Source organism: Flagellimonas pelagia, assembly GCF_003584135.1.
In the GTDB taxonomy this organism is placed as follows: Bacteria; Bacteroidota; Bacteroidia; order Flavobacteriales; family Flavobacteriaceae; genus Flagellimonas; species Flagellimonas pelagia.
Genome location: NZ_QXFI01000036.1, coordinates 420,166 through 477,836 on the forward strand (window position 1 = coordinate 420,166; position 57,671 = coordinate 477,836).

At 43.6% G+C, this 57,671-nt stretch carries 45 protein-coding genes (1 of these 45 running past the window's edge); 27 read left to right on the plus strand and 18 right to left on the minus strand.

Features of this window, described 5'->3' with window-relative positions:
* Both purL and D2V05_RS18925 read left to right on the plus strand, forming a co-directional pair.
* Nucleotides 1-2,136, plus strand: the 3' portion of a protein-coding gene (purL, locus tag D2V05_RS18920) for a phosphoribosylformylglycinamidine synthase (RefSeq protein ID WP_119649170.1). It extends 1,536 nt beyond the left edge of the window; the window shows 2,136 of its 3,672 coding nt (coding positions 1,537-3,672); its start codon lies beyond the left edge, outside the window; the stop codon is at nt 2,134-2,136.
* A 127-nt stretch (nt 2,137-2,263) separates the two neighbouring features.
* Nucleotides 2,264-4,033 carry an AMP-dependent synthetase/ligase gene (locus tag D2V05_RS18925; protein ID WP_119649172.1) on the plus strand — a complete coding sequence of 590 codons (1,770 nt, stop codon included), beginning with the start codon at nt 2,264-2,266 and terminating at the stop codon, nt 4,031-4,033.
* Nucleotides 4,034-4,336: 303 nt separating this feature from the next.
* Here D2V05_RS18925 and D2V05_RS18930 read toward each other — a convergent pair whose 3' ends face one another.
* Nucleotides 4,337-6,250 (minus strand): BspA family leucine-rich repeat surface protein, encoded by a 1,914-nt coding sequence (locus tag D2V05_RS18930; RefSeq protein WP_183114866.1) that lies wholly within the window; start codon nt 6,248-6,250, stop codon nt 4,337-4,339.
* Nucleotides 6,251-6,448: 198 nt separating this feature from the next.
* Here D2V05_RS18930 and D2V05_RS18935 point away from each other — a divergent pair, with 198 nt between their 5' ends.
* The 4 genes from D2V05_RS18935 (at nt 6,449) to D2V05_RS18950 (ending at nt 12,428) form a co-directional block, all read left to right on the plus strand.
* Nucleotides 6,449-6,898 carry a MarR family winged helix-turn-helix transcriptional regulator gene (locus tag D2V05_RS18935; protein ID WP_119649175.1) on the plus strand — a complete coding sequence of 150 codons (450 nt, stop codon included), beginning with the start codon at nt 6,449-6,451 and terminating at the stop codon, nt 6,896-6,898.
* Nucleotides 6,899-6,913: 15 nt separating this feature from the next.
* Nucleotides 6,914-9,319, plus strand: coding sequence for a 3-hydroxyacyl-CoA dehydrogenase/enoyl-CoA hydratase family protein (locus D2V05_RS18940; protein ID WP_119649177.1), 2,406 nt, complete (start codon nt 6,914-6,916; stop codon nt 9,317-9,319).
* An 86-nt stretch (nt 9,320-9,405) separates the two neighbouring features.
* Complete coding sequence (locus D2V05_RS18945; protein WP_119649179.1) at nt 9,406-10,596, plus strand: acetyl-CoA C-acyltransferase; 1,191 nt, start codon at nt 9,406-9,408, stop codon at nt 10,594-10,596.
* A gap of 23 nt (nt 10,597-10,619) precedes the next feature.
* Nucleotides 10,620-12,428 (plus strand): acyl-CoA dehydrogenase family protein, encoded by a 1,809-nt coding sequence (locus D2V05_RS18950; protein WP_119649180.1) that lies wholly within the window; start codon nt 10,620-10,622, stop codon nt 12,426-12,428.
* Nucleotides 12,429-12,494: 66 nt separating this feature from the next.
* Here the strand turns inward: D2V05_RS18950 and D2V05_RS18955 are convergent, their stop codons facing one another.
* A complete protein-coding gene (locus D2V05_RS18955) occupies nt 12,495-14,294 on the minus strand; it encodes a glycoside hydrolase family 15 protein (RefSeq protein ID WP_119649182.1) in 1,800 nt (599 codons plus the stop codon).
* A 103-nt stretch (nt 14,295-14,397) separates the two neighbouring features.
* On the opposite strand from D2V05_RS18955, the gene D2V05_RS18960 reads away from it, so the two are divergent.
* The 10 genes from D2V05_RS18960 (at nt 14,398) to D2V05_RS19005 (ending at nt 30,205) form a co-directional block, all read left to right on the plus strand.
* A complete protein-coding gene (locus D2V05_RS18960) occupies nt 14,398-16,608 on the plus strand; it encodes a bifunctional alpha,alpha-trehalose-phosphate synthase (UDP-forming)/trehalose-phosphatase (protein ID WP_119649184.1) in 2,211 nt (736 codons plus the stop codon).
* Entirely contained in the window at nt 16,605-17,789 is a 1,185-nt protein-coding gene (locus tag D2V05_RS18965; RefSeq protein ID WP_119649186.1) for a nuclear transport factor 2 family protein, read from the plus strand. The genes D2V05_RS18960 and D2V05_RS18965 overlap by 4 nt, the downstream gene beginning before the upstream one ends.
* A 104-nt stretch (nt 17,790-17,893) precedes the next feature.
* On the plus strand, nt 17,894-19,228 hold the full coding sequence (locus D2V05_RS18970; protein WP_119649188.1) for a M28 family peptidase: 1,335 nt from the start codon (nt 17,894-17,896) through the stop codon (nt 19,226-19,228).
* Nucleotides 19,229-19,231: 3 nt separating this feature from the next.
* Nucleotides 19,232-20,854, plus strand: coding sequence for a M1 family metallopeptidase (locus tag D2V05_RS18975; protein WP_119649190.1), 1,623 nt, complete (start codon nt 19,232-19,234; stop codon nt 20,852-20,854).
* 1 nt (nt 20,855) lies between these two features.
* Nucleotides 20,856-21,431 (plus strand): YdeI/OmpD-associated family protein, encoded by a 576-nt coding sequence (locus D2V05_RS18980; RefSeq protein ID WP_119649192.1) that lies wholly within the window; start codon nt 20,856-20,858, stop codon nt 21,429-21,431.
* Nucleotides 21,431-22,855, plus strand: a complete 1,425-nt coding sequence (locus D2V05_RS18985; RefSeq protein ID WP_119649194.1) for an amidohydrolase family protein — start codon at nt 21,431-21,433, stop codon at nt 22,853-22,855. The genes D2V05_RS18980 and D2V05_RS18985 overlap by 1 nt, the downstream gene beginning before the upstream one ends.
* 9 nt (nt 22,856-22,864) lie before the next feature.
* Entirely contained in the window at nt 22,865-24,136 is a 1,272-nt protein-coding gene (locus D2V05_RS18990; protein WP_235855501.1) for a metal-dependent hydrolase family protein, read from the plus strand.
* Nucleotides 24,137-24,249: 113 nt separating this feature from the next.
* The gene (locus D2V05_RS18995; RefSeq protein WP_119649196.1) at nt 24,250-27,534 is read left to right on the plus strand and encodes an amidohydrolase family protein; all 3,285 of its coding nucleotides are present in this window, start codon (nt 24,250-24,252) and stop codon (nt 27,532-27,534) included.
* Nucleotides 27,535-27,596: 62 nt separating this feature from the next.
* Complete coding sequence (locus D2V05_RS19000) at nt 27,597-29,522, plus strand: S9 family peptidase (protein ID WP_119649198.1); 1,926 nt, start codon at nt 27,597-27,599, stop codon at nt 29,520-29,522.
* The gene (locus D2V05_RS19005; RefSeq protein ID WP_119649200.1) at nt 29,519-30,205 is read left to right on the plus strand and encodes a DUF2490 domain-containing protein; all 687 of its coding nucleotides are present in this window, start codon (nt 29,519-29,521) and stop codon (nt 30,203-30,205) included. The genes D2V05_RS19000 and D2V05_RS19005 overlap by 4 nt, the downstream gene beginning before the upstream one ends.
* Before the next feature lie 2 nt (nt 30,206-30,207).
* Here D2V05_RS19005 and D2V05_RS19585 read toward each other — a convergent pair whose 3' ends face one another.
* Nucleotides 30,208-30,414 carry a hypothetical protein gene (locus D2V05_RS19585; RefSeq protein WP_147378316.1) on the minus strand — a complete coding sequence of 69 codons (207 nt, stop codon included), beginning with the start codon at nt 30,412-30,414 and terminating at the stop codon, nt 30,208-30,210.
* A 150-nt stretch (nt 30,415-30,564) separates the two neighbouring features.
* Here D2V05_RS19585 and D2V05_RS19010 point away from each other — a divergent pair, with 150 nt between their 5' ends.
* From D2V05_RS19010 to D2V05_RS19020, 3 genes are all read left to right on the plus strand, one after another.
* Nucleotides 30,565-31,188, plus strand: a complete 624-nt coding sequence (locus D2V05_RS19010) for a hypothetical protein (RefSeq protein ID WP_119649202.1) — start codon at nt 30,565-30,567, stop codon at nt 31,186-31,188.
* Between the two features lie 96 nt (nt 31,189-31,284).
* The gene (locus D2V05_RS19015) at nt 31,285-31,503 is read left to right on the plus strand and encodes a (4Fe-4S)-binding protein (RefSeq protein WP_119649203.1); all 219 of its coding nucleotides are present in this window, start codon (nt 31,285-31,287) and stop codon (nt 31,501-31,503) included.
* Complete coding sequence (locus tag D2V05_RS19020) at nt 31,500-31,805, plus strand: GNAT family N-acetyltransferase (protein ID WP_119649204.1); 306 nt, start codon at nt 31,500-31,502, stop codon at nt 31,803-31,805. The genes D2V05_RS19015 and D2V05_RS19020 overlap by 4 nt, the downstream gene beginning before the upstream one ends.
* A gap of 84 nt (nt 31,806-31,889) precedes the next feature.
* On the opposite strand, the gene D2V05_RS19025 is transcribed toward D2V05_RS19020, so the two are convergent.
* Both D2V05_RS19025 and D2V05_RS19030 read right to left on the minus strand, forming a co-directional pair.
* A complete protein-coding gene (locus tag D2V05_RS19025; protein ID WP_119649206.1) occupies nt 31,890-32,537 on the minus strand; it encodes an OmpW/AlkL family protein in 648 nt (215 codons plus the stop codon).
* A 157-nt stretch (nt 32,538-32,694) separates the two neighbouring features.
* Entirely contained in the window at nt 32,695-33,678 is a 984-nt protein-coding gene (locus D2V05_RS19030; RefSeq protein WP_235855502.1) for a CorA family divalent cation transporter, read from the minus strand.
* Between the two features lie 66 nt (nt 33,679-33,744).
* On the opposite strand from D2V05_RS19030, the gene D2V05_RS19035 reads away from it, so the two are divergent.
* Both D2V05_RS19035 and D2V05_RS19040 read left to right on the plus strand, forming a co-directional pair.
* Nucleotides 33,745-34,284: a mechanosensitive ion channel family protein gene (locus D2V05_RS19035; protein WP_119649208.1), complete on the plus strand. Its 540-nt coding sequence runs from the start codon at nt 33,745-33,747 to the stop codon at nt 34,282-34,284.
* A gap of 108 nt (nt 34,285-34,392) precedes the next feature.
* Nucleotides 34,393-35,583 (plus strand): LETM1-related biofilm-associated protein, encoded by a 1,191-nt coding sequence (locus D2V05_RS19040; protein ID WP_119649209.1) that lies wholly within the window; start codon nt 34,393-34,395, stop codon nt 35,581-35,583.
* Between the two features lie 91 nt (nt 35,584-35,674).
* Here D2V05_RS19040 and D2V05_RS19045 read toward each other — a convergent pair whose 3' ends face one another.
* The 8 genes from D2V05_RS19045 to D2V05_RS19080 form a co-directional block, all read right to left on the minus strand.
* Entirely contained in the window at nt 35,675-36,430 is a 756-nt protein-coding gene (locus D2V05_RS19045; RefSeq protein WP_119641180.1) for a LytR/AlgR family response regulator transcription factor, read from the minus strand.
* 24 nt (nt 36,431-36,454) lie between these two features.
* Nucleotides 36,455-36,781 (minus strand): 2TM domain-containing protein, encoded by a 327-nt coding sequence (locus D2V05_RS19050; RefSeq protein WP_183114867.1) that lies wholly within the window; start codon nt 36,779-36,781, stop codon nt 36,455-36,457.
* A gap of 5 nt (nt 36,782-36,786) precedes the next feature.
* A complete protein-coding gene (locus D2V05_RS19055) occupies nt 36,787-37,119 on the minus strand; it encodes a 2TM domain-containing protein (protein WP_119649213.1) in 333 nt (110 codons plus the stop codon).
* 9 nt (nt 37,120-37,128) lie between these two features.
* A complete protein-coding gene (locus tag D2V05_RS19060) occupies nt 37,129-37,434 on the minus strand; it encodes a 2TM domain-containing protein (RefSeq protein WP_119649421.1) in 306 nt (101 codons plus the stop codon).
* A 2-nt stretch (nt 37,435-37,436) separates the two neighbouring features.
* Entirely contained in the window at nt 37,437-37,739 is a 303-nt protein-coding gene (locus D2V05_RS19065) for a 2TM domain-containing protein (protein ID WP_119641177.1), read from the minus strand.
* Nucleotides 37,740-37,783: 44 nt separating this feature from the next.
* A complete protein-coding gene (locus D2V05_RS19070) occupies nt 37,784-38,062 on the minus strand; it encodes a 2TM domain-containing protein (protein ID WP_119649215.1) in 279 nt (92 codons plus the stop codon).
* Nucleotides 38,063-38,266: 204 nt separating this feature from the next.
* Entirely contained in the window at nt 38,267-39,595 is a 1,329-nt protein-coding gene (locus D2V05_RS19075) for a 2TM domain-containing protein (protein ID WP_119649217.1), read from the minus strand.
* 6 nt (nt 39,596-39,601) lie between these two features.
* Nucleotides 39,602-40,234: a tetratricopeptide repeat protein gene (locus D2V05_RS19080; protein ID WP_119641174.1), complete on the minus strand. Its 633-nt coding sequence runs from the start codon at nt 40,232-40,234 to the stop codon at nt 39,602-39,604.
* Between the two features lie 291 nt (nt 40,235-40,525).
* On the opposite strand from D2V05_RS19080, the gene D2V05_RS19085 reads away from it, so the two are divergent.
* Nucleotides 40,526-41,425 (plus strand): DUF4382 domain-containing protein, encoded by a 900-nt coding sequence (locus D2V05_RS19085; protein ID WP_119649219.1) that lies wholly within the window; start codon nt 40,526-40,528, stop codon nt 41,423-41,425.
* Between the two features lie 107 nt (nt 41,426-41,532).
* A complete protein-coding gene (locus D2V05_RS19090) occupies nt 41,533-42,144 on the plus strand; it encodes an FMN-binding negative transcriptional regulator (RefSeq protein WP_119649221.1) in 612 nt (203 codons plus the stop codon).
* A 3-nt stretch (nt 42,145-42,147) separates the two neighbouring features.
* Here D2V05_RS19090 and D2V05_RS19095 read toward each other — a convergent pair whose 3' ends face one another.
* On the minus strand, nt 42,148-43,872 hold the full coding sequence (locus D2V05_RS19095) for a PorP/SprF family type IX secretion system membrane protein (protein ID WP_183114868.1): 1,725 nt from the start codon (nt 43,870-43,872) through the stop codon (nt 42,148-42,150).
* A gap of 331 nt (nt 43,873-44,203) precedes the next feature.
* Here D2V05_RS19095 and D2V05_RS19100 point away from each other — a divergent pair, with 331 nt between their 5' ends.
* Complete coding sequence (locus tag D2V05_RS19100; protein WP_119649224.1) at nt 44,204-44,683, plus strand: GNAT family N-acetyltransferase; 480 nt, start codon at nt 44,204-44,206, stop codon at nt 44,681-44,683.
* A gap of 136 nt (nt 44,684-44,819) precedes the next feature.
* Complete coding sequence (locus D2V05_RS19105) at nt 44,820-45,242, plus strand: DoxX family protein (RefSeq protein ID WP_119641169.1); 423 nt, start codon at nt 44,820-44,822, stop codon at nt 45,240-45,242.
* Here D2V05_RS19105 and D2V05_RS19110 read toward each other — a convergent pair whose 3' ends face one another.
* A complete protein-coding gene (locus D2V05_RS19110; RefSeq protein WP_119649226.1) occupies nt 45,243-47,405 on the minus strand; it encodes a TonB-dependent receptor in 2,163 nt (720 codons plus the stop codon). It lies immediately after the preceding gene.
* A 212-nt stretch (nt 47,406-47,617) separates the two neighbouring features.
* Here D2V05_RS19110 and D2V05_RS19115 point away from each other — a divergent pair, with 212 nt between their 5' ends.
* Together D2V05_RS19115 and D2V05_RS19120 are read left to right on the plus strand one after the other, a co-directional pair.
* Nucleotides 47,618-48,037 carry a DUF2141 domain-containing protein gene (locus tag D2V05_RS19115; RefSeq protein WP_119649228.1) on the plus strand — a complete coding sequence of 140 codons (420 nt, stop codon included), beginning with the start codon at nt 47,618-47,620 and terminating at the stop codon, nt 48,035-48,037.
* A gap of 170 nt (nt 48,038-48,207) precedes the next feature.
* Entirely contained in the window at nt 48,208-51,573 is a 3,366-nt protein-coding gene (locus D2V05_RS19120; RefSeq protein WP_119649230.1) for an ATP-binding protein, read from the plus strand.
* Nucleotides 51,574-51,576: 3 nt separating this feature from the next.
* Here D2V05_RS19120 and D2V05_RS19125 read toward each other — a convergent pair whose 3' ends face one another.
* From D2V05_RS19125 to D2V05_RS19135, 3 genes are all read right to left on the minus strand, one after another.
* Nucleotides 51,577-54,975 (minus strand): 4Fe-4S binding protein, encoded by a 3,399-nt coding sequence (locus D2V05_RS19125; RefSeq protein WP_119649232.1) that lies wholly within the window; start codon nt 54,973-54,975, stop codon nt 51,577-51,579.
* An 84-nt stretch (nt 54,976-55,059) separates the two neighbouring features.
* Nucleotides 55,060-55,611 (minus strand): OsmC family protein, encoded by a 552-nt coding sequence (locus tag D2V05_RS19130; protein WP_183114869.1) that lies wholly within the window; start codon nt 55,609-55,611, stop codon nt 55,060-55,062.
* A 176-nt stretch (nt 55,612-55,787) separates the two neighbouring features.
* Nucleotides 55,788-57,635: a sigma 54-interacting transcriptional regulator gene (locus D2V05_RS19135; RefSeq protein WP_119649234.1), complete on the minus strand. Its 1,848-nt coding sequence runs from the start codon at nt 57,633-57,635 to the stop codon at nt 55,788-55,790.
* Nucleotides 57,636-57,671: the final 36 nt, after the last annotated feature.

The window sequence follows — 57,671 nt, forward strand, 5'->3', positions numbered from 1 at the left end:
GCCGCCAGGGAGCGTTCGCCCATGTATCAGGTGGGAACCGTTACTGGGGACCATAAATTCACCTTTACCTCTGGTACTACAGGTGAAACCCCAATGAACTTGGAGCTTTCGGATATGTTCGGAAGTTCACCCAAGACCATTATGGCAGATACCAAAGCCCAACAAACCTACCCTGCCCTTTCCTATTCGCTGGAATATTTTCATGATTATTTGGAACAAGTACTGCAATTGGAGGCCGTAGCCTGTAAGGATTGGCTGACCAACAAGGTAGATCGCTGCGTTGGGGGCCGCGTGGCCAAACAACAATGTGCCGGACCACTTCAATTGCCATTGAACAACGTTGGGGTGATGGCACTTGATTTTAAAGGTAAGGAAGGGATTGCGACCAGTATCGGGCATTCCCCTGTTTCCGCCTTGATCGACCCTATTGCAGGAAGTAGAAACAGTGTAGCAGAATCCTTGACCAATATCGTTTGGGCCCCGTTACAGGACGGTTTGAAATCCGTTTCCCTTTCCGCAAACTGGATGTGGCCCTGCCGCAACAAAGGAGAAGATGCTCGTTTGTACGAAGCGGTAAAATCCCTTTCGGATTTTGTAATCGAACTGGGTATCAACGTGCCTACAGGAAAGGATTCGCTTTCCATGAAACAAAAATATAAGGACGGAGAAGTACTTTCCCCAGGAACCGTAATCATTTCTGCCGCAGCGCATTGTGATGATATCACCAAAATTGTGGAACCCGTTCTGCAAAAAGAAGGTGGGGATATTTATTACATCAATTTTTCCAAAGATGCCCATAAATTGGGTGGATCATCCTTTGCCCAAATCTTGAACGGTATTGGGGATGAAGCCCCATCCGTTTTAGATGCGGCTTATGTGAAAACGGTTTTCAATACGTTTCAACAATTGATCAAGGACGGACAGATTTTGGCCGGCCACGATATTGGCTCCGGAGGTTTGATCACTACTCTTTTGGAAATGTGTTTTTCAGACAACGACCTTAGTGCCGAACTGGATTTGACTTCCATCGGCGAATCGGATATCATCAAACTGTTGTTCTCGGAAAATATTGGGGTTGTACTTCAGTCCAAGGACAGTTCCATCGAAAAAGTTTTGGCTGAAAATGGCATCGCATTCAACAAAATTGGAAGTGTTTCCATTGGTAACATTCTGCACATCAAGAACAATGCTGTGGAAATCGGCCTGAACATCGTATCGCTTCGAGATACCTGGTTCAAAACTTCCTATTTATTGGACAGCAAACAGACTGCCAATGGTTTGGCCAAGGAGCGTTATGACCACTACAAGGAGCAACCATTAATGTATGCTTTCCCTGAAAACTTTACAGGGAAACTCCCAATGGCTTCGACTTCGCTCAGCCATCGCCCCAAAGCCGCCATTCTTCGTGAAAAAGGAAGCAACTCGGAACGCGAAATGGCCAACGCTATGTATTTGGCCGGTTTTGATGTGAAAGACGTGCACATGACCGACCTCATCACAGGTAGGGAAACTTTGGAAGATATCCAATTTATTGGTGCCGTGGGAGGCTTTTCCAACTCGGACGTGCTAGGTAGTGCCAAAGGTTGGGCCGGGGCTTTCAAATACAATGAAAAAGCCAACAAGGCCTTGAAGGATTTCTTCGCAAGACCCGACACCCTTTCGGTGGGTATCTGTAACGGTTGTCAATTGTTCATGGAGTTGGATCTCATCAACCCCGAGCATCAGACCCATGGCCGTATGACCTACAATGATTCGCACAAACATGAGAGCAATTTTACTTCAGTAAAAATCCAAGAGAACAATTCTGTGATGCTTTCCAACATGGCCGGTAACACCTTGGGAGTTTGGATCAGTCATGGTGAGGGAAAATTCAGTTTGCCGCACAACGAAGAGCAATACCACATTGTGGCGAAATATGGTTATGAAGACTATCCTGCCAATCCAAACGGAAGTGATTACAACACCGCCATGCTTTGCGATAAAACAGGTAGGCATTTGGTGACCATGCCCCATATTGAGCGTTCCACCTTCCCATGGAACTGGGCCCACTATCCAAAGGATAGACAAGATGTGGTTTCACCTTGGTTACAGGCCTTTGTGAATGCTAGGGAATGGTTGGAAGCCTTGGACAATTAGTAATTTAAGGGCATCAGATTGTGAATTATTTAGGGATTTTTCAAAATTTCCCTACGGTAATTGTTAAATCGTTTTCTTTGTTAAGCTCCGATTTGCTAATTTGCAATCGCTTTACATAAAACTTACTATGCAAACCGTTACCCGATTATTTGATTTTCCTTATTATCAACTAGAAAAACATCCCCTAGAAAAGTCATTGGTTACCAAATACAATGGCAAATGGGTCCCCACTTCAACCCAAGAATATATAGACAAGGCGAATGCATTTAGTAGGGGCTTACTACAATTAGGGGTGAAACCCAATGACAAGATTGCCCTTATTTCTACCACCAATAGGACGGAATGGTGCATTTCGGACATAGGAATACTTCAAGTAGGAGCACAAAACGTGCCCATTTACCCAACCATTTCCGAGGAAGATTATGAATATATCTTGAATCACTCTGAAGCAAAATATTGCTTTGTGTCCTGTGATGAGGTACTTCAAAAAGTGTTGGCCATTAGTGGGAATCTCAAAAAACTGATAGATGTTTACTCTTTTGATCAACTGGACAATTGTAAAAACTGGACCGAGGTACTTGATTTGGGTAAGGATACTTCAAAGCAAGAAGAAGTTGAAAAAAGAAAGGCCGATGTGTCCCCAAACGATTTGGCAACGCTCATCTATACTTCGGGGACCACTGGAAAGCCCAAAGGGGTAATGCTTTCCCATAACAATATCGTTTCAAATGTGTTGTCCGCACAAAACAGGTTGCCCCTTGAACCTGGGGAAAGGGTCTTAAGTTTCCTTCCCATCTGTCATATTTTTGAACGAACGTTTTCCTATGCCTACATCTATCTGTGCTATGAAATTTATTTTGGGGAAGGACTTGACAAAATAAGCGCAAATGTAAAGGAAGTAAAACCTTCGACCATGACAGTAGTGCCCAGATTGGTAGAAAAGGTTTATGATGCCATTGTCGCAAAGGGTGCTGAACTTAATGGAATCAAAAAGAAAATGTTCTTTTGGGCAGTGGAGTTGGGCCGAAAATTCGAGCCCTATGGTGCAAATGGCTGGTGGTATGAAAAGAAATTGGCCCTTGCCCGCAAGTTGATATTCAGTAAATGGCAGGAAGCCCTTGGAGGCAACCTTAAAATGATGGCCTCTGGCAGCGCAGCGTTGCAACCAAGACTTGGTCATATTTTTGGGGCCGCTGGCCTACCAATCATGGAATGTTATGGATTGACCGAAACATCTCCGGGGATTTCCGTCAGTGAAATAAGAAATCACGGATGGAAAATAGGCAAGGTGGGCAGAATCATGGACGGTGTGGAAATTAAGATTGCCGAAGATGGTGAAATCCTCTGCAAAGGTCCCAATGTGATGATGGGCTATTATAAAGACCCCGAAAAAACCGCTGAAGTCATGACTGGGGAGTATTTCCACACAGGGGATATAGGCGAAATCGATGAAGACGGTTTTCTACAGATCACGGACCGTAAAAAGGAAATGTTCAAAACTTCGGGAGGAAAATATGTGGCTCCACAATTGTTGGAAAATAGGTTCAAACAATCCAACTTCATAGAACAGATCATGGTTGTGGGTGAAGGTGAAAAAATGCCTGCGGCCCTTATCCAACCCAATTTTGATTTTGTACGGGAATGGGGCAAAAGACATGGCATTTCCCTTGAAACCAATGAGGAAATTGTTAAAAATGACAAAGTCATTGCCCGGCTACAAGATGAAGTAAATCTGGCCAATGAGGAGTTTGCCAAATGGGAAAAAGTAAAGCAGTTTCGATTAACACCTGATGTTTGGAGCATTGATGGCGGACACTTGACCCCTACCCTAAAATTGAGACGAAAGATCATCAAGGAGAAATATATTGATCTTTACAATGATATTTATGGGCACTGAACAATGAACATTGGCAGTTAGCAATAAACAATCAACAATGAAGCGCAGGTCATTCTGAGCGAAACGAAGAATCTCTGTCTTTTTATGAGCCAAAAACAAGGATGACTTCAGTGATATTTTCAAATTACTAGTCTTAATAGCATCAGATACAAGATAGGATATAAACAATCATAGTTTTTATACCCACTTTAAATGGATTCCGAAACAAGTTCGGAATGAAGGTTGATTTGGAGTTAATGGCCACAAAAAAACCACCAAATAGATTGGTGGTTTTTTATATCCTAAATATTCATCAGATAAATATCAATCGCAATCAATGGCAGAATCTCCCTCAATTGTCCATCCAAAATTATTTATAAGTGTTTCACGAGCAGTGGCAGCATTACCGTTTAAACAATACTGCATATTGGTAGCTCCTAGCGTTATGTTTACTGGAACATTTGCCAAATTTGCCCAACCAATTAAAGTAGCACTATAATTTTCTATGGACATACCGCAATTCGGAAGCATATCATTCATATTGATTACATTGCTTATGTTCCAATCTGCCAAATCCTGATTAAATGAAGCCGCATCTGCAAACATAACACCCATCAATTGAACATTACCTATATCCCATCCACTAATGTCGATATTGAATAGATCTGCACCGGCAAACATTGCTAGCATATTGAACACATTGCTCACATTCCAATTGCTAATATCAGAATTAAATGAATCAGCCTCAGCAAACATGGCCGACATATCAGTCACGTTACTTACATCCCAACCACTTATATCGGCATTAAAAGATTTTGCATCTGCAAACATACTTGCCATTGTCACGACTTCACCTACATTCCAGCTACTGATATCTGCATTGAACAACTCTGCACCTGCAAACATACTTGTCATTTTTGTCACTTTTCCTACCTGCCATGTGTCAATGTCAATATTGAAATTTTTTAAACCAGAAAACATATAGGACATATCTGTCACGTTGCTCACGTCCCAACCACTTATGTCCGCATTAAATAAATCAGCATAAGCAAACATATTTGACATATCGGCAACTTTACTCACATCCCACATACTTATATCTGCATTAAATAATTTAGCTCCACTAAACATTCCTTTCATATCGATAACATTACCAACATTCCATCCACTTAGATTTGAATTGAAGGAAGAAGCATTGTAAAACAATGCTGACATATTTACAACATTGCTCACATTCCAGTTACTGAGGTCTGAATTGAAAGATTTAGCTTCATAAAACATGCCTGCCATTTCAGTGACATTACTTACATCCCAACCACTTAAATCAGAATTGAACAATTCAGCGCGTAGAAACATACCGCTCATGTCGGTAACGTTGCTCACATCCCAACCACTAAGATCTGCATTGAAAATAGAAGGTGAATCAAAATCCAACTCATAAAAAACAAAACTTGCGAACATTCCTGCCATATCTTCAACATTCATCAAATTGGGGACATCAAGAGCATGATTTTCCATATTTATACAGTTGGAAAATGCCCGATTAAAGCTTTCCCAGATATTGGTACCCCATTGCTCTATACCAATCAAACTTTTCAATATCTCAATGCCTTCTTCTGTGATAAGATTGGTGTGTCCCATTTTAATAGCTGGAAAAACTCCTTGAATCGAAACCTTATATTTACCTTTGGATGTATAAATATGACTAGGGTTTTGCATAGTGAGTTCTTCCAATGTACCATCACCCCAATCAATAGTATAGTTATATTCATAATTGGAATCGGTTCCAATTATGATTTCAAAATCATTTTCGGGAATATTCCAAAGAGTAACAAATGAATCAGGATCTTCTGCCAAAGTATCAATAACATTGGTTACGGTGATGGTGATGTTAGCTTCTTCTTCTTCAATTCCATCAGTTACTTTCACCTTAATTAGGTGCTCTTTAGTAACTTCATAATCTAATGCTTTCCCATTAACTAAAGTGAGAATTCCCGTATTGGTAATCTCGAATAAACCATTGTCATTAGTTGTAATGCTAAAGGTCAATTCGTCTTTATCTATGTCCGTAGCCTTTATTGTTCCTATAGTTTCACTATCAGAAATATCCTCCGAGACAGTAAAGCCTTGATCCATAATTACAGGTACATTGTTTTTAATTGGTTCAGGGCTATCATCTTTCCCGCATGAACAAATTAATAGCAATACCACAGCGCAGCATAAACTTTTGATTTTCATAATATTTGATTCGTTATTTAATCTTGACAAAATCGATTCTTTTACTAAGAATGCCGACCATGACTTGACCATTACTCCATTTGAATTGACGAATGGGCTTTGTTTTGGTTTTCTTATCAAAAAAGGTCAACACTTAACCATAATTTATTATGCATGCATAATAAATTTTCATATATTTGAAAACACCAAACCGGTTCTATGAAAGATTTGACCATTGACTATGCCCTTCGGGCTACATGGCAAGCGGTGAGCAAAATGTACAATGAAGAAGCCAAAAATTATGGACTTACCATGGCGATTGGTTTTACATTGCTAAGCATGGACCCAAAAGGCGGTACACCCAGTACTACCCTAGGGCCTAAAATGGGCATGGAAGCCACGAGTCTGTCAAGAATATTGAAAACCATTGAAGAACGGGGTTATATTGAACGTAGACCCAACCCTAATGATGGAAGAGGGGTGTTAATCTATCTTACTGCACTGGGGCTCGAAAAAAGGGAAGCATCCAAAGATGTAGTTCTTAGATTCAATGAAGTGGTCAAAGAGCATGTTTCCGAACAGGATTTGAATGGTTTTTTTAAGACTATCGATATCATCAACAAACTTATCACGGATAAGAAAATCTATATAAAAACAACTAATAATTAATTTACAAACCCGCACATGAAAAGGCGTATAAACAAAGTTGCCGTAATCGGTTCCGGAATCATGGGAAGTGGCATTGCCTGTCACTTTGCCAATATCGGGGTCGAGGTATTGTTATTGGATATTGTTCCTCGTGAACCCAACGACAAGGAAAAGGCAAAAGGGCTTACCTTGGCAGATAAAGTGGTCCGTAACCGTTTGGTGAACGATTCCCTGGCTGCCGCCCTCAAGTCCAAACCCTCCCCTATCTATCACCAAAAATTTGCTGATCGCATCACCACTGGAAACTTGGAAGACGACATTGCCAAAGTTTCCCAAGTGGATTGGATCATTGAGGTGGTCGTGGAACGATTGGACATTAAAAAACAAGTGTTTGAAAATCTGGACAAGCACAGGACCCCTGGTACTTTGATTACCTCCAACACTTCGGGTATCCCAATTCACTTTATGAGCGAGGGACGAAGTGAGGATTTCCAAAAGCATTTCTGTGGAACGCACTTTTTCAACCCTGCGAGGTACCTAAAACTTTTTGAAATCATCCCAGGTCCCAAAACCTCCCAAGAAGTTTTGGACTTCCTGAACGGTTACGGGGAGCAATTCTTAGGGAAAACTTCCGTAGTGGCCAAAGATACCCCTGCCTTTATCGGGAACCGAATCGGGATTTTCAGTATTCAAAGTCTTTTCCATGCCGTAAAAGACCTTGGCATGACCGTAGAGGAAGTGGACAAGCTTACCGGCCCAGTGATTGGCAGACCAAAATCGGCCACTTTTAGGACTGTGGATGTTGTGGGGTTGGATACGTTGGTCCATGTAGCCAACGGTATCAGTGAAAACTGTACCGATGATGAACGCCACGAACTGTTCCAACTACCCGATTTCATCAAGATAATGATGGAAAACAAATGGCTGGGAAGCAAAACAGGACAGGGATTCTATAAAAAAGTGACCGGAAGCGATGGTAAGAGTGAAATCCTTACCCTTGACCTGGACACGATGGACTATCGCACCAAAAAAAGTGCAAAGTTTGCCACTTTGGAGCTCACCAAAACTATTGACAAGGTCATTGACCGTTTCCCGGTTTTAGTAGATGGAAAAGATAAAGCCGGTGAGTTTTACAGAAAAAGTTTCGGGGCACTTTTTGCTTATGTAACACACAGGATTCCAGAAATTTCGGATGAGCTTTATAAAATAGATGATGCCATGAAGGCCGGTTTCGGCTGGGAACATGGTCCTTTCCAAATTTGGGACGCTGTTGGGCTGGAAAAAGGCCTCGAACTTATCAAAGCTGAGGGTTTGGAGGCTGCTACTTGGGTATCCGAAATGAAGGCGGCCGGAATCAATTCCTTCTACACCGTAAAAGATGGAGCTACCTATTTCTATGACATCTCCAAGAAGTCCATGGAAAAAGTTCCAGGACAGGATGCCTTCATCATTCTGGACAACATCAGAAAATCCAACGAAGTGTTCAAAAACAGTGGTGTGGTGATAGAGGATTTGGGTGATGGCATCCTTAACTGTGAATTCCAGTCCAAGATGAACACCATTGGTGGTGATGTATTGGCGGGATTGAACAAAGCTGTGGACCTTGCCGAAAAGGATTTTCAGGGATTGGTCATTGGTAATCAGGGAGCCAATTTCTCTGTGGGTGCCAATATCGGTATGATATTTATGATGGCCGTGGAGCAGGAATATGACGAGCTCAATATGGCCATCAAATACTTTCAGGATACCATGATGCGGATGCGATACTCTTCCATCCCTACGGTATCCGCACCTCACGGGATGACCCTGGGAGGTGGTTGCGAGCTTTCCATGCACGCTGATAAAGTGGTGGCTGCTGCCGAGACCTACATTGGGTTGGTGGAATTTGGCGTCGGGGTAATTCCCGGTGGAGGTGGTTCCAAAGAAATGGCCTTAAGGGCCTCTGACACCTTCCGTAAGAATGATGTGGAACTGAACGTGTTGCAGGAGTATTTCCTCACCATCGGTATGGCCAAAGTATCCACTTCCGCTTACGAGGCATATGACTTAGGTGTCCTTCAAAAAGGCAAGGATGTAGTTGTGGTCAACAAGGACCGACAAATTGCGACTGCCAAGGCACATGCCAAATTGATGGCCGAAGCAGGATACACCAAACCTGTGAAACGCAAGGATGTAAAAGTGTTGGGCAAGCAAGCTTTGGGTATGTTCTTGGTAGGAACCGATTCGATGGAAGCCGGTCACTACATTTCAAAACACGACAAGAAAATTGCCGATAAATTGGCCTATGTGATGGCCGGTGGAGACCTGTCCGAACCTTCGTTTGTAACAGAACAATACCTGTTGGATCTGGAACGAGAGGCATTTCTTTCCCTTTGTACCGAAAGAAAGACCTTGGAGCGTATCCAACATATGTTGAAAACTGGAAAACCCCTTAGGAATTAGATGACTTGGATCATTAGATTGTTCGATTATTCGAACAGACATATCTGACTATCCAGTAATCCAAAAATCAAAGAATCCAAAAAGAAATGAAAACAGCATATATAGTAAAAGCATACAGAACAGCCGTGGGTAAGGCCCCGAGAGGTTTGTTCAGGTTCAAGCGACCCGATGAACTGGCCGCCGAGACCATTGAATATATGATGAAGGAACTCCCTCAACTGGACAAAAAACGTATTGATGACGTCATAGTCGGAAACGCCATGCCAGAAGCCGAGCAAGGGCTCAATATGGCCCGATTGATTTCCTTGATGGGACTCAACATTGAGGACGTTCCCGGGGTAACGGTAAATCGATACTGCGCTTCCGGTTTGGAGACCATCGGCATTGCAACGGCCAAAATCCAATCGGGAATGGCGGATTGCATCATTGCCGGCGGTGCGGAAAGCATGAGCTACATTCCTATGGGTGGTTACAAACCTACCCCTGATTATGCCACGGCCAAAGAAGGTCATGAAGACTATTACTGGGGAATGGGCCTTACTGCGGAAGCAGTGGCCAAACAGTTCAACGTTTCACGGGAAGACCAGGATGAATTTGCCTTTAACTCCCATATGAAAGCCTTGAAAGCACAAGCTGAGGGTCGTTTCCAAGACCAGATTGTCCCGATTGAGGTAGAGCATACCTTTGTGAATGCCGCTGGTAAAAAAGAGACCACTACCTATACCGTCAACAAAGACGAAGGACCTAGGGCCGACACCAATATTGCAACGCTCAATAAATTGAGGCCTGTTTTTGCCGCAAATGGTAGTGTTACCGCAGGTAATTCTTCGCAAATGAGCGATGGTGCCGCTTTTGTGATGGTCATGAGCGAAGAAATGGTCAAGGAACTCAACTTGGAACCCATTGCCCGTTTGGTCAACTATGCCGCAGCAGGTGTGGAACCCCGTATTATGGGTATCGGCCCGGTAAAGGCCATTCCAAAAGCTTTGAAACAAGCTGGACTACAACAAAACGATATCGATTTGATTGAATTGAACGAAGCCTTTGCCTCACAATCCTTGGCTGTAATCCGTGAACTTGGACTTAACCAAGACCTCGTGAACGTCAATGGGGGAGCCATTGCTTTGGGTCACCCATTGGGTTGTACAGGGGCCAAATTGTCCGTACAACTCTTTGATGAAATGCGAAAGCGCAACATGAAAGGTAAATACGGTATGGTGACCATGTGTGTTGGTACTGGTCAAGGTGCCGCAGGGATCTATGAGTTTCTAAATTAAAAAACACTAAACAACTAAAAGCCATGAGCGATACAACAGAAAAAGATATATTGAGAGGAGGTCAATTCTTGGTCAAGGAAACCAAATGTGAAGATGTGTTCACCTTGGAAGACCTCGACGAAGAGCAAAAAATGATGCGCGAAAGCACCAAAGAATTTGTGGACCGTGAACTTTGGGCGCATTGGGAGCGTTTCGAGAAAAAAGATTATGCTTACACCGAGGAGTGCATGAAAAAGGCAGGTGAACTGGGTCTTTTGAGTGTTGCAGTACCGGAAGCTTACGGCGGCATGGGAATGGGATTCGTGTCCACCATGTTGGTCTGCGACTACATTTCCGGGGCTACAGGTTCTTTTAGTACCGCATTTGGAGCGCACACCGGGATTGGTACCATGCCAATCACCTTGTACGGTACCGAAGAGCAAAAGCAAAAATATGTACCCAAATTGGCCACTGGCGAATGGTTCGGTGCTTATTGCTTGACCGAGCCTGGTGCAGGTTCCGATGCCAACTCCGGAAAAACCAAGGCCGTACTTTCTGCGGATGGTAAATTCTACAGCATCTCAGGGCAAAAAATGTGGATCTCCAATGCTGGGTTCTGCAACATGTTCATTGTGTTTGCCCGTATCGAGGACGATAAAAACATTACGGGTTTCATCGTGGAAAACGACCCTAGCAATGGTATCACCTTAGGTGATGAAGAGAAAAAATTAGGTATCCACTCCTCCTCTACCCGTCAGGTGTTCTTCAACGAGACCAAAGTTCCCGTGGAAAACATGCTTTCCGAAAGGGGAAATGGTTTCAAAATTGCCATGAACGCCCTCAATATTGGTAGAATCAAATTGGCTGCGGCCTGTTTGGAAGCCCAACGTCGTATTGTGAACGAGGCCACCAAATATGCCAACGAGCGTATCCAGTTCAAGACACCGATCATAAACTTCGGGGCCATCAAGGCGAAGATAGCCGATATGTCCACCAATGTTTATGTGGATGAGTCGGCCTGTTACCGTGCCGCCAAAAATATTGAAGATCGCATTGCGCTTCGTGAAGCAAGTGGCAATACCCACCAAGAAGCAGAGCTTAAGGGTGTGGAGGAATATGCCATCGAGTGTTCCATTTTGAAAGTGGCCGTTTCCGAGCACGTGCAGCACACCACGGACGAAGGTATCCAGGTATTCGGAGGAATGGGCTTCAGTGCCGACACCCCAATGGAATCAGCTTGGCGAGATGCCCGTATTTCAAGAATTTATGAGGGAACTAACGAAATTAACCGGATGTTATCCGTTGGTATGTTAGTGAAAAAAGCCATGAAAGGCCATGTGGACCTTTTAGGTCCGGCCACCGCCGTTGGTGAAGAATTGATGGGAATCCCTTCTTTCGACACGCCTGATTTTTCAGCTCTTTTTGCTGAAGAAAAGGATATGATCGCACGATTGAAAAAAGTTTTCCTGATGGTGGCCGGAAGTGCCGTGCAAAAATTTGGCCCAGACTTGGAAGAACATCAAATGTTGTTGATGGCCGCTTCGGATATCTTGATTCAAGTATATATGGCCGAATCGGCCATTCTCCGTACCGAGAAAAACGCAAAACGCTTTGGTGAAGAGGCCCAAGCAACCCAAATTGCCATGTCCAAGCTGTATTTATACCGGGCTGTGGACATCATCCAACAAAAAGCCAAGGAAGCTGTGGTTTCCTTCGCGGAAGGTGATGAACAACGCATGATGTTGATGGGATTGAAACGCTTCACCAAGTATACGAACCAACCCAATGTTGTGGCCTTACGTACGCAAATTGCGGACAAGGTAGCTTCAGATAACGGGTATACCTTTGACTAATTCAAATTTTGCTGGGATGAAAACCCATAGGATTTGAAAAACGCCCCAAATTGGGGCGTTTTTTATTTAGCTGATGGATTCCAAAATCCGTTCATCACTCTCTTTACGGGAGAAATTGATGGCACATTCGATCAAAGCCAAGTGTGAATATGCCTGTGGCATGTTCCCCAACAATCTTTTGGTCTTAAAATCGATGTCCTCACTGAAAAGCCCCAAATGGTTGCTGTAGCCCAATAAACGTTCAAAATGCTCAAGAGCCTTCTCCTCTTCTCCAATTTTAAACAAACTGTTGATGAACCAAAAGGTACAAATGGTAAAAGATGATGAGGGCAATCCAAAATCATCCTCGTTCTTGTATCGATACAAAAGGCCGTCGTTACTGAGACCTTCCTCTATTGCCTTCACGGTATTGACAAATTTGGGATCCCGCGCATGGATGAAACCGTAGGACTCCATCAATAAAACCGATGCATCCAAATGACGTGATCCATAGGATTGCACAAAGGCATTGATATCATCGTTCCATGCATTTTTATGGATATCCTCCTTGATCTGCTGTTCCAGTCCGGTCCATTTTTCAATCTTGTGGGTCTTCCCGAACATTTTGGCCACTTTGATGGCCCTATCCAAGGCCACCCAGCACAGTACTTTGGAGAACGTAAAATGCCTATCCTCGCCCCTAAACTCCCAAATGCCCTTGTCCGGCTCTTGCCAGTGGTTACTAACAATCCAAACAATACCCTTGGTAATGCTCCAAAGTTCTTCTACATTCTCTATATCGTTGCTGAAAGATCGGATCTGCTCGTAGATCACATCCATCAATATGCCATATATATCGTTCTGTTTTTGCATGTAGGCCGCATTGCCAATCCGTACTGGTTTGGAACCCTTGTATCCGTCCAAATGATCCAACGAAATTTCCGTGAGATTTTTTTCCTTATTGATGCCATACATGATCTGCAACTTTTCATCCTTATCGGGCATCAGGTCAATGATAAACTGAAGAAAGCGCTTGGCCGAATTCTTGTGACCCAGCTCCGATACCACTTTTATCACCATGGAGGCATCCCTGATCCAGCAAAATCGGTAATCCCAGTTGCGAACCTCACCAATGGTTTCGGGCAATGAGGTTGTTGCCGCAGCAAGCACTGCCCCTGTCTTGTCATAAGTAAGCATTTTAAGGGTAATGGCACTTCTGACAATTTCATTGTTGAATTTTTTGTAGGTCGGGGTCTTGTCCACCCAGTCCAACCAATATACCTTGGTCCGTTCAAGCTCCAAGGCCATTTTTTCTGTGGTCGGTTTCAGAATTTTTTCGTGGTAGCAGATCAGGAAATATTCATCACCTTCCAGAGTAATCGCCTTGCCCTCCAATATACTTTGCTTATGGACAGAAGTATATAGGAACAAGGTATCGTACTTCATCTCATGAGTGATGCTGGCAATAAAATCCTTTTTGATGAAATGCTTGGTCTCACCCATAGCATATTCCAACTTCGGATCATATTTTATAACCACTTTGGGCTTCCCGGAAATATGCTTCACAAACCGAATGATCTCTGGTGGGGCCATATATTTTCCGTTCATCTTATGATGCCTTGGCATAAAGTCATGCACTTCAAAAACATCATCCCCTTGGGTGAAACGGGTCACCAATATGGCCGTGTTCTGAAAATATTCCTGATGGATCGTGCATTCTCCCTGGGGAATGATCTCAAAACTGCCTCCCTTTTTCTCATCCAATAACTTGGCAAAAATAGATGTGGAATCAAATTCAGGTAGGCAACACCAATCCAAGGAGCCTTCCTTGGAGATCAGGGCCGCGCTTCGACAATTACCGATAATTCCATAATTCAGGTTGTCCATAGTTCAAATATTCTCAAAAGGGTTAGAACAAATTGGTTTTGCGGTCGAATTTCCCGAAATTTAAAGAAACAAAAAACTAAAATCTGACAAAAACCATCCTTTTATGGGCAAAACTATCATTATCTCAAACCGATTACCCGTACAATTACAAATTAGCAATGGAACCATCAATGCTATACCAAGTGTGGGAGGATTGGCCACAGGAATGAAATCTGTGCACAGTGGTAGCGAAAGCCTATGGATCGGTTGGTCCGGGCTTACGGATGAGGAAACCCCTCCCGAGCTTGAAGATGATATCGACAAGGCACTGGCCAAAAATGGTTGTGCCAAGGTAAAATTGAATGCAGAGGAAATCGATGGTTTTTACTTTGGTTTTAGCAACAGAACGGTATGGCCCTTGTTCCACTATTTTTTGGAATATTCCGAATTTGAACTTGATTTTTGGAACACCTACAAAGCAGTGAACCAAAAATTCGCGGATGCCATTATCGAAAAATCTAATGAAGACGATACCATTTGGGTCCACGATTACCAGTTAATGCTAGTTCCTCAGATGGTCCGGGAAAAAAGACCCGATACTACTATTGGCTTCTTTTTGCACATCCCTTTCCCCTCCTATGAAATTTTTAGAACACTGCCATGGCGGGAAGAAGTGCTGGAGGGCTTGTTGGGCTCCGATCTGATCGGCTTCCACACCTATGACTATGAACGGCATTTTTTGAGCTCCGTGAGAAGGCTGTTGGGGCTCGATGTAAGCTTCAATGAGATTTATTTGGATAATCGGGTGATCAAGGTGGATTCCTTTCCCATGGGGATCGATTATAAAAAATTCAAGGATGCGGCCATCCTCCATGCTTCCAAAAGTGAAGGTGAACGCAGTGACCTGCAAATGCGGTTGGACAGTCACAAGGCCTCTGCTCCTGATACCAAGCTCATCCTTTCTATCGACCGTTTGGATTATAGTAAGGGTATTGCCAAGCGCATCAATGCCTTTGAATATTTTTTGAACAAGTACCCCGAATACAAGGAAAAAGTCCGGTTGATCATATTGGCCGTCCCCTCACGTTCCAATGTACCTCAATACCAGTTGCTGAAAAAAGAAATTGATGAATTGGTCGGTCGCATCAATGGGGAGTTATCCACGGTAAATTGGACCCCCATTTGGTATTTTTACCGCTCTTTACCTTTTGACAACCTCATCGATCTATATACTTCAAGCGACATTGCCTGGTTGACACCGCTTCGAGATGGGATGAACTTGGTTGCCAAGGAATATATTGCCACCAGGACCGATAAAACCGGTGTCCTTATCCTAAGTGAGATGGCAGGATCGGCCTACGAAATGAACGAAGCCCTTTTGATCAACCCTAACAATTTTGAGGAACAGGCCGATACTTTGAAAAGAGCCATCAACATGCCCGTGGAAGAACAAGTTTCCAGGAACGAGTTTCTTCAGAATCGATTGGAACGCTACAATGTGGAAGTGTGGGCCAAGGAATTCATGAACGCCCTGAACGAAAAAAGAGATACCGGGAAAGCGTTTGTTTCCCAGAAAATGTCGAACGATATTTTGAACAACATCGGCAAGGATTATGCAAAATCGAAAAAACGGTTGTTGTTCTTGGATTATGATGGCACTCTGGTAGGATTTCACAAGGATCCCCAAAAAGCCTCCCCTGATGAAGAACTCTATGAATTGTTGGACGAACTCCAGAACCAAGAAAATACCACCCTGTTTCTGATCAGTGGGCGTGACAAGCAAACCTTTGGACGTTGGTTCCTTCCCAAAAAGTACAACATGATTGTGGAACACGGGGTTTGGATTTCCAAGGAGGGACATGAATTTAAGATGCTGGAACAGGTAAAAGGAGAATGGATGGCCAAAATCCGGCCCGTATTGGAATCCTTTGTGGATAGGACCCCTGGATCATTTATTGAAGAGAAAAATTACTCCCTTGCTTGGCATTATCGGAACACCGACCCTGATTTTGGTGAAAAACGCGCCACCGAGCTCAATACGGTGCTTAGGAGTTTGATCGGAAATGACGACATTAGTGTTTTGAACGGAAACAAGGTCATGGAAATCAAGAGCAGTAATGTAAACAAGGGGCGTGCCGCCACTCGGATGATGAGCGAAGATGATTACGATTTCGTCTTTGCCATTGGTGACGACTGGACCGATGAGTTTATGTTCCAAGAGCTGCCAGAATCGGCCATAACGGTAAAGGTGGGCCTTAAAAAGACCCATGCCAGATACCATGTGGAAAATACAAGAAGGGTACGGGAACTTTTAACACGGTTTGCCAAACCATGATTTCCAGAATTTTCATCATTGCCAGTTTGTTAGGCGCCACCCTCTTAAGTGCCCAGCCAAACACTGAGGTATATCTTTTTGACCTATCATTCAAAAATGGCGTGCCGTTATTATCCAATCCAAAGAACATTTCCAATAATGATGGGTATGACAACCAGCCGTCCTTTTGGGATGACGATACGGTTTTGTTCGCCTCCACAAGGGATGACCAAACGGATGTAAGACGATTGAACATCAACGAAGGAAGCACTTACAAATGGTTGACCAACACCCCAACGGGCAGTGAATATTCCCCATTGAAAATTCCTGATAAAAATGCCTTTTCTACCATTCGATTGGATTTGGATGGCCTTCAGCGACTCTACGAATACGACCTGAAAACCGGCGAATCTATCCCAATCACCAATCTAAAGATCGGGTACCATGTTTGGGTGAATAAAGAACTGTTGGTCGCTACAGTATTGGTAGAAAACCGGATGGATCTGGTGGTCATCAATCTAAAGGACAACAGCCATTACACGGTTCAAAAAAACGTGGGACGATCGTTGCACAAAATACCTAACAACAATCGTATCAGCTATATCGATAAAAGTAAAAAGCAATGGGAAATCAAATCCATGGACCCCGTCTCTGGCGCCACAAACAGTATTGCCGCAACTTTTGAAAACGAAGAGGATATCTGCTGGTTGAACGAAAACATAATCATCACAGGCCACGAAAAATCACTTTTGACCTTTAACTTCAAGAATGGTGTGAACTGGGAACCTCTGATGACCTTTGATCAAGAAGAAATCAACAAAATTTCACGTATTGCCATCAATCCAAGCAAAACACGATTGACCTTTGTAGCAGAGGATTCTCCGGCCAAAATTGTCCAAAAACAATTGGATGCCTACAACGCAAGGGACATTGATGCCTTTTTGGATACCTATTCCGAAAATATCAAGCTGTATAATTTTCCCAACCAACTTTTCTCGGAAGGCAAAACCGCTATGGAAACACAGTATGGCAGTTTTTTTGAAAACACTCCAGATCTGCATTGTACCATTAAAAGCAGGATTGTGATTGGCAACAAGGTCATTGATGAGGAATCGGTGACTGCAAATGGCTCCACATTCTCTGCGGTGGCCATTTATGAAGTGGCAAATGGCAAAATTGTAAAAGTTACATTTTTACGTTGATCGCTTTTTTTCTACTTTCATCAGATCAAAACCAAACCTCAATTAATCAAAAGAAATTCTGCTCTTGTATCTATCGAGCTTTTCAGAAACAAAACCTTACTAACATGAAAAAGTTTTCCGTGCTTTTGGTTGCTCTTATGAGCATCCCGATGCTTTATTCCCAAACCGATCTTCGCATTTATGACATCATCAATAACGTTTCCGCGGAACGGATTGAAAAAGATGTGACCAAGTTGGTGAATTTCGGTACCAGACATACTTTGAGCGACACCATATCCCAAACCCGTGGCATTGGCGCGGCCCGCCGATGGATCAAATCGGAGTTTGAAAAAATCTCTTCGGAGTGTAGTGACTGCTTGGATGTATTCTACCAAAAAAACTTAGTCCCCAAAGGGGACAATGCCCGAATCGTGCATGATGTTTGGGTGGTAAATGTGGTTGCGGTGCAAAAAGGTACTAAATACCCCAACCGTTACATCATCATGAGTGGCGATATCGATTCACGGGTCAGCGATCCCGCTAATTTTACTTCCGATTCTCCCGGTGCCAACGACAATGCCAGCGGAATGGCCGGGACCATTGAAGCGGCAAGGGTGCTTTCAAAATACAAATTTGAAAGTAGCATCATCTATGTGGGGCTATCCGGTGAAGAACAAGGGCTGTATGGTGGAAAAGGATTGGCCGAATATGCCAAGGAACAAGAATGGGATATTGTTGGCATCCTGAACAACGATATGATCGGGAACATTACCGGGGTAGATGGTGTAGTGAGCAACCGCGATTTCCGCATTTTTTCGGAACCTGTACCCCCAACCGAAACCGAACAACAACGTAATGCCCGTCGCTTTTACGGTGGTGAAGTGGATGGCATTTCTCGTCAATTGGCACGATACGTTTACACAACGACCAAAACCTATATGCCCGAGATGAATCCTATGATGGTCTACCGATTGGACCGTTTTGGCCGAGGAGGTCACCATAGACCTTTTAATGATGCAGGATTTGCGGGAATCCGAATTATGGAAGCCCATGAAAACTATACGCAACAACATCAGGATATCCGTGTGGAGAACGGTATCGCTTATGGCGACAAGTTGGAGCACGTGAACTTTGGATATGCTAAAAAACTGACTTCCGTCAACGCTATCAATTTGGCATCCATTGCTTGGGCTCCCCCTGCCCCTACCACTGTGGAAATCGGCGGTATTGTGGAACCCAATGCTAAACTCCGATGGAGCAAAGTAGAGGGTGCCGTCGGGTATAAAATTTATTGGAGGGACACCACTTCCCCCACTTGGGACAATGCCCGATATGTGGGTGATGTGACCGAATTTGTTTTGGAAGGCATTGTGCTGGACAACTTCTTCTTCGGGGTAGCTGCAGTTGGAAAGGACGGACACGAAAGCCCCGTGGTTTTCCCAAATAAAGTATTTAGATAGAACATGGCCTTGAAGAAACATTTTATTTCCCTCGGCACCATTTTACTGGTCTTGGGAACAACTTATGCCCAAAACTTTACCCGGCAGGATACCCTTAGGGGCAGTATTACCCCGGAAAGGGCATGGTGGGACTTGAACTATTACGATTTGAACGTAAAGGTAGACCCTAGTCAAAAATTCCTTTCGGGCTACAACGTGGTTCGGTATAAGGTTTTGAAACCTTCCAATGTGCTTCAGATAGATCTTCAGGAGCCGATGAAAATCTCTACCATCACCCAAGATGGCAAAAAATTGAAGTTTACCTCAGAAGGAAATGCGCATTTCATCAAACTGAAGAAAAAACAGGTCCCCGGTGATTTCAATGAAATCACAATTGAATATTCCGGCAATCCAAGGGAAGCCGTTCGGGCTCCATGGGATGGTGGCTTTTCCTGGAAAGAGGACGACGAAGGCCAACCTTTCGTGGCCACATCATGTCAAGGGCTGGGTGCCAGCGTGTGGTGGCCCAACAAGGACCATATGTATGATGAAGTGGACAGTATGCGCATCAGTGTTACCGTTCCCAAAGACCTGATGGATGTTTCCAACGGTCGATTGGAACGTGTGGAAGAAAACGGGGATTACAAGACCTATCATTGGTTTGTGGACAACCCCATCAACAACTATGGCGTAAATGTGAACATTGCGCATTATGCCCATTTCCACGAAGTCTACCTAGGGGAAAAAGGTCCTCTGGACATGGATTTTTATGTGCTGCCAGAGAATTTGGAAAAAGCCAAAGTGCAGTTCACTCAAGCGGATATGATGTTACGGGCTTTTGAACACTGGTTCGGCCCCTATCCTTTTTATGAGGATGGCTTTAAACTGGTAGAAGTGCCCTATCTGGGTATGGAGCACCAAAGCTCCGTTACCTATGGCAACAAATATGCAAATGGGTATTTAGGTCGCGACCTTTCTGGTACGGGATGGGGTCTGCTATTCGATTTTATCATCATCCACGAATCGGGACATGAGTGGTTTGCCAACAACATCACTTACAAGGATATTGCTGATATGTGGGTGCACGAAGGATTTACAGCCTATTCCGAAAACCTGTACCTCGACTACCATTTTGGTACCAAAGCTTCCGCAGAATATGTAATCGGCACACGGGCGAATATCCGCAACGACAAACCCATTATTGGGCCATATGATGTGAATACCGAAGGATCTGGTGATATGTACTACAAAGGTGCTAATATACTGCACACCCTTCGTCAATTGGTTGAGGATGATGAACTTTGGAGACAGATGCTACGCGGACTGAATACTGATTTTTACCATCAAACCGTTACTTCAGCCCAGATTGAAAATTATTTGAGCGATAAAAGCGGTAAGGACCTTTCGGCTTTTTTCAACCAATACTTGCGCACTACCATGATTCCCAAGTTGGAATACAAAATGGAAGGCAATGAAATTACGTATCGATATACCAACATCGTGAAAGATTTTGATATGCCCATCCGCGTTTTTGTGGAAGATAAAGAACATTGGATCTTTCCCAATTCGGAATGGAAAACGGAAAAATTGGAAGGTTCAGAATTGGTCATCGATAAGAACTTTTACATAGACACCGAAAAACGTTGATTTGGACGAACTGACCGAGCATTACTTTTCTTCCGATGCCGAATGGCGTGAATGGTTGCATGAAAACCATCGCACCGCAGATGGAATCTACCTTATCTTTTTTGCTGTGGATCATCATATGGACAGTATGCGATGGGAAGAAGCGGTAAGGGTAGCCCTATGTTATGGTTGGATCGATAGCACCGTAAAAAGTCTAGGCGATGGAAAGCGAAGACAGTATTTCTGCCCCAGAAAGCCCAAAAGCACTTGGAGTAAGGTCAATAAAGACCACATAGAGGAATTGATGGCAGCAGAACTCATGCACCAAAGTGGTCTGGATGCCATTCAATTGGCGAAGGAAAATGGGTCGTGGACGGTGCTGGACGATGTGGAAAATGGTGTGGTACCCGATGACCTCCAAAAAGCATTCAAAAAGAACAAGAAAGCCTATCAGAACTTTCAAGGGTTTACCCGCGGACAACGAAAAAGTTACCTGTACTGGTTGAACCAAGCCAAACGGGAAGAGACCCGTCAAAAAAGAATCGAGGAAATCATCTCCCTATCGGAGCAAAACATTAAATCCAGAAATACGTGGTAATGAAAGAAAATATAAAAATTTGGCTATCCTGTTCGGTATTGATCCTATTGGCCTCATGTCAGACCAAATCAGCAAAACACCATGCAGATATTGCCATAACCAATGCGAATGTCATTGACCTGGAAACCGGTAAAAGTAGCTTAAGGGATCTTTTTCTTTCCGAAGGAAAGATACAGGCCATATTGGAAGCTGGTGCCAAAAATGATTTTGCGGTCGATACCACCATCGATGCCACGGGAAAATATGTGTTGCCTGGTTTTTGGGACAACCACATCCATTTAAGGGGCGGCGATTCCTTGATTGCCAACAACAAGAATTTCCTGAAACTTTTCATTGCCAATGGCATCACCACGGTACGGGATGCCGGTGGGGACTTGACCCATTCGGTCATGGATTGGAAACAACAAATCGCTGACGAGAAATTGGTAGGTCCCACCATTTTTACGGCCGGACCTAAAATTGATGGTCCCAATTCCACTTGGGCAGGTTCCTTGGAAGTGGAAAACGACGAAGATATTGTTCATGCTTTGGATTCCTTGGAAAAACTAAAGGTCGATTTTGTAAAAATCTACGACAGCCGTATTTCTGGGGAAAATTATCTTAAGTCCATCGAAGAGGCAAAAAAAAGAGGGTTCACCGTATCGGGCCACATGCCCTTTACCGTTACTTTGGATGAAACCGTTGCCGCTGGCATGGATGGCATTGAACACCTGTACTATATCATGAAAGGCTGTGCCAGCAATGAAGTAGAGGTTACGGAAAAATTAAAAAACGGTGAAATGGGCTTTTGGGGTTCCATGCCTGCTTTGATGAGTGCTTATTCGGATAGTACGGCCCAAACGACTTTCAAAACTTTAATAGAAAATGATGTTTTTGTGGTTCCTACGCTTCATATTGGTAAGACTTTGAGCTATCTGGATGAAGTAGACCATAGCAACGACCCATATTTAAAGTACATGGGGAAAGGTATCATCAAAACCTACGAGGGACGTATCCGAAGTGCTATGAATGCCTCTGAGGAAGCTCGAAAAAGCAGAAAAGAACTGGATACCTTCTTTGGGCACTTGGCCAAATCCTTGAATACTGCAGGAGTACAACTTTTGGCCGGATCGGATAGCGGGGCCTTCAACTCGTATACCTACCCAGGGATTTCATTGCATGGGGAACTGCAGGCCATGGTTCAAAATGGTATTTCTCCTTTGGATGCACTTCGAACCTCAGCCTATAATGGAGCTAAATTTTTAGGGCAATCCGTTGGATACGGGAGCATTTCAGAAGGAAAAGTATCCGATTTGGTGATTTTGGATGCCAATCCGTTGGAAAATATCGAAAATACCCAACACATATATTATGTCATCAAAGGGACACAAGTGTTTTCCAAAAAGCAATTGAGTAAATTTTTGGATGATGCCGTAATGCCATAAACAAACATCATGATGAATTCAATTCTTTCACACCGGACTTACCTCCTACTACTGCTATTTTGGTTGACCACATCAACAAAAGCACAAACTTTATTGGTTCCTGATCGCGTGTTCGACGGAAAAGAAATGCATTCAGATTGGGTAGTTGCCGTAGCGGAAAACAAAATTTTATTTGCAGGTCCAGAAAGCGGATTAAAACGTGCCAATTCTTATACAAGGATCAATTTGGATGGGACCACTTTAATGCCAGGAATCATTGAGGGCCATTCCCATGTCCTTTTGCACCCCTACAATGAAACCGAATGGAACGATCAGGTATTGAAGGAATCCCCGACCGAAAGGGCCGTTCGTGGGGTGGTCCATGCCAAAAATTCGTTGATGGCCGGCATTACCACCATGCGTGATCTCGGCTCCGAAGGTGCCGGATATACCGATGTCTATCTAAAGAAAACCATAGATGACGGCATCATTCCCGGTCCGCGATTGTTGGTTGCCGGACCCGCCATTGTGGCGACTGGGGCCTATGGGCCAAAAGGGTTTCATGATGGGGTAACGGTACCTCTTGGGGCAGTTCCCGTGAGCGGAAGGGACGAAGCGATCAAGGAGGTCCGCACTCAAATGGGCAATGGCGCCAATCTTATTAAAATATATGCCGATTATCGCTGGGGAAAAGGAGAACCCTCCCAACCTACTTTCCTGCAAGAGGAAATCGATGCCATGGTGGCCACGGCAACCACAGCTGGTCGTTACGTAGTGGCCCATGCCGGGACAGCTGAAGGCATGCGACGTGCCATTATGGGCGGCGTGGAAACCATTGAACATGGCGATGGCGGCACTTCGGAAATCTTTGCTCTGATGAAAGAAAAAAATGTGGCGCTTTGCCCTACCCTGGCTGCAGGTGATGCCACGGAACAATACAAGGGCTGGAAAAAAGGTACCGAACCCGATACGGACCGGATTATTAAAAAGAAAAAATCCTTTAAACTGGCACTGGAATCCGGAGTTGACATTGTCTTTGGAGGCGACGTAGGGGTCTTTCCACATGGCGAAAATTACAGGGAAATGGAACTTATGGTCGAGTACGGAATGAAGCCCATCAAGGTATTACAATCGGCCACTTCCGTAAATGCAAGGGTTTTGCATTTGGAAGGATTAGGGACTCTTCAAAATGGCTTTTTGGCCGATATCATTGCCGTAGAAGGCGACCCCTCCCAAAATATCAAGCAAATGGAAAAGGTTCGGTTTGTGATGAAGGATGGGGTTATTTACAAAAATGAGTGATACAATCTCTTTCCTTGATTCCTTCAGACCTTTGCCTATAATCCCCTTAACATCTTTTTAAGAAATCCAGCGAGGCTTTTTGGTATCTTTAAGCGACTAATTAACAACCAAAAATGAAAAAGCTTCTCTTCCTGTTGGTGCTTATGGCATCAACATCACTTTTTTCCCAAGATAAAAAGGATGACTCCAAGTGGGATGTGACCAATCCCAAAGGGGATTTTAACTTCAAGGAACATCAATTTACCACAGATGAGGGTACTTGGATGAACCTAGATGTAAGTCCGGATGGAAAGACCGTTGTGTTTGACCTATTGGGTGATATTTATTCCATGCCTATAACCGGAGGTAAGGCTAAGGTTCTGCGAACAGGAATCCCATTTGAAGTACAACCCCATTTCAGTCCAGATGGTAAAAAAATTGCCTTTACCAGTGATGCAGGTGGTGGAGACAACATTTGGGTGATGGATGCCGATGGTTCCAATGCCAAGCAGGTGACCGAGGAGAATTTCAGGTTGTTGAACAATTCCTATTGGTTGCCCAATGGCAATTATTTGGTGGCCAGAAAGCATTTTACATCACAACGTTCCTTGGGTGCCGGTGAAATTTGGCAGTACCATATCACTGGAGGTTCGGGCATACAATTGACTAAACGAAAAAACGACCAGCAGGATGTAAACGAGCCCGTCATTTCCCCGGACGGCAAATATTTGTATTACAGTGAAGATGTGTATCCAGGAGGGTATTTTCAGTACAACAAAGACCCCAACTCACAGATTTATGTCATCAAAAGATATGATTTTGAAACAGGCGAGACCACTACAGTCACCGGAGGACCAGGTGGTGCCGCCAGACCGCAAATATCACATGATGGCAAAACATTGGCCTTTATAAAACGTGTCCGTACCAAAACGGTGCTCTTCCTGCACGACCTTCAAACGGGTGAAGAGTGGCCCATTTTTGACGACCTAAACAAAGACCAACAAGAGGCTTGGGCCATTTTTGGTGTGTATCCCAACTTTAGTTGGATGCCCAATGACGAGGAAATCGTTTTTTGGAACAAGGGAAAAATTTTCAAAATCGATATTAACTCATTGGCGGTGACGAATATCCCCTTTACTGTTGATGCCAAAATTCAAATTGCAGAAACCCTACATGTAGATTCACCAGCAGCGCCTGACCAATTTACGGCCAAAGTGATTCGGCATGCGGTTACCTCCCCTGACCAAAAAACGTTAGTTTTTAATGCGTTGGGCCACATTTGGACCAAAAAATTGCCCAATGGCAAACCTACCCGTTTGACCAAAGGGGAAGATTTTGAGTTTGAACCTACTTTTTCACCCGATGGAAAGACGATTTCCTTTGTCACCTGGAACGATGAAAACTTGGGGGCTATCTACAAAATTCCAGTTTCCGGTGGAACGATGACCAAACTCACCACTGAAAAAGGCATTTACAGAACTCCTTCCTTTAGTCCTGACGGAAAGATAATCGCCTATCAAAAAGAATCGGGCAACAACGACCAAGGCAGGGTTTTTGCCAATAAATCGGGAATCTACACTATAAATGCCGATGGCACTAATGTAAAATGGGTTTTGGATAATGGGGAATATCCTGTTTTCACAAAAGATGGCAAACGTATTTTCTACCAAACGGGAGGTACTTACTTTGGAAACCTGACCAAATCGCTCAAATCTGTCAACTTGAACGGGAAAGACGAAAGAACCCATATCAAATCCAAATATGCCAACCGACTGGTACCCAGTCCTGATAGCAACTGGATTGCGTTCACCATTTTGCACAAGGCCTATATTGCGCCTTTGGTGCTCAACGGACAAGAAGTGGACCTCGACAACAATTCCAAAGCGGTTCCTGTATCACAAATTTCCAAGGACGCGGGTATCAACCTGCATTGGTCTAGCGATAGCCAAAAGATTTTTTGGACTTTGGGGGACGAGTATTTCGAGAATGACATTAAAAATCGGTTTACCTTTTTGCCTGGTTCCCCAGAAAAAGTGGCCAAGATGGACAGTGTCGGCATCAAAGTGGGATTGGTATCCAAAACCTATAAACCTTCGGGAAGGATTGCCTTCACCAATGCCCGAATCATCACCATGGAAGGTGACGAGGTCATCGAGAACGGTACCATTGTCGTCAATGAAAACCGTATTGAATATTTGGGTAAATCCAATGAGATCAATGTTCCCTCCAACGCAAAAGTGTACGATGTTTCAGGAAAGACCATCATGCCCGGGATTGTGGATGCACATGCCCACGTGGGAGGCTTCCGATATGGGCTCACCACTCAAAAGCATTGGCAACTCTATGCAAATTTGGCCTTTGGGGTCACTACTTCGCATGATCCATCAGCCAATACCGAATCCATTTTTGCCATGTCCGAACTCATCAAGAATGGCGATATGGTAGGGCCTAGATTGTATTCCACAGGTATCATCCTTTATGGTGCCGATGGAGATTTTAAGGCCGTAATCAATAATTTGGACGATGCCCGTTCGGCCATCCGAAGAACCAAGGCCTTTGGTGCCCATTCCGTAAAAAGCTACAACCAACCCCGAAGGGAGCAACGGCAACAAATTATACAAGCCGCAAGGGAATTGGGCATCAATGTGGTTCCCGAAGGCGGTTCCACTTTCTACACCAACATGTCCATGATCATGGACGGGCACACAGGAGTGGAACACAACATTCCCGTGGCCCCCGTGTATAAAGATGTGACCGAGCTATGGAAAACCAGTAATTCGGGCTATACCCCTACCCTTATTGTCAACTACGGAGGGCCGAGTGGGGAATACTACTTCTACCAAAAAGATAATGTTTGGGAAAATGAAAAGTTACTGAAATATACGCCAAGGGAAATCATTGATTCCCGTGCAAGGTTCCGTACCATGTTACCGGATGAGGAATATGAAAATGGCCATATCCTTGTCTCCAGAACCGTTACCGACCTTGCCCATGAAGGCGTGAAAGTCAATTTGGGAGCCCACGGACAGTTGCAGGGACTTGGCGCGCATTGGGAACTTTGGATGCTGCAACAGGGAGGCATGACGAATATGAAAGCTCTGCAGGCCGCCACCATCAACGGGGCAAAATACATCGGTGCCGGAAATGACATCGGTTCCTTGAAGGTGGGCAAACTGGCAGACCTCATCGTGTTGGACAAAAATCCACTGGAAGATATCAGAAACTCGGAATCCGTGAAATACACCATGGTCAACGGCCGCTTGTTCGTTACGGAAACCATGGACGAAATAGGGAACACCGAAACGAAAAGGACCAAATTCTGGTGGGAAAACAATAAATACAACGCAGCTTTTCCATGGCATGAAGAGGCCCACAGCTTTACAACGCCCGGTTGCGGATGCCAAATTGGACATAACTAAAATATATCGACCTTTCTCCTCTCTGAAGGAATTGAACATATCATCAATAATCCTGAGAAACCATGAAAAAAATTATTGTCATTGCTTCCATAATACTCATCTGGGGCTGTAAAAAAGAAGAGAAGACGCCTACCATCGCCGAAACCATGAAAACCTATACCATCGCCCAAATGATGGACAACGAGGCCATTGGAGGAGGTAGTTTTTCCCCTGATAAATCCAAACTGTTGATCTCGAGCAACCGTTCGGGCATCTACAACATGTATACCATTCCCTCCACTGGTGGGGAGATGGTCCCTATTTCTCAATCCGATAGCTCTTCGGTATTTTCCATTTCCTACTTTCCAAAGGATGAGCGTATGCTCTTTAGAATGGACAACAATGGGGACGAGATCTATCACATTTTTGTGATGGAAACCGACGGGACCCACAAAGATCTTACCCCAGAAGAAGGGGCACGATCACTATTCTACCAGTGGTCCCAAGATAGGGCCTCGTTCTTTTATGGATCCAACAAAAGGGACAAACGCTTTATGGATCTGTACGAAATGGACCTTGGTACCATGGAACCCAAAATGGTCTATCAAAACAATGATGGGTATGATGTCAACGTGATTTCTCCAGATAAAAAATATGTGGGTCTCAGCAAATCCATCAATACCAATGACAGTGACCTGTTCCTTTACAATATGAAGACCAAGGAATTGACCAAGGTCAATGAAAACCAAAGTGGTAACAGTGGTCAGGACTTTTCACACGATGGCACGGCTTTTTACTATACTACCGACGATGGCAGTGAATTTGCCTATTTGATGAAGTACAACCTTGAGGATGGATCGCGTGCAAAGGCCATGGCAAGGGACTGGGACATTGCGGGAAGCTATTTTACCCACAATGGAACTTACCAGGTTACCTATATAAACGAAGATGCCAAGAACACGATCGAGGTCATGGAAGTGGCCACGGGCAAAAATGTTGACCTCCCTACTGTGGAAAACATGGAGATAACGAGCGTTAGTTTTTCCGATGATGAAACCATGATGCGATTTTATGCAGGGGGATCGTTTACGCCTTCCAACTTATATGTGTACAATTTGGAAACCAAGGAACAAAAACAACTTACCAATGTGCTCAATCCGGAAATTCAAGCTCAAGATCTTGTAAAAGCCGAAGTGGTCCGTTTCAAGTCGTTTGACGGGTTGGAAATTCCTGCCATCTATTATAAACCCCATCAGGCTTCCGAAGAGAATCCTGTACCTGCACTGGTATGGGTACATGGAGGCCCGGGAGGGCAATCTCGACAAAATTTTAGTGCTTTTATCCAATATTTGGTGAACCATGGTTATGCTGTTTTGGCCGTGAACAACCGTGGTAGTAGCGGATATGGCAAAACGTTCTATCAAATGGACGACCTTAACCATGGCGATAAAGACCTTAAAGATTGTGTGGAAGGTAAAAACTGGTTGGCCCAACAATCCGGCATCGACGGTGAAAAAATAGGGATCATTGGCGGTTCCTATGGTGGGTACATGACCATGGCGGCCCTCACCTATGCACCCGAAGAATTTGATGTGGGTGTGAACCTTTTTGGGGTCACCAACTGGATCAGGACACTGAAGAGCATTCCACCATGGTGGGAATCCTTTAAAGATGCCCTGTACAAGGAATTAGGAGATCCCTATAGTGCCGATTCCGTGAGGTTGAAGCAGATTTCGCCTTTGTTCCATACCGATAAGGTGACCAAACCTTTGATTGTGCTACAAGGATCACAGGATCCCAGGGTACTCCAAGCCGAGTCTGACGAGATTGTGGCCGGAGTACGCAAAAATGGTGTTCCTGTGGAGTATGTTCTTTTTGAGGATGAAGGGCATGGGTTCGTGAAAAAAGAAAACCAAATCACCGCTTACAGTAAAATATTGGAATTTTTGGATGTGTACCTCAAAGGTGAAGGAGAGGAAGGTACCCCCATTAAAGACGGAAATTTATGATCAAAAAAATAATGGGACTTGTGTTCTTGTTCGGTTGCTTGGTAGTAAAGGCCCAGCAACCGGGCGAGGACAAACTTGGGGCATGGTACATGTATTTTGGGACCAATAAGGTTTCGGAACGGTTCAGTATCCATACCGAGGCCCAGTTCCGGTTTTATGAAACCACCAGCAACTTTAATCAATTATTGTTACGGACTGGATTGAATTATCATATCAATCCGGATGCAATAGCCACCCTGGGATATGGATACATCAGTACCGATAATACATTTTATGAATTTCCAGATGAGATAGACAGTAAGGAGCACCGTGTCTTTGAACAGTTTATTCTAAAAAATAAGGTGTGGGAATTCCTTTTTGAACACCGCTATCGACTGGAGCAGCGTTTTTTGGATTTTGGAGATGCCACGGACACCCAACACAGGGCCCGTTATCGCCTTCAGATGACATTACCTCTGACCGACACCTTCTATCTCAACTTTTATGATGAACTCTTCATCAACCTACAGGATGATCTTTTTGGCCAAAACAGGTTATATGCCGCGGTAGGGGTCAACATTACGGAGAACAGCAGCCTCCAGGTCGGATATATGCGCAATCAATTTTCCGATGCTGTCTACGACCGTTTCCAGGTCGCGGTTTTCTATAATCCCGATTTGAGAGGGTTATTCAACAAAAAGTAAAATTAGCGGAGGCGAAGGTAAAGAATGTCAAAATATTCAAGTTCCAGTTCTATGGCAGCATTGCGGAGATGTTGCAGTGAACGCTTATAATGCCCCTTCTCCAAATATCCCAAGACCTTATTTTTACGAAGATTCCTGTATCGGCTACAGATAGACTTTTTCTTCCTGTAATAAGCATAAAAGGCAATATGGTCCAGAAAGTAATTCAAAATGGTTTGTTTTGCTTTAATGGTTCGTGCTATTACCTATAACGTGTCAAATGGTGACTTCGTACTCCTAAATTTGTGTTATAGCCTCTTCATAGGTTGATAACTGCCCAAATAATAAGTACCTTAGTACTAAACCTAAAAAAACATAAGATGAAAAAAATACAAGTAGCAGCATTGGCGCTACTATTGGTAACGGCCTTTAGCTGCAAACAAGCTAAAAAGGAAGAGAACAAAACGGAGGAAGCAATAGCAACTTATAGTGTTGTGCAAGATTCGACGGATGTTCGTTTCACCGCCTATAAGACCACAGACAAGAAACCCGTGGGCGGTACATTTACCAAAGTTGATTTGACCTATACCGCCGGAGAAACCCCTATGGAAACTTTGGACGGTATGGAATTCAGTATTCCCGTGAGCAGTCTTTTTACCAACGATACCACCAATACCCGCGATCCCAAGATCATTCACTTTTTCTTTGATAAGATGATGGAAACACAATCCATTAAAGGGACCTTCGCCTTTGATACAGACAAAAAATGCTCCGTTAAATTGACCATGAACGGAATGACCGTAGACCTGCCCATGACCTATGTGATTTCTGATGATGGCCATGTAAATTTCTCGGGGACCATGGACCTTAAAAACTGGAACGCCTTGGATGCGCTTGCTTCTTTGAACAAAGCCTGCGAGGTTTTGCACACTGGGCCTGATGGCGTGAGCAAGACTTGGGAAGATGTTGCTATTAAAGCATCCGTGCTATTGAAGAAAATGTGACCCTAAACCGTCTCCGACATTAGGAAAAACATAAAACAACAAAAGGCTGCATTGATGCAGCCTTTTTTATATCTTACCTCTATCAACCTGTAGCATATGGAAAAAATCAAGGAATATCCGAACGGCGAGATTTCCGTGGTGTGGAAACCGGAACTTTGCCAACATGCCGGCATCTGTGTGAAAATGTTGCCCAAAGTTTATAATCCAAAGGCAAGGCCATGGATAACGGTGGAAAATGCATCTACCCCAGAATTGAAGGAACAAGTTTCAAAATGTCCTTCCGGGGCACTGACCTATTACGAGTTAAAATCATGAGCAACGATAGCAAACATGTTTTGGTTGACAATGCCGAAGCCAAACAGTTTCAATTTGAACTGGAAAAAGGCATTGCAAAAATTGAGTACATCAAGGCCAAGAAGAAAATCTATCTTACCCATACCGAGGTCCCCGAAGCTTACGAAGGCAAAGGCATTGGTTCGGAACTCATTCGACAGACATTGGAGCACATCAAGGAAGAAGGATGGACCCTTGTACCCCTATGCCCTTTTGTGGCGATGTACATAAAACGCCATCCTGAATGGAAAGAATTGGTTCTAAAGGGAATCAACATCAGGTAAAACACCAGTGCATTTTTTGATAACCAAAAGCGGTTGGATATTATAATCCAACCGCTTTTACAATCAATTGACCTAAAAAACAACTTAGAGTTTTAGACCCACACCAAATCCGAATATCCATGGGTCAATGTCAACATCCGCATCAACTGTAGCACCAAGTGCCGTGGTAGCATCAACGGTAGCGGTAGTGTTCAGGAACAGCTTTTTCACATCAAAATTCAAGAACCATTTATCGTTCAACATAAAATCGAAACCACCTTGAAGGGCAAAGCCCACAGCGGTATCGTACTCCACATCATCGGCAACGGGGCCTTCATCAACTCCATAAAACAACGTAAGGTTTACCCCTGCTCCCAAGTAAGGGACAAAATTGCCCCCGGTAAAGTGGTATTGGCCTGTCAAGGTTGGTGGCAACAGCCACACACTGCCCAAATCAATGTCGCCTGCATCCGTACCTACGGCCTCTACATCGTGTTTGGTGGTGGCAAGAATCAACTCGGCTGACCAGTTCTCATCAAAAAAGTAGGTGATATCAAATTCAGGAACAGCAGCAGTAGATATGGACACGTCTCCGCCAATAGCTTCAATGTCGGCACTTTCATCTGGAGCGACCACAATGCCCCTCAACCTAAATTGCCATTTACTAAAATCGTTGGTCGGTGTGTCCTGGGATATCATCAAATTTGAAAACCCCAATAGTGTTGCCACTACTAAAAGTATTGTCTTTCTCATTATAGAATATTTAAGATGAGACAAAACTACCGAGCGGAATATTCCAAGAATATGATGTTTATCATTGGTTAGTTCGCCATGAAGCGCACTTCATACAAACCTGGCTTGAATGGATTATAAACGGATATAATTTGGGCCGAACACCGACAATTTCACATCAAAACCACTTTTTTCTTTTAAAGATGATGAAGGAAATAATAGTGACGACCAACATCAATCCCAGAAGGATAAAATAGCCATAGGGCCATTTCAATTCGGGGATGTTTTCAAAATTCATCCCATAGATGCCCGCCAAAAAGGTCAATGGAATAAAGATGACGGAAAAAATGGTCAAGGTCTTCATCACTTCGTTCAAGCGGTGCCCCTGAACACTGAAAAAGAGGTTGATCTGGCTTTCCAGTTCCAGAATATCCGAATCGATGTCATTGATCAATCCACCTATCTGTTCCCTAAGTTCACTAAAATATTTGTTGTGAAAACCTTTCACCTTGACTCTTTCCAGTTTTACAACAATGTCCCTAAGCCCATGGGAAGCCCTTTTAAACTCATTGATCATGGATTTCTTTTGTTCAACCTCGAACATGAACTCCGGTGTAGGCTCTTGTTTGATGATGGCATCCAAAGTGTTGTTCATCAAAACCAGTTCCTCATATTTTTCCTTATAATTGGATACCAAGGTTTCCAAAATAAAGAACAGCAAATAGTCTGCCTTCTTCTTCCGTATGATACCCTTGTTCTCGAAAATTCTATTACGAATCCAATCAAAATGGTCTCCCCACTTTTCCTGGATGCACCAAATAAAATCCTTGGCAATCACAAAGAACATTTGCTCTGACTCCAAGTTATGGTGCTCCGTTTTCACAATCCTGGCAGCTACAAAAAGTTGTTCCTCTAGTTCAATGACCTTATTGCCCATCTTTTGGTTAAGCAATAAACGAAGTAAGAAATCATCAAGAGTATTACCATCCACCATCGTACGGAACTCGTCCATATACTCCAGTCCGTAGGTGTTCACCCAGGTGATGGAACCATCCCCTTTGGAGAGTTTGGTGTCTTCGGCAAGAGTAAACTTGCGATTGTAATAGCCTTCATTGGAATAGTTGATGACCCAAGTATTTTTTTCAAATTCTGTTTCCATCATAGTATAAGTGAAACGGGTTATTTGTAGTTTAGACCATAAGTTAATCCAAATTTACAAGAACTCCCCATGATAGACCCAATGTCCTTTAAAACGGAGATTTTACTAACGATAATCCTTTTGGCCTTAGTCTTGACCCTCAACTCTTTGAGCAAAAGGGCCATCAGAAAGTTCGGTAAGACCAGTGCCATTGATATGAACAGTCGTAAAATCATTTTTTACCTCAGCAATCTATTGTTCTATATTTTGGCCTTTGTGGGCATTTCCTTGATTTGGGGCGTGAATTTGAAGGATTTTTCATTGTTTCTATCATCCGTATTGGCTATAGTAGGAATTGGCTTTGTGGCCCAATGGTCCATTCTGTCCAACCTAACGGCCAGTGTTATTCTATTTTTTAGCCATCCGCTTCGCCTTGGCGACCGCATTAGGGTCATGGACAAAGATTTTGATTGGACCGGAAAGGTGGAGGATATCAGCGGTTTTTATCTTTTTATGCGGACGGATGATGGACGCCGTATTACCATCCCTACCAACTTGGTCATCCAAAAAGGCATAGAGATTTTGAAGCCGGAAATTTCACCTTCGGAGACGGAACCCACAAAAGATTAGCCCCTTGCCCCGTTCATTAAAACTTAACCGAGGTTTAACCAACTTGGCTGTTAGGCAGCACGCAATTGTCCCAGATTTTGTTTTACTTTGACCCGCAAACATGGATCAATGAACCCTTCTGCCTCTGGTTGGATCAACAAGTTTGGTCACCTAGTCGACAACGAGTCCTTACCTTATCCGGACTTTGATAGCTTATATAAGGACCTTAAAGAACATGGGTTCATTTATGGGGTGCATTTGAGTATTCCCTCCTTTATTGAGGTGGAACATACCCTTAGTGAAGATGAAATCGCAAAGATCAACCTCCTAACCGCACTCTACTTTACCTATACTTTTGAAAAGGGAAAAACCAATTTCACCAATTTTGTGGATACGGTTTTTGCCTACTATCAATCTTTGGATGTTGGTAGGATTTCGTTTCTCAATAAGATCTTGACCGGTTCCAAAACCGAGTCCCAACTGGAAAAATTAATTGATTCCAGAATCTATCTCAGTGGCAATACGTTCAACCGTGCCTTTGGAAACAGTTTGACCAATTCATTGCTTTATGTGGATGTGTTGATTTTTATGACCTACCTCCAAGGGAAATTTGATATGAAGCAACATGCCCAACTTTTGGAGTACGTAACGATCAACATTGCCTACCATGCCCTCAACTCCAAAGAGGAGCATGAAAACGATGCAAAGCTTATCCAATTATTGGGATCATCATTAAGTTTTGTGGACCTGGATAAGGCAAAATTTGACGGCTCCTATTTGGATCTTTTGGACCAAAATTTCAATGCATTTGAAAAGGATTATTTTTTGGATATGGCCTGCCTCACCATATGGGAAGACAAGTCTCTAGACTTTACTGAATCGGACTATATTTTTGGTCTCGGGAAGGACCTTGGAAAGACCGAAAATGAGGTGCGGATCGAGCTCGATTTTGTCATGGATTTCTTTAAAAAAAATCGGGAAAAAATTGCCTATCTGAACGACAAAAATTTGGCCGTTCAATTCTACGAAGGCATGTCCAAAAACGTGAGTAAATTAATTCTGAGAAACAGCAAGCGACTCAAAAAAGAGCTTGCCGAAAGTAGGGAATTGGTCGCTCTTTTATCGAAGTCCACCGTAAAAGATCTAAGTACCGAAGAGAAGAAAAAAGTACAGAACCAACTGCTCGATATTTTTAAAAGCATTCCTTCCCTGGCTATTTTTATGCTCCCCGGAGGAGCTGTTCTTTTGCCCATTTTCATCAAGCTGATACCTAAGTTGCTCCCATCAGCTTTTGATGATAACAGAATAGAGGAAAACTAGTGTTTTTTACCTAAAAAAGCCACTATAGGAAAAATTTATAGTGACTTTTTTTAATATTTATTTAATCTGATTTTCAGTTTATTGAAATATTTTATTCCAACCATAACTTAAAGTCCTTAACGCGCTCCCTGCTTACGATGATTTCCTGCTCATTAAAGCGATTTAGCTTAATTTGAAGCCTTGAATTTGTGTACGAAATGATGTCTCCTATATGGTTGACGTTCACGTAAAATTTTCGACTTACCCTAAAAAACATTTCCGGGGAAAGCTCCTCCTCCAATTGCTCGAGCGTAGTGTCCAACAAATAATTCCTGCCATCCGAAGTGGCTGCGTAAGTACCCTTGTTCTCACTATAAAAACATTCCACATCATCTGCATTGATGATCTTGAGATGTTGCCCTACCCTCACCGTAAAACGTTTTTTGTATTCCCGTTCCAAAGGGTTCACCAAAAGCTTTTTTATGTCGTTGAAATCGACCGATATTTTTTGGCTTTCCGGTTTAAAATTTCGGTACTTTTTTACGGCACTTTCAAGCTCCTCATCATCGATGGGTTTAAGGAGGTAATCGATGCTGTTCAACTTGAAAGCTTGGAGGGCATATTCATCATAAGCAGTGGTGAAAATAATGGCACTTTTCACTTCGACCAAATCAAAGATTTCGAACGAAAGTCCGTCCGATAATTGGATGTCCAAAAATATAAGGTCGGGGTGCGGATTGTTCTGGAACCACTCAATGGATTCGTCCACCGAATGGAGCATGGTAGAAACCTCGATATCCTGTTCGGCCAATAATCTAGACAACCGTCTCGCAGCCGGTTTTTCATCCTCGATGATGATTACGTTCATATACTATAGTTTATGTTTTTCCTGTCAAAGGATTCCATCTCTATCCTTTCTCAGATATGCCTCAATTTTTCTTTTTTCCCATTTTTTGATCAACGGTCGACCAAATACCACAAGTCCCTGAATCAATATCACCGTCCCCCAAATGAGGATAACCGCAATAAAGTTCCAATCCAACCATGCCACGAAATTGGGGTCAACCTCATGGTTTTTTTCGGCCACCACCTCCAATAGGGTTCCCTTGGAAGCCAAGATTAGGACACTGACAAGAATGAACAAGGTCAAGTGGGCATAAAACCCTTTTATGGCCCCTACCTGCTTCTTTGCAGTTTCATATGTATTGATAGACCTCATCCCGATCATTTAAACTTACCCATCTCCTCATCTTCTCGCTCTATGTATTTTTGAATCTGGCGTTCTTCCCATTTTTGAAGGAAGGGAATTCTATTTCGAAAAGTATATATTGCATGGACGGCCAATATCACCCCCCAGATAAATACATTGCTGTTTACCCAATCAAAATAGTAATGCTCCGTAGGGAATCCCTCCGGCATGAAAGGGTTAAGTAGGCCACTTTTCAGCAGATACAATACCCCATTGAACAAAACAAAGATTTTTATGTGTCTGTAGAAGCCTTTCAACTCCTTAACCCGCTTGGCAGCCCTTCCGTATTTATCATCTAAATTTTCCACAGTTCCAGCTTATAGATATTTATCGGTGTCGTTCTTGTCTTTATCGATGTACTTTTGGATCTGTCGTTCTTCCCAATCCTTTCCCAAGAGCGGGTTGATCCCAAATACTTTTATGCCATGGAAGGCCAATCCCAATCCCCATGCAAATAAAGTTACAAAATGGGGCCATTGCCAGAAATTGTCGGTCCGTAAGAAGATATTCACCAAGATAAAGGTGTTGATCACCACATAAATGCTCATGTGTATGTAAAAACCTTTTAGCTCATCGACCCGTTTCTTGGCCCTTTTGTATTTGTCGTTGTCAAAATTTTCCATGATCATTTCCATTTATCGTTTGTTTCTTCTTCCTTCATAAATTCTTCGATCTTACGCCTTTCCCATTGTTTTCCAAAGAATGGGTTAAGGTCGAAGACGCGGATGGCGTGGAAAATAAGTCCTATTCCCCATCCAAAGGCTGCCCACAGGAACCACATGTAGCCGAAGCCGTTACTGTAGTAGTTGATCAAAGCCAAAGCGGAAATGACAAGGACATAGGAAGTCAGGTTTCCATAAAACTTCTTAAGCTCATCCACCCTCTCCTTGGCGCGAATGTATTTACTTTCTTTATTTGAATTTTCCATGATGTTGTTTGTTGATTGGATGTAACTGTTAAATATACTGATTGTTAAAATTCTTCCTTGTTCATGAATTCCCTTATTTTTCGCTCTTCCCAATCTTTTCCAAAGATCGGGTTACAGCCGTTGGCGGTCATCCACAAGCTTACAAGCCCCATCCCCCATCCCACTGTTGGAAAAATGGCCCACGGAAAACTGGTGGTGTGGTAGTTGATGTAGACCAACACGGGAATCACGATGCAATAGGCCACCAAACTATTGTAAAAGGCCTTAAGATGGCACACCCTTTTTTTGGCCCTTTTATAACTGTCTTGTTGTGTATTTTCCATAACTGATTGATTTTGAAATTAACTCTAGTCCAAAATTCGATAGAAAGCAGCACCTATGGAAAAGTAGATTCTCGAACTGTTGATTTTAAGGGATGAGTTGTATGGGAGGAAGGATAATGGGCAAGGGTTTAGGTTTTTTGGGTAAAAGGTGAAGGGTGAAGGGTGAAAGATTGATTACTTACAATTGTTAATTGTTAACTGAAATCAAAAATCATCCTTTTCCATAAGCTCCCGAATCTTTCGTTCTTGCCAACGTTTGCCCCACAGCGGATTATACCCAAAGGCCTCCATACCGTGCGCCAACACTCCAAATCCCCAACCGATGGTAGGAAAAAAGGCCCAAAGAAAATCCGTGGTCCGTAAATTGATCCACCACAAGAAGGGAATCACGATGCAATAGGAAATCAAGTTTCCATAAAAGTCCCTGATGGCCTTTACGCGCTCTTTGGCCTTGGCATATCTCTTTTCCTCAATATAGCTCTGCTGGGTCTCTACCACCGAATATCTTTGGGTGAGCATGGGCAGCGAAACACTGAAATCCGAATTGGTTTTGTTGATGATCACCCCACGGTCCGTTAATATCTGGTATCGCTGTCTGATGTTCTGCAACCCTACCCCACTACTTTTCTTGACCACCTGTTTTTCCTGCAGATTATTGCTTACCACCAACATACCCCCTTGTTCGAACACTTTAATGTGAAGGGGCTTTGAGCTGGTGACCACATTATGCTTCACCGCATTTTCGAGCAGAAGCTGTAAGGAAAGTGGAACTATCTTGGCATCTGGCTGGGTACATTTCTCCGGGATATCAAAAATGATACTGTCCTCAAAACGCATTTTTAATAGTCGGACATACGTGCGGGCAAAATTGAGCTCTTCGTCCACAGTAACCAAATCCTTGTTCTTCTGTTCCAACACGTATCGATATACCTTGGATAACGATGTGGTGAATTTTTGGGCCTGGTCCGGGTCTTCCTCGATCAAACTGGTCAATACATTCAGGCTGTTGAACAGAAAATGGGGATCTAACTGGTTTTTCAGGGCATCGAATCGTGCCGAGGCCGAACCTGCGATGATCTTCTGCTCCTTTACCTGCTTTTCTTTGTAGTATTTATAGAAGTAGGCTGCATAGAACAAGAGCGCAACCACCATGGATATAAAGAAGGTATTCACATAATACTGTGGTCTTTCGGACGTGAAAAAGGCTTCAAAAGACATGTTGTACATGATGACCTTCAACACCACACGCGAAAGGAAAATACCAATAATAGAAGCTATAATATTTCCCAGAATACCATAGGCAATATACTTGCGGGTGAACAGTTCCTTGTCATACTTCCGCATCAGCAAAATGAAAGAGGCTGAATTACAGAGATAGATGATCATGGAGAAGATCATGCTCTCCCAAAACTCCGTCCACAATTCTTTCATGGTAAAATCCCAGCCGTTAAGGAAAAGAATAATGAGGACCACCAAAAAAATGGCAATCCCCACTAAAAACGACTTCATAAGTTCCTTTAAAAAAAGCTTCATTACGTCTTATTTACATGCTGCCAACACCTGCTCTGCCCTTTCCTTGCCCCAAGAAGGATAAAATGGCGTATCGGATTTAAAGGTAGCAAAAAGTTCTAAGGCCCTTTCCACATCCTTGCAATATGGAGCGGTATCCTTACCAAAATATCGTGCCGCACCCATGTCCCATTCCGCTTTGGAAAAAACCACACGCGGGTTGTTCGGGTCCAGCTCCAAGGCCTTTTGGTACAATTGTACATTCTTTTGGGACATGGTCATACCATAGGTGGCCCCATCAAAAGCGATCCATGCCGTATTGATCAAGGCTTCCTGTACCAAAATTTCAGGATTATCCGGTGAAATAGCCTTGGCCACATCCACGAATTCCCTGGCCTTTTCCAATTGCTTGCTCAGTTTCGCTTCATCCTTTTCCCCAAAGGAAGCGACCGTGTTCACTTGGGAGGCATAATAGTACGGAATCCAATTATCGGGTTCGGCGGTGGCTATCCGTTCAAAAAGGTTGGAAGCTTCCACAATTTTCTGGTCTTTCCAAAGTTCAAAGGCCTTTTCCATCCCTTTGGTGTATTGATCCTTGGCCTGTGCTTGTACTTGGGCAACTGAGGCGCCAATAAGTAATAAAAGTGTTATCAGTTTTTTCATGACTGTTGTTTTAATGATTATTTGATGGTTCAAAATTGGATATGCCTCAGCACAATCGAAACAAAGAATAACCGAATTGTCGATTAAAAGGGATGGATTGTCATATTGAAGACAAAACGATGCATTTAGGAATTCGGGGGTATTATTGATAATAGAGTGTAGTTCTTAAAAAAAGTCAAAGAATATCTTAACAAAACCTGCAGTTTATCGAAAAAAACCGCTCAAATAAGCCATTTTCTAGTGATTCCCCGTAAATAGGGTAACATTTTTATTAAATAAAACCCCTTATTTATGAGAACGAAAATCTTTTATTTTGCATTGAGCCTTGTATTGCTTGTTTTTGTTGGATGTTCCAATGATTCTGGCAATGGTGGAAATGGCGACACCATGGGTAGGTTGACCCTCCAATTGACCGATGCCCCTTTTCCTTTTGATATGGTGGCCGAAGCCAACGTGACCGTTTTCAAGGTCGATGCAAGATTAGTTGACAGCGAAGATGAGGATGTGGAAGGTGATAGCGAAGAAGATGGTTATCCATTCATCACCCTTATGGAAGAAGAAATACCTGTTAACCTTTTGGATCTTACCAATGGTGTAACTGAAGAATTGGCCGATTTGGATGTTCCAGCTGGCACCTATGACCTGATCAGAGTATATGTAAAAGGCGTAAATGTAGTCCTAACTGATGGACGTACTTTTGACCTTACCGTGCCAAGTGGTTCCCAAACAGGTATCAAAGTCTTCTTTAAACCTGCATTGACTGTTGCTGGTGGATTGAGCAGTGATCTCTTGTTGGATTTTGATGTGAGCCGTTCCTTTGTGGCCAAAGGAAGCACCATCAAAGTGGATGGCATCACCGGATTCAATTTCAAGCCTGTGATCAAAGTATGTAATTTATCAACGGCAGGAACTTTGAGCGGTCTTGTGACCACCATGGATGGTGAAACACCCGTTGCCCTCGAAAATGCACAGATTTCCATAATGAATTTGGACGAAGAGCCCATTACTTCCGGAGCTTCCGATATTGATGGTGCTTATGCCATTATGGGATTGGATGCTGGAACCTACAAAGTATATTCTTCCTTGAACGGGTATGTGAATAGTGACACCCTTGAAGTGGAAATCGTGGCCGGCAACAAAACCATCCAGGATTTTGTGTTAGAGGCAGAAGCAATGGAAGAAGGAAATTAATGCTTCCCAAAATATATACATGCAGCGGGACTTAGGTCCCGCTTTTTTTATGTCCAATTTTAATCGATCTTCGTGGTTTGTATTTTAATTGTTTATTGTCACAAACCATGTACATTCCACCCTATTACGAGAACAAAGACCTTGGCGAAATCAAGAAATTCCTAAAGGACAATAGTTTTGGCGTTTTGATCAATGTGGTGGACGGTAAACCCTGGGGCACCCATATACCCCTGGAGTTGGAAACAGATGCTGAAGGAAGGGATATATTGGTCGGTCATATTGCCAAGGCCAATCCACAATCGAAATATTTAGAGCCGAACAATGAGGTCCTATGCATTTTTAACGGTCCACATACCTATGTTTCTTCATCCTGGTACAAAGAAGAGGAAGTGCCCACCTGGAATTACATCGCAGTGCATGTGTATGGGAAATTGGAGCTATTGTCCGAGGAGGAAACCATGGCTTCCATGCACCGATTGGTGGACAAATATGAAAAGGGGTCCAAAAATCCTATTTCACTAGACAACATGACACCCAAAACACTACGACAGGTAAAAGGGGTTGTAGGTTTTCAAATCCAAATTTCGGATATCCAGGCCACTTACAAACTCTCCCAGACCCGACCCGAAGACCACCCAAAAATCATCTCCGAACTAGGGGAACGGGATGATTCGGGCAGCAAGGCCATCGCCCATAAAATGAGCGGGGAAAACCAGTAAGGATTACTCGATATCCTGAAAAATGGCGTCGGCCCAGTTGGAATACCTTGGATTTTCCACATGCATGATCCACATCTCATCCGTGTATTTGCCCTTCATCTTGGATTGATAGGCTGCATAGGCATCTTCATTTTCCTGATATTTTGCGAGATAGACATAGTTTAATCCATTATCCGGATTCTTGAAATATTGCGCCTCAATACCCTGGGCCTTTAACTTGGCCATAAAGTTTTTGAGATAGGTCTCATTCTTGAATACATTGGCCACAATATAATGTCCTTGGCCCACTCCATCCAAGTTGATGTATTTTTCAATGGGCTTGTAAGCGCCTCCATGGAAACCACCTTCATTCTTTTTGGCAACATCGATAGATTTTAATGTCTTTGCCTTACGGGCATTATCGGCCACTGCGGACCTTTCAATGGCACCATAAATGGAATCTAGGTCTTTGCTATCCGCCAAGTAAAGTTTTTGGGCCTTCTCCTCTATTTCGGGGGTTGTATTGCCCGTATGTCTTTTCACGATGCGCATGACCATTTCGAATCGTTTCTCCATATCCCTCTCTCTGTTCTTTTCCAAGGAATCCATGCGATAAACGAGTTCATTGATCACAGCATAGTTATCTTCTTGTTGGGCTTTCAACTCCTCCAATTGCGCTTCCCAAAATGCCAAATCTTCTTTATTGTTGGGCCTAAGGGTGGTCTGCACATCCAATTTTCCTTTTTGGGCATCCTTTCCATCCTTATCCTGGGTATCGGCCACTTGAGCCCCATCAATAGGTTTCTTTCCTTTGTTTTCCTCTTCATTATCAACGATGAAGGTGTTCTTGGAAAGATTGGGAATAAAGGTATAGGCAATGGATATTTCATGGGTAACCCCCAAATTGGCAATACTGTTGCTCAGGTTTTTCTCAAAATTATATCCAAAGGAAAGCCTTCTGTTCAAATTGAAACCAGCTCCTGCGGAAGCTCCGTAAAACTGGTCATATCCACCCTGCAACCATCCCAATTTAGGGAGGTCCAAAATGATTCCCCCTCCAAAAACGGGGTCGTTGTTTCCTTCAAACCGGGCCCTTGCTAGTGGCAACAAACGGCCATCCTCAAAAATACCGTAGCCATTTTCGAATTCATAGGTGTATTGGATATGTCCCGAGAAGGTTTTGTCGTCCAAAGCCGTTAAAGACTTGCCAGACTTGATATTGTAATCCACCAAGTTCTGGGCGAACACACCGAAATCAAACTTCCCTAGGGATAGGTTCAATCCAGGTTGAAAGGAAATGATGGAACTTTCAGTAGCATCATCCAACAACGGATCTTCTTCCAAAGTCACGGCCCTACTTGGATCGTAGCTGCTCACGTAGTAGGGAATGTTGACCCCAAAAGTAAGGCTGCTCTCTTTTCCCAATTTAATGCCATGGGAATAGTTGGCCATAACGCCCAGGTTGGAGATAACGCCTTCCTGCTGATTGTAAAGGCTAAATCCAATTCCCACCATATCGTTCAACCTGCCACTGTAGCTCAAAAAATAATTTTGACGGTTGTTATCAAATGCGGCACTTTGACTGCGGTGGAAAAGGTTCACATAGGATTTGTCTTCCCTAACAGCGGAAAAGGTAGGGTTGATCAAAAACCTGTTGAATTTCAACAAATTTTGAAAGGGAACATCATAACTCACGTAAGGATTGGTTTCCTGTGCTTTGGAGTTCAACCCCAAGAGCAAGCATACCATTAGAGGAAACAGAGCTCTTTCAACACGTGCGTGGGGTAACTTTTTGAAAAATAGAAGTAGTTTTATATCCATAGCCGATTGGATTAAGTAGGTTAAAATGCCTGTTTGGGATAGGCTGATATTTGTTGTTTGGTCTCATTAGCAAGATTTGGGACTTGTAAGAGTTTTATTACTAAATGTAATACAATATTAAGTAAATTATCGGCCATAGGCCAATTTTTTCGTTGAACCGCACGGTGATTTTATTATTTAACACATTCAGGATGTGAAAATTGAGCATCACCTCCAATTTTCGGTTTAATTTTGGATTGCAGATACAAATCAAAAAATTATGCCGGACACCATTTCCATTGTACCCTATTCCGATGCCCACAAGGAGGATTTTCGAAGGTTGAACGAAGAATGGATCACCAAATATTTCAAAATGGAAGATATGGACCGTATTTCACTGAACCATCCCAAGGAATACATTCTGGATAAAGGCGGCTATATTGCCGTTGCCCTCATGGGAAAAGAGGTCGTTGGTGTTTGTGCGCTCATTCCCAGTCAGCGTAAGGAGTATGATTTTGAGTTGGCCAAAATGGGGGTGTCGCCAAAGGCCCAGGGAAAGGGCATTGGCAAGTTATTGGGACTGCATATTATAGAAAAGGCCAAATCCATGGGAGCAAAGAAATTGTTTTTGGAGAGCAACCGGATCCTTACCCCAGCCCTATCCCTTTACCAAAAACTCGGGTTTGTGGAAATGATCGGTGCTACTTCACCCTATGAACGAAGCGATATACAAATGGAATTGTTGCTCAACAAAGCATAAACCATTGTATACCGCTTTTTATTAAACCACAATAAATAATACTTTTCCTACATATTTTAGGGGATTTTGCGTTTTTTATTTTTACACTTCGTTTAAAATGAGTAACTTAAAATCACACAACTAAAATAAAATACCCATGGAGACAGTCAAAAACCTGAACAAATGGGCCAATGCACATACCTATTATTCCTTGGATGTGTTCCGCATAGCCCTTGGCATTTTCCTTTTCATAAAAGGAACGGAACTGATGACCAACTATAATGAAATGGCTGAAATGGCCAGACCTTTTGAAGGCCTACCAGGAGGAATGCTCATATTGCACTACATTGCACCTGCCCATTTTGTGGGTGGATTTTTAATAGTGATCGGACTCTTGACCCGTTGGGCCACTATTGCCCAATTACCGATTTTATTTGGGGCCATCCTTACCAATTTTCTGGGTACGATGCATGTTTCCAACTTGGTTTTGGCCATCGTTGCACTTATCATCTGCCTGTTCTTCATTATTTATGGTTCAGGAAAACATTCCGTGGATTATTACCTTAAAATGCAGCAATAACTATAGATTGTCCAACTGATTGCTCTTCTTGTCCGAACTGATGGTCCAAAAGAATCCCACAAAAAAGAAACTGTCGGCCGGAGGGGTAATGGCACGTCTATTATAGACACCATCCATATTTGGGGTATCAGCATATTGGTAGTTACTTACATTATTGAACCCCAACATATTACTAACCGAAAAATACAGGATTTTCTGTTGGTCTATCAAATAGGCCCAATTGAAACTTAGATTGTTGTAAGAACGTGTTTTCTCAGCCATAAATGCAGCGCTATTAGGGTTATTGTATGGCCTTCCCGAACCATAGGAATAGGAAAATCCCACCTGTGACCTCAGTTTATCCACCCAGTACTTCGTTACTACAGATAGATTGTGTTTGGAAGCAAAATTGGGTGTAGCACTTTCCCTGAAATTCGCATAGTTCCTTTCCGTATCCAAATAGGAATAGGAAACCCAATAATCCAAGTGCTCCACACTCTTGTTATCTCTCCAGAACAGGTCCAATCCACTGGCATAGCCGTTGCCAGAATTGGTGTAAAGCGAGTTAAACTCTGGCATATTCGTGTTGTACTTCACAAATTGGCCATAATCTTTGTAATACGCTTCGGCACGGAACGTTTTCCCATTCCCCACATATTGGTAGTTCAAAATATAGTGGGAAGCTTTCTCAAATTGCAAATCACTATCAAACTTCACTATATCGGAATTGGGCCGTTGGTAAAAATCCCCGTAGGCCAACGAAAACTGACCAAACTCACCCGGTTTGTAGGCCAATGCTACACGTGGGGATATGTTGAACTCATCCAAAAGGGTACTCTGTTCTGCCCTAATCCCCAACTTCAAGGCCAGTTTATTGCTCAAGAAAATGTCGGATTCCATAAACCCCGCCCAAAGGTTTTCGTCGTATCCGGCATTAAAGTCGGTTCCTTCAAAATCGGTGTAACCCTGATTGTACTTGGACATAAATACCTCTGCTCCAAAATTAAGGTCAAACCTACTACTGAAGTTTTTTCTTGCCTTTACTTTGATATGCGATGCCGTCTCCCTTGTATCTACTTTATCATTTTCAATACCGATGTCGTTGGTATCCCAAGCGATGCTGGCGCCACTGGTCAAGCTCCAATCATTCTGAAAATAATATTTGTAAGAAGAGTTAAAGTAAAGGTTGTTATTGGTCAGTTGAAAACGAACATAATCAGTATAATTGATATCTTCTTGTTCTATGTCTAAATTGGAATGGTTGAAACCAGTGTAAAGCTTGAACATGCTCTTTTCCCCTTTGCTACGGAACACCGCCTCACCCGAAAAAGATTCATACGGACTTTTCCATTTAACACCGTTCGTGGATGGCAACAAGGCTTCGTAGGGGGCCAGATTGATGTAGGCAGTGTTCAAACTCAGGGATTGGTCTCCCCAGATTTCAGTATGGCCCAAACCAGCGCCAACCGACATAATCGAGATGTCTGTTTTTTCTTGGTCTGGAACATCAGAGGTATTCAATAATAATACACTGGAAAGCGCCTGTCCATACTCCGCGGAATATCCCCCTGTACTAAAAGTGATGCCTTTAAAAAGAAATGGAGAAAACCTACCACGAGTGGGTGTATTGTTGGCGGTGGCGCTGAAAGGTTGAAATACCCGAAGACCATCAATGAACACCTGGGTCTCGTTGGCAGACCCTCCCCTAACGAACAAACGTCCATCTTCATTTACTGTGGTGGTGCCGGGCAAGGTTTGAAGGGCTGCCACAAAATCTCCGGCCGCCCCTGCCGTGGTTACAATATCCAGTGGTTTTAAAACAGAGACCTTGGAATTGTCCCCAGCTTCAAAAGTACCGGCAGTCAAAGTGACCCCGGACAACGAATTGATGGCTTCCACCAATTGGATCTTCAAATCCTTGAAGTAAGTTACGTCACCGATCTCGTAATGAGGTTCGTAGGACAACATGGAAATCACCAAGGTTTGGGTACCTGTTTCCTCTGTTTCAAAAGTAAATTTACCATCCTTGTCGGTAGAGGCTCCATCATAAGTGCCCTCCAAATATACATTGGCACCCTCAATGGGGACTTTCTTGTTATCGGTAACGGTTCCCGATACAATGGTCTGGGCCGATAGGAATCCTAGTGGTAAAAAAAGTACGAATGCGATAATACTATTTTTCATGACTGTTCATTTGATTGTTGCCACAAAATTGACCAGACCCAATTTGCCGCACCAATAGGAAATACCCAACTGTTGATTTTTTGTGATGAATTGGAACGCCAATTTTCCCATTACAGTTCAGACCCTAAAATTGACAATTCGGTAGATTGTAATTTTTAAAGAAGAGGTTGCATGCGAGATTTGTGGCAACAAAAACATCAAAAACAAACCCTATGAAAACTGTAACACTAGCATTGAGTTTTTTATTCGTAAGCCTTGTTGCCATGGCCCAGGAAAGTACCGGCACCAAGATTACCGTGACCATCGATAACATTTCCAACAACGAAGGAAAGGTATTGGCCGGCCTTCATACCGAGGATACTTTCATGAAAGGACCCGGTGTGCAAAACCAAGAAAGCAAAATTGAGAATGGGAAAGTGGTACTCACTTTTACCAACGTAGCCCCTGGCACCTATGCTATTTTGGCCCTTCACGATGCCAATGAAAACAATCGAATGGATTACGAGGCCAACGGGATGCCCAAGGAAAGTTATGGCATGTCCGGAAATGATATGTCTTACGGTCCACCGAGTTTTACCACCTCCAAGTTTGAAGTAGGGAATGAAGATTTAGAACTCTCCATTCGCTTTTAGCTATACAATACATCATCAATCAACAACGTCAAGCCTGCCATGTGCAGGCTTTTTTTGGTCGATACCCTTAGAAACAGTACATTTAATTTACTGTATATCAACCTAAAACCAAACCTATCAGGCCCATTGCGTTCATATTGTTCTTTGTGGTGTTGACAACGAGCACCCTGATGGGCCAGACCATCTTAATCGATTCCCTTGAGACGATTTATAAAAATGCCCCGAACGATAGTATGCGTATTCGCGTCCTAAAGGACATTTCTTGGGAGTACATCAATGGAAGGAACAATCCTGAACTGGCAAAAAAATATATCGACAGCTTCCTCACTATCAGTAAAAAGGCCAATATTCCTTGGGGGGAATCGGTTGCCAACTACCAATATGCCGTATTGGACCGTCATGCGGGAAATTATGGTAATGCCCTCACCCATATTGACGGATACCTCAACTTTGAAGGGACCAAAAAAGACCCGTTTGCCATTGCCAACGGACTGTACCAAAAGGCAAACATCCTGGATAATTTGGGTGACTATGATCAAAGTCTCAAAATCTATTATGACATCCTGAAGATCTATGAAGACCACAACGACGAGTTCAGTATTGCCACTACCCTTAACGCCATTGGGGAGATACTAAAAATCACGGGCAAAATGTCCCAGGCCATGGACAACTACCAAAGGGCATTGGACATATATACCTCTTTGGACGACCAAGCTGAAATGGCGAACTGTCTCTTCAATATTGGGGATACCTATTTGGAGCAAAAGGAATACGACAACGCCCTTGATTATTTTAAAAAGGCACTGGAATTGGACAAAGCCACCGATAGTGATTGGGGCAGGGCCTTTGATCTTGAGGCCATTGGAAAGGTCTACGGGCTTCAAAATAGGTATGCCCAAGCGCTCGATTATCATAAAAGGGCCTTGCAACTCCGTGAAAAATTGGGCCAGCGACTGGAGCTTTCCATGAGTTATTACCAAATTGGGCGCATTTATTACGAGATGAAGGAATTTGGGCAGGCTGAACTGAACATTCAAAAAGCCATCGAAATAGGCGAGGACATCAAAGCACGGGCAGAACTTCATGGATATTACGATCTACTTTCGCAGATCTTTGAAAAAAAGGGCAAGTTCGAGGAGGCCTTGGTGTTCAAAAACAAATCCGTTGGTCTGAAGGACAGTATTTTCAACGAAGCAAAATCCAAACAGATAGAAGAACTCCAAGTCCGCTTCGATACGGAAAAAAAGCAAGACGCCATCACCACGCTCGAAAAAGATGCGGAAATCAACAATTTAAGGCTCAAACAGCAAAAAACGCTTCGTAATGTGGTCATCGGTTTGGCCTTGGGTTCTCTTCTGTTGCTCTATTTTGCCTTTAATCGGTACAAACAACGGCAACGTACACAACAGGCCGAAGAAGAGAAGAAAAGGGCCATTTTGGAAGAGCGTAATCGCACAGAAATAGAAAGACAGCGTGTTGCTGAACTTCAAAAAATTGATGCACTAAAAGACGAGTTTTTGGCCAATACTTCCCATGAACTGCGGACTCCTTTGGTCGGCATCATCGGACTCTCCGAATCCTTAAAAGATGGTGTGGCCGGACCCTTGCCACAAGCTGCCGTGGAAAATCTTGACATGATCGTCAACAGCGGTAAACGCCTGTCCCATTTGGTGAACGATATCCTCGATTTTTCAAAACTGAAAAACCAAGATTTGGCGCTGTCCCTTTCCCCAGTGGATGTATATGCCGTTTCAACCATTGTGGTTCGTCTTTCCCAGCCCATGGTCAAGGATAAAAAATTGAAACTTATCAATTCTATTCCCAAGGATGCTCCTTTGGTGGAGGCCGATGAGAACCGACTGCAACAGATTATGTACAACCTTATCGGGAACGCTATCAAGTTTACCGAAAAAGGGTACATCTCCCTTTTTGCAGAAAAGAAGGACGGCATGCTTTCCATTTCCATTTCGGATACGGGCATTGGTATTCCACAGGAGAAATTGGAGACCATCTTCAATTCGTTCGAACAGGCGGATGGATCCACCCAACGACAATATGGTGGTACTGGCTTGGGGCTTTCTGTGACCAAGCAACTGGTGGAGCTTCATGGGGGGACCATTCATGCAGAATCCGAAAAGGGAAAAGGGGCTATTTTCACCTTTACCCTACCCTTGAGTACCGCAAAACGATCCAAAGTAAAATCAGTGGAACCTCAACCTGATCTTATCCAACCCGTGAAGGTTTATAATGAAGAGTTACAAACAGATGGTGCTCCAATACTGCGTTCGGGTGGCATTAAAATTTTAATTGTTGACGATGAACCTGTCAATCGGCGCGTCTTGGAAAACCACTTGACCGTGGCCGGTTATGATGTTCTTGAAGCGAATTCGGGCAAGGAAGCGTTGAACCTATTGGAACGAGAGGAACACATCAGCCTTGTACTTTTGGATATTATGATGCCGGGCATATCGGGCTACGAGGTTTGCGAAACCGTTCGGGAACGATATTCCGCAAGTGAACTCCCCATCATTTTGCTGACCGCCAAAAATACGGTCACCGACCTGGTCAGTGGTTTCAATTCCGGGGCCAATGATTACTTGACCAAACCTTTCTCCAAAGGAGAACTGTTGAGCCGCATCAAAATACACATCAACCTGAACACCATCCACCGGGCCACTTCCAAGTTCGTTCCTTCCGAATTTGTACAGTCCATCGGCAAGGAATCCATCACCGAGGTCCGATTGGGAGATTACACGGAAAAGGATGTGACCGTGTTGTTTTCCGACATTCGGGATTATACCACCCTTTCCGAGGGCATGACCCCGGAGCAGAATTTCAAGTTTGTGAATGCTTATGTAGGGCGAATGGGTCCTATCATCAAGGAAAACAAAGGATTTGTAAACCAATACATGGGTGACGGAATTATGGCTCTCTTTCCGAAAACCCCTGAAAATGCGCTGGATGCGGCCATAGAAATGCAACGCACCCTATCCCTCTACAACAAAAGGCGTGTAGAGGAAAAAGGATACAAACCTTTATCCGTGGGCATTGGTTTGCATACCGGTCCTTTGGTAATGGGCATCATTGGGGATTCCAAACGGAACGATCCCGCCGTGATTTCCGATACTGTGAACAGTGCAGCCCGGGTAGAAGGCATGACCAAACATTTCGGGGCACACATTATCATCAGTGGCGACTCCATGAACCTTATGGCCAATCCTGACGATTTCAATTTCAGGTATTTGGGCAAGGTACGGGTGAAGGGCAAGCAAAAATCCATCGAAATTTACGAGTGTATCGATGGGGACAATATCGACAGCATTTCCTTAAAACTGGAAACCAAAAAACACTACGATGAAGGCATTGAACACTTTTTCAACAGTAAGTTCAACGAAGCTTCCACCGCCTTTGAATGGGTTCTGTACAAAAACCCAGGTGACACCGTGGCCCAATATTTCAACGAAAAAGCCAAAAGATATGCTGTGATAGGTACTCCTGAGGATTGGACATCCGGCACGGTCATGCACGAAAAATAGACGCTAGATCATTCCAAAGGTTTTCTCTAAAGTCGAAGGAATTTCATTTGCCATCGCCTGATATTTGGCAAAACGACGTTCCACTTGTTTCTGTGCCCTATCCATCCAAATGGAATTCGGCTCCAATTCCCTGTCAAACATATTTTTGAATCGGCCTTCCATCAAAAGATAATCTGTTACTGGTATACTGGGCATATCCGAATCCAATTGTAAACTGGGCAATCCTTCAAGAATTCTATGGGGATCGTTTCGATACAACAACCATTGCCCCGAAACCACTGCTGCTTTGTGGTATTGGCTCGGGAATTGGGTATCGATGCCATGCGAAGCACTATGGCAGTATGCAATGATTATGGAAGGGCCATCATGGGTTTCGGCCTCCAAAAAAGCTTGAAGCGTTTGCTGTTGGTTGGCTCCAATGGCCACGGAAGCCACATAAACATCCTCATAGTTCATGGCCAAAAGTCCCAAATCCTTTTTGTGCTTTGTTTTCCCTTTGTAGGCAAACTTTGCAGAAGCCCCAAATGGGGTTGCTTTCGACATTTGTCCGCCTGTATTGGCATACACCTCGTTGTCCAAAACCAGAATATTGACGTTTTTTCCGGATGCCAAAACGTGATCCAGACCACCATAACCAATATCGTAAGCCCAACCATCACCCCCAATGATCCACACACTTTTCTTCACCAAACTATCGGCAATGTTCATGAGTTGAGCGGCATTTGGGTCATTAAACAACAACAATTCTGCCTTAAGTTGCTCTACCCTATCCCGCTGTTGATTGATCTCCAACTCCGTAACTTGGGAAGCATTCAAGATTGCGGAAGCCAATCCTTTGGATAAGTTAGGTAAAAGTTGCTTTAGCAACGTTTTTGCCTGTTCGGTTTGTTGATCCAACGACAATCGGTATCCCAAACCAAATTCGGCATTGTCCTCAAACAGGGAATTGGACCAGGCAGGGCCTCTTCCCTCTTGATTTTTGGACCAAGGGGTTGTGGACAGGGCACCTCCAAAAATGGAGCTCGCACCTGTTGCATTGGCCACCATCATCCGATCTCCGAACAATTGCGATACCAATTTCAAATAGGGCGCCTCCCCACATCCATCTTCACCCATAGGATATTTGAACAGCGGTTCCTGCAACTGCTGTTGACTTATTTTGAAAACATCCAATCGATTGCGGTCGATCTCCGGAAGCGTTTCCATAAACGCCCAATTGTCCCTAGTTTCATGGGTTCTTTCCTCACTTTTTTCCATAACCAAGGCCTTGGCTGGACAGGCATCCACACAATTTTGGCACCCGGTACACTGATCGGGGTTCACCTGTATGGTGTAGCTCATCAAATCGAAACCTTCCTCTTGAAAGGGTACAAAGTCAAACGAATCCGGTATGACCAGGCCTTCCGATTCGAAGGCTTTGATCCGCAATGCCCCTGACGGACAAGCCATACTGCAGGCACCGCATTGGGTGCACAAATCGGTATCCCACACTGGTAAAGCTTCAGCTATGTTTCTCCTATTGTATTCAGAAGTCCCTGTTTCATAGGTGCCATCAACCGGGAACACACTTACCGGAAGTTCATTGCCTTTTCCGGATAACTGACCTTCCAATAAAGTTAAAGGCATGTTTTCAAGAGTATCCTTCTCCTCAATGGTTTTGGAAACATCCACCATACGCAAAGCATCAGAGGTAAATTCCTGTTGCAAGAGACCCAAATATGCCGCATGCAACGGCGATACTTCCTTATGGGTCGAAAAATGCTTCGAATCCATGACATAAAGTTTAATATTCTTCTTTTGCATACCTGTCTTGACCGAATTGGAAAGGGAAGACCAAAACACTTCTGGCGTCACTTCAGACAGAATAATCAAGGTGCCACCCGTCTTGATGCGATCCAAAATATCATCATTGTTGACAAATTTGGAATCTTCGCATAAGACAACATCCGCATTGGCTATCAAATAAGGTGCTTTAATGTTCTCCATCGAATACCTCAAATGGGAAACATGACGGGAATCCGATTTTTTATAATCGATTTCCATATATCCCTGAACCTGTACATCCAGATACTGGGAGATGAACTTGGTGAATTGGGTAAATTGATCCTGCGTTTTGGAGGCCTTGGTTTCATAAAAAAGTACTTGCTCGTGCACCAAAGGCAAATTAAAAGGCTCCACCATTAAGCTACTTTGGGTAACATCGTCCGAAATACCAACGGTAAAGTTATTTTTAGGTTTTACTTGTTTCATATTGACGACCACAGCTTTCACCATGGCAGGTGTAAATTCCTTGGAACCCAAACCATATCTACCGCCCAATACTTTGGGGGTTTGTTGAAACCTATCCGATTGCATTACTGTATTGGACACATCCAGATACAGCGGTTCACCCATAGAACCAGGTTCTTTGGTCCGGTCTAAAACGGTGATGGTCTTGCAGGTTCTTGGTAAACTTTCCAATAATAATTCCACCCCAAAAGGTCGGAACAATCGAACTTTTAACAATCCGATTTTTTCCCCGTGGGCATTCAAATAGTCTATGGTTTCCTCAATCGTCTCCGTAGAGGATGCCATCGAAATCAAAACCTGCTCGGCATTGGGGTCGCCAACATATTCGAACACTTGGTATTGCCTTCCCGTTAGTTGGGCAAACCGATCCATGCAATTTTGAACGATTCCAGGACAAGCTTGATAATGGCCATTTACGGCTTCCCGACCTTGAAAAAAAACATCGGGACCTTGTGTGGTTCCTCTCAAAACCGGTTGGTTGGGGTTTAAAGCTCTTTCCCGATGGGCATCCACAAATTTGGAATCGATCATGGCTTGGATCACAGCATCATCGACCAATTCTATTTTAGAAATTTGATGGGACGTGCGGAATCCGTCAAAAAAATGCACAAAAGGAATTCTGGATTCCAAACTGGCGGCTTGGGCAATCAAGGCAAAATCCATGGCCTCCTGTACCGATGCCGATCCCAAAAAGGCATACCCTGTACCTCTAACTGCCATAATATCGCTATGGTCCCCGAAAATGGAGAGTGCATGCGTTGCAACCGACCTAGTGGCCACATGGATCACATTGGGGGTGAGTTCGGCAGCAATTTTGAACATATTGGGCATCATCAACAATAGACCTTGTGATGAAGTAAAGGTGCTGGTCAACGATCCGGTCTGCAAGGCTCCGTGCATGGCCCCTGCAACACCAGCCTCACTTTGCATTTCAAAAGCGGAAGGAACGTTGCCAAAAATATTTTTATGTTGAAGGGCACTCCATTCCTCAATCAGTTCCGACATATCGGAAGAAGGGGTGATGGGATAGATCGGAAAAACCTCATTGGTACGATAGGCCACATGGGCTACCGCCTGATTGGCATTTACGATGATGTGCTCCTTGTTTTTCATTTTGATTATGGATGGGTCAGTGAGATTTTTTGTGATGGAATGAATAAGCCACCCTTTTACAGGGCGGCTTATTTCAGTAAAGGATTACTTTTCGAACTCGATGGTTACAGGAGTTGGATTGGTGATCATGTCGAACACAGGAGAGAATTGTGACAAAGCTCTCAATTGCTCTTCGGAAGCGTCAGATTTCACTTTGAATTTTACAGTGATACCATTGTACCCTTTTCTTACCTCAGGATCAAGGCCCAAGAAACCGTGAAGGTCTACATCTCCTTTCAAAGTACTTTCAACACCTTCGATCTCGATTCCGTTGGCGGCAGCATGGTAAGCCATGGCACCGGTCAAACAGGAACCCAAAGCGTGCAATACGATCTCGGCAGGGTTTGGAGCTTGGTCTTTACCCAAAAGAACTTCTACGTGGTCGGCCTCCATAGTGAAGGAATCCTTACGTACAGGGTGCTCTTGACCCACTCCGTAATAATCTTGGATACTGGTCACACAATGACCCCCTTCGATCCAATTGTTTTTGGCCCTGAACTCGAACTTGGCCAATGAAGGATCTTCTTGTACGTGGTTGATGGTTTCTACCAACTGATCTACGTTTACTCCGTTTTTAATGTTTGCTGTTGTAATCATGTTTTTAGGTTTTTAAGATTAATTGATTAACATTTGCCAGAGTAGTTGCATTTGTCGTGCCAAAAAATATAATAACCTGATTATCAATTACTTAAAATGAATTTTACATTATAAACCAGTAACGCAATTTCGTTAAATAATGATTTTTCGTAAATAAAAAACGATATTTCGTAAATCTATACGGGTCTGGTGAGGCCAAAGGCCTTAATTTTGGATGCCAAGGTAGTCGATGGCAATCCTAAAAGTGCCGCAGCGCCATCGGAACCGGAAACTTTCCACTTGGTCCGCTTCAAGGCTTTTAAAATATTGTCCTTTTCCAGTTGTAGCATCTCTTTTGAGGTGAGAATATGACCATTATGGATTGGTGTATTTGTCTTTTCCGCATGATGGGAAGTTGGCAGAATGTTGGACCAATCAATTTCCCCACCCTTGGATACTATTACGGCCCGTTCCACCAGATTTTGTAGTTCCCGAACATTCCCTGGCCAGTTGTATTCCAACAACTGTTTCCTTTGGGCACTGTTCAATTTTTTTATGGGAATACTCAGAGACTTGGAGAAATGCTCGATCATTTTATCGGCTATCAAACAGACGTCGTTACCACGATCCCGCAAAGGAGGTACTTCAATGGGAAATACGTTCAACCTATAAAAAAGGTCTTCCCTGAACTTTCCTTCTTTGGAAAGGGCCAATAGGTCCCTATGTGTGGCCGCCACAATACGCACGTCTACCTTTTGTGTTTTGGAACTCCCTACGGCATCGAACTCCCCTTCTTGAATTACCCGAAGCAGTTTGGGCTGCAACTCCAACGGAAGCTCCCCGATCTCATCCAAAAATATGGTGCCCTTGTCTGCCAACAGGAATCGCCCTTTTCTGCTATTGGTGGCCCCAGTAAATGCTCCTTTTTCGTGGCCGAACAGTTCGCTTTCTATCAGGTTGGCAGGTATGGCCCCGCAATTAATGCGGACCATGGGCCCGTTGGCCCGGTTGCTATTGTTGTGGATGGCCCTCGCCACCAATTCCTTACCGGTACCAGTTTCACCGTGAATCAAAACTGTGGCCTGTGTAGGCGCCACTTGATCGATAAGCCCCAAAAGGTTCAACATGGAAGCATGTTGCGCAATGATTCCGTGATCTTGTTTCAATTCCTTGAGCTCTTCCTGTAGGTATTCGGTTTGCTTGGTCAGGGTCGATATTTTGCGTTCCGCCTGAATTCGATCATCGATACTTCGCAAAATCAAGGTATAATAGGTTTCGTCTTCATTCCCATAGCTACTGATGGTGCCTTCATTTGTCGAGATCCCTTCATTGGACCCGATCACTTTGATGGTGTTGGGGAGATGGGTGTTCATGCCTTTGGAACTGGCCGAATGGTCGCCTATCAATTTTTCCAATAAACTGGCACTTTCCTCATCCAAAAAATAGAGGATATTACGAAGTTCCACATCATCATTCTCCAAAATAGCCTTTGCAGAGTCGTTGGCCAAAACGATCCTAAAGTCACCATCAAACATGATAATGGCATCCATGGCGTATTGTATCAGTCCCGATAACTGGGAGTGGGCCAGTTCCATCTGTTTTTTGGAAGCGGACAATCGTTCTTGGGCAACATCCAGTTCCCGGTGCCTTTTGATGAGGACGGACAGAATCCCTTGAACGAACCCCTTATCGGAATCTATCAATCTTAAAAAGTGGGCGGCTTCAATTTTTAACAGTGTAGTTTCCTCCAAAGCCGTCACGGAAACCGATCTAGGCTTTTTATCGATCAAGGCATATTCTCCAAAAAATTCACCTTTTGAGAGAGAGCCATAATCGTGTTCCTTATCGTGCACCTTCACCTTGCCCTTTAAGATCAGGTACATCCCATCGCCTACCTCCCCTTTTTGGATAATGCGATGGTTTTTAAGGAACAGTTCCTCCTTGGACTCCTTGCACAATTCCAACAGGGAAATCTTTTCCACTTCGGAAAAAAGAGGGACTTCCTTTAGGAAATCAACCATGGCCATAAGTTGGGCTGATGTCATTTTGAGCCTTTACTAAATCTGAATACCAAATAAATA

Excerpts from the sequence above, each read along its gene's own strand:
- D2V05_RS18925 (WP_119649172.1), top strand. The coding sequence starts at position 2,264 with ATGCAAACCGTTACCCGATTATTTGATTTTCCTTATTATCAACTAGAA.
- D2V05_RS18930 (WP_183114866.1), bottom strand. The coding sequence starts at position 6,250 with ATGAAAATCAAAAGTTTATGCTGCGCTGTGGTATTGCTATTAATTTGT.
- D2V05_RS18935 (WP_119649175.1), top strand. The coding sequence starts at position 6,449 with ATGAAAGATTTGACCATTGACTATGCCCTTCGGGCTACATGGCAAGCG.
- D2V05_RS18940 (WP_119649177.1), top strand. The coding sequence starts at position 6,914 with ATGAAAAGGCGTATAAACAAAGTTGCCGTAATCGGTTCCGGAATCATG.
- D2V05_RS18945 (WP_119649179.1), top strand. The coding sequence starts at position 9,406 with ATGAAAACAGCATATATAGTAAAAGCATACAGAACAGCCGTGGGTAAG.
- D2V05_RS18950 (WP_119649180.1), top strand. The coding sequence starts at position 10,620 with ATGAGCGATACAACAGAAAAAGATATATTGAGAGGAGGTCAATTCTTG.
- D2V05_RS18955 (WP_119649182.1), bottom strand. The coding sequence starts at position 14,294 with ATGGACAACCTGAATTATGGAATTATCGGTAATTGTCGAAGCGCGGCC.
- D2V05_RS18960 (WP_119649184.1), top strand. The coding sequence starts at position 14,398 with ATGGGCAAAACTATCATTATCTCAAACCGATTACCCGTACAATTACAA.
- D2V05_RS18965 (WP_119649186.1), top strand. The coding sequence starts at position 16,605 with ATGATTTCCAGAATTTTCATCATTGCCAGTTTGTTAGGCGCCACCCTC.
- D2V05_RS18970 (WP_119649188.1), top strand. The coding sequence starts at position 17,894 with ATGAAAAAGTTTTCCGTGCTTTTGGTTGCTCTTATGAGCATCCCGATG.
- D2V05_RS18975 (WP_119649190.1), top strand. The coding sequence starts at position 19,232 with ATGGCCTTGAAGAAACATTTTATTTCCCTCGGCACCATTTTACTGGTC.
- D2V05_RS18985 (WP_119649194.1), top strand. The coding sequence starts at position 21,431 with ATGAAAGAAAATATAAAAATTTGGCTATCCTGTTCGGTATTGATCCTA.
- D2V05_RS18990 (WP_235855501.1), top strand. The coding sequence starts at position 22,865 with ATGATGAATTCAATTCTTTCACACCGGACTTACCTCCTACTACTGCTA.
- D2V05_RS18995 (WP_119649196.1), top strand. The coding sequence starts at position 24,250 with ATGAAAAAGCTTCTCTTCCTGTTGGTGCTTATGGCATCAACATCACTT.
- D2V05_RS19000 (WP_119649198.1), top strand. The coding sequence starts at position 27,597 with ATGAAAAAAATTATTGTCATTGCTTCCATAATACTCATCTGGGGCTGT.
- D2V05_RS19005 (WP_119649200.1), top strand. The coding sequence starts at position 29,519 with ATGATCAAAAAAATAATGGGACTTGTGTTCTTGTTCGGTTGCTTGGTA.
- D2V05_RS19010 (WP_119649202.1), top strand. The coding sequence starts at position 30,565 with ATGAAAAAAATACAAGTAGCAGCATTGGCGCTACTATTGGTAACGGCC.
- D2V05_RS19015 (WP_119649203.1), top strand. The coding sequence starts at position 31,285 with ATGGAAAAAATCAAGGAATATCCGAACGGCGAGATTTCCGTGGTGTGG.
- D2V05_RS19020 (WP_119649204.1), top strand. The coding sequence starts at position 31,500 with ATGAGCAACGATAGCAAACATGTTTTGGTTGACAATGCCGAAGCCAAA.
- D2V05_RS19025 (WP_119649206.1), bottom strand. The coding sequence starts at position 32,537 with ATGAGAAAGACAATACTTTTAGTAGTGGCAACACTATTGGGGTTTTCA.
- D2V05_RS19030 (WP_235855502.1), bottom strand. The coding sequence starts at position 33,678 with ATGATGGAAACAGAATTTGAAAAAAATACTTGGGTCATCAACTATTCC.
- D2V05_RS19035 (WP_119649208.1), top strand. The coding sequence starts at position 33,745 with ATGATAGACCCAATGTCCTTTAAAACGGAGATTTTACTAACGATAATC.
- D2V05_RS19040 (WP_119649209.1), top strand. The coding sequence starts at position 34,393 with ATGAACCCTTCTGCCTCTGGTTGGATCAACAAGTTTGGTCACCTAGTC.
- D2V05_RS19045 (WP_119641180.1), bottom strand. The coding sequence starts at position 36,430 with ATGAACGTAATCATCATCGAGGATGAAAAACCGGCTGCGAGACGGTTG.
- D2V05_RS19050 (WP_183114867.1), bottom strand. The coding sequence starts at position 36,781 with ATGAGGTCTATCAATACATATGAAACTGCAAAGAAGCAGGTAGGGGCC.
- D2V05_RS19060 (WP_119649421.1), bottom strand. The coding sequence starts at position 37,434 with ATGGAAAATTTTGACAACGACAAATACAAAAGGGCCAAGAAACGGGTC.
- D2V05_RS19065 (WP_119641177.1), bottom strand. The coding sequence starts at position 37,739 with ATGGAAAATTCAAATAAAGAAAGTAAATACATTCGCGCCAAGGAGAGG.
- D2V05_RS19070 (WP_119649215.1), bottom strand. The coding sequence starts at position 38,062 with ATGGAAAATACACAACAAGACAGTTATAAAAGGGCCAAAAAAAGGGTG.
- D2V05_RS19075 (WP_119649217.1), bottom strand. The coding sequence starts at position 39,595 with ATGAAGCTTTTTTTAAAGGAACTTATGAAGTCGTTTTTAGTGGGGATT.
- D2V05_RS19080 (WP_119641174.1), bottom strand. The coding sequence starts at position 40,234 with ATGAAAAAACTGATAACACTTTTATTACTTATTGGCGCCTCAGTTGCC.
- D2V05_RS19085 (WP_119649219.1), top strand. The coding sequence starts at position 40,526 with ATGAGAACGAAAATCTTTTATTTTGCATTGAGCCTTGTATTGCTTGTT.
- D2V05_RS19090 (WP_119649221.1), top strand. The coding sequence starts at position 41,533 with ATGTACATTCCACCCTATTACGAGAACAAAGACCTTGGCGAAATCAAG.
- D2V05_RS19095 (WP_183114868.1), bottom strand. The coding sequence starts at position 43,872 with ATGGTATGCTTGCTCTTGGGGTTGAACTCCAAAGCACAGGAAACCAAT.
- D2V05_RS19100 (WP_119649224.1), top strand. The coding sequence starts at position 44,204 with ATGCCGGACACCATTTCCATTGTACCCTATTCCGATGCCCACAAGGAG.
- D2V05_RS19105 (WP_119641169.1), top strand. The coding sequence starts at position 44,820 with ATGGAGACAGTCAAAAACCTGAACAAATGGGCCAATGCACATACCTAT.
- D2V05_RS19110 (WP_119649226.1), bottom strand. The coding sequence starts at position 47,405 with ATGAAAAATAGTATTATCGCATTCGTACTTTTTTTACCACTAGGATTC.
- D2V05_RS19115 (WP_119649228.1), top strand. The coding sequence starts at position 47,618 with ATGAAAACTGTAACACTAGCATTGAGTTTTTTATTCGTAAGCCTTGTT.
- D2V05_RS19120 (WP_119649230.1), top strand. The coding sequence starts at position 48,208 with ATGGGCCAGACCATCTTAATCGATTCCCTTGAGACGATTTATAAAAAT.
- D2V05_RS19125 (WP_119649232.1), bottom strand. The coding sequence starts at position 54,975 with ATGAAAAACAAGGAGCACATCATCGTAAATGCCAATCAGGCGGTAGCC.
- D2V05_RS19130 (WP_183114869.1), bottom strand. The coding sequence starts at position 55,611 with ATGATTACAACAGCAAACATTAAAAACGGAGTAAACGTAGATCAGTTG.
- D2V05_RS19135 (WP_119649234.1), bottom strand. The coding sequence starts at position 57,635 with ATGACATCAGCCCAACTTATGGCCATGGTTGATTTCCTAAAGGAAGTC.